Origin of the sequence: Streptomyces sp. NPDC102274, from assembly GCF_044766385.1 — a bacterium.
GTDB lineage: Bacteria > Actinomycetota > Actinomycetes > Streptomycetales > Streptomycetaceae > Streptomyces.
The window spans coordinates 1-57671 of record NZ_JBIWLW010000032.1 but is presented as its reverse complement, the minus strand read 5'-3'; the positions used below and the strand labels follow the sequence as shown (position 1 = coordinate 57671).

Here is a 57671-nt window from a genome sequence, read left to right as displayed (position 1 = left end):
CTCGAAGACGTCGTCGCCCCGCCGGGCGAAGGCGTCGGCCGAGCTGACCCGTACCACACGGGCGTGGACCGCCTCGAAGGCGCGGACCGTTTCGGGCAGCGCCGGACGGTCCGTCAGTACCACCAGCAGACGGGAGGTACGCGACGTGGTTCCCGGGGCTGCCCGGCGCAGCCGTACCCAGTGGGGCTGGTGCAGCCAGTCGGCCTCCGGAAGCCGTCGCGGTCCCTCGCCGCCCGTCGTATCGACCGTATCGACCGGGCTCGCCGACCGCGCGGTACGCGCGAAGTCGTACTCGGCCAGCTCGAAGGCGGGCGGCGGGAAGTCCCACGGCGCCTGCGCGGGACCGGCGGGCCAGTCGATCCGCCGTCCGGCCCGCCAGGCGTCGGCCAGGTCCTCCGCCGACCGGCCCGCCGCCGCGAGCGGTTCCCGGGCCGGTTCTTCGGTGTCGGTGTCGGCGCGGGCGGCCGGGACCGCCGTACGCAGCCACGCCACCGCGGTCGGCGCGTCCGGGCAGACCGCCGCGATCCGCAGGCGCCGCGCCGGCCGGCCGGCCTGCATATGGCGCAGCACCTTCCCGTACGCCTCGGGACGTTCCGTCAGATAGTCGGCGATACGGGCGGCGTCCGTACGCAGAGCGGCCTCGCTGCTGCTCGACAGCATCAGGCACGGTTCCGTCGCGTCTGGCGCGTCCGTCGATTCCGTCGCGAACGAGGCGCTCCGCTCGTCCGCTTCGAGGAGCACATGGGCGTTGGTGCCACCGATCCCGAAGCTGCTGACCGCCGCCACCCGGTCCCGTCCGGCGGGCCAGGGCCGCGCCTCGGTCGGGATATGGAACGGGGTCGGGTCGGGGCCGATCTGGGGATTGAGAGCGTGGAAATCGGCCTGCGGCGGGATGAGGCCGTGATGCACGGCGAGGGTGGCACGCACCAGCCCGACCACGCCGGCGGCGGCGCCGAGATGACCTATCTGGCTCTTGACCGAGGTCAGGGCGCAGCGACCGGATTCCGCCAGGTCGAACGCCTGCCGCAGAGCGCCGACCTCGACCGGGTCGCCCAGTCGGGTGCCCGTGCCATGCGCCTCGACATAGCCCAGGTCGGCCCCGCTCCGGCCGGCGCGGCGCAGGGCGGCGCGGATCACCTCGCGCTGGCCGGAGAGTGAGGGGGCGCTGTAACTGAGCTTGTCGGAACCGTCGTTGTTGAGGGCCGAGCCGGTGATCACCGAGTACACGGTGTCTCCGTCACGTCTGGCCGACCGCAAAGGCTTGAGCACCACCACACCGACACCGCTGGCGCCGATGGTGCCGCTCGCGTCGTCGCTGAAGGCCCGGCAGTGTCCGTCCACGGAGAAGATGTGCTGCGGCCGGTAGCGGTACCCGTCGGTCAGCTCCGTGTCGACGAGCACCCCGCCGGCCAGCATCACGTCGGCGTCGCCCTGGCGCAGCAGCCCGGCGGCGAGGTGGACGGCGACCAGGGAGCTGGCGCACGCCGCCTGGGCGGTGAAGGCGGGTCCCGTCAGGCCCAGGTGGTAGGCGGCCTTCGTCGCGAGGAAGTCCTTCTCGTGGTGCAGGGCCAGCTGGAAGCCGTCGGGCAGCTGCCCGGGGCCGGCCTCGCGCAGTATGGCCTGGAAGTAGGTGTTCTCACCGGCACCGGCGATCAGCCCGACGCGCCGGGCGGAGGGGTCGGCGATTCCAGCGTGCGCCAGCGCGTCGGCGCAGCTCATCAGCAGATGGCGCTGCTGGGGGTCCATCAGCCTGGCCTCCTGCCGGCTGATACCGAAGTGGTCCGGGTCGAAGGCCAGCAGACCGTCCATCTGGCTGCGCGCCCCGACGATGCCGTCGGGGGCGTCGAAGTGCTCGATACCGCTGCCGCCCGCCCGCACCATGTCCCAGAAGGCGGACAGGTCCGGCGCGCCGGGCAGCCGTACCGCCATGCCGATGACGGCGATCGGTTCGTCGGCCGCGGTGGCTGCGGTGTCGGCTGCCGTGGCGGCCACGTGTTCGGCCACGTGTTCGGCCGTGGTGGTGCGGCTCGGATCGCGCTCCGTCGTGGACGCCTGTCCGTCGAGGAAGCGCGCCAGCGAGCGGAGCGTGACGTGCTCGAACAGGTCGGCGACGGTGAAGCGCAGACCCAGTCCGGTGGTGCAGCGCAAGTGGAAGCGCATCAGTCCCAGGCTCGACGCACCGGCGTCGAAGAAGGTCTGGTCCGGTCCGATGGCCGAGCCGGTCACCGCCTCGAACGCCTCGGCGAGCCGGGCCTCTAGGGGCGAGAGCGGGTAGGACGGAACGTCCGCGACGCCGGCCGCCGCGTCGGGACCACGGCGCAGCTCCTCGCCCGGAGCGCGCAGGGCGCCGCCGCGATCCAGCTTGCCGCTGGGGGTACGCGGCAGGGCGGCGAGCAGTCGAAAGCGGCTGATCCGTACGTGGGGCGGCAGAAGGGGTGCCAGATGGGCCGTGAGAGACCGGGCGGTAAGCGCCTGATCCGGCGCCTGATCCGGCGTCCGGCCCGGCGTCCGGCCCGGCGAACGGTCGCGGCGCTGGACGCAGGCCACCAGCTCCTCCCCGTCACGCACCACCACGGCCTGGACGATCTCCGGGTGCCGCAGCAGCGCCGCCTCGACCTCTCCCAGCTCCAGCCGGTGTCCGCTCAGCTTGATCTGATCGTCGTCGTCCCGGCCCCGGTAGTGCAGCAGGCCCTCCCGGTCGAAGCTCGCCCGGTCGCCGCTGCGGTAGAAGAGGCCGAGTCCGGGCAGCTCCACGAATCGCGCGTCGTTGAGCTCCGAGTCGCCCAGATAGCAGCGGGCGGCCATCGTTCCGCCGATCAGTAGGTCACCGGTGCGGCCCGGCGGCACGGGCTCACCCGCCTCGTCCACCACCCGCAGCACCGCGCCCGCCACCGGCCGGCCGATGGCCGGACGGTCCGGCCAGCGCGCCGGATCGCCGTCGAGGCAGAGGGCGCTCACCACATGCGTCTCGGTCGGGCCGTAATGATTGAACAGCCGCGCGCCCGGCATGCCCGCGAACCAGCGGCGGATCGCGTCGGTGCACACCAGTTGCTCGCCCGCCGTCACCACCTCCCGCAGCCGCGAGGGATACCGGCCCAGGTGTACGGCATGCTCGGCGAGGAGCTGGAGCGCCACGTAGGGCATGAAGACGCGCTCTACACCGGCGGATTCCAGCTGATCGAGGAGGGCGGGGGAGTCCTGCCGCCAGCCGCTCCGCACCAGATGCAGACACCCCCCGGTCCACAGGGTGCCGAAGATCTCCTGGAAGGACACGTCGAAGGAGAGCATGGAGAACTGCTGGGTGGCGGCGGGCGCCGCCAGACCGCCCGATTCCGCCTGCCACTGCAACAGATTGCACAGCGTGCGGTCCGACACCCGCACGCCCTTCGGGACGCCCGTGGAGCCCGAGGTGAACAATGTGTAGAGCGGACGGGCACCGTCGTGCGAAGGAGAGACAGACGGAGAAGCCGAGGGCGAGGCCAGGGGAGAGGCCGGCGGAGAGGCCAAGGAAGAGGCCGACGGAGAAGCCGACGGAGAGACCGGCGGTTCGGCCGCGCCGCCGGTGGTCGACAGGGTGACCGGGTGCCGTACGGTGCCGCCCGGATCGACGGCGTCGAACGCCGCGTCACCGCCGGGTGCGAGCAACACGCAGAGCGGCTCCACCTGCTCCAGGATCCGCCGCAGCAGCGCCGGTGGGTACGACGGGTCGAGCGGCACGATGGTCAGGTTGAGCCGGGCCAGCGCCAGAAGCGCCACCACATGCTCGACCGAGGGTTCGAGGAACAGCGCGACATGGCACGGCCCTTCGCCCCCCTCCGGCAGCGGGTGGTCCGCCCGCAGCTCGGCGGCGAGGCCCGCCGCGCAGGCGTCGAGTTCGGCGTAGCTGACGGCGGTGTCGCCGCTCATCAGGGCCGGCGCGCCGGGCGTACGCGCGACCTGCCGCGCGAACCCGTCCGCCACCGTCGTACAGGCCAGGGACACCGGTTCGGTGCGGCCGGGCTCGGGCAGAGCGCGGCGGTACGGGGCCGCCAGTTCGGCCGGGGTCGCGCTCGCCCCGTCGGCGAGCAGATCCAGAGCACGCCCGAACAGGGCGGCCATCGCCTCCACTTCGGCGGCCTCGAAGTGGTCGCCGGCGTACTCCCACAGGCAGTCGAGACCGTCCACGTGCTCCACGACGGAGAGCGTCATCGGGCACTTGGCCTCGGCCGGTGCCCACCACAGGGGCCGGGAGGAGCAGTCCGGCAGCGCCAGCGCGCCGAAGTCGGTGTTCTCCAGAACGAACAGGAAGTCGAACGGTGGCGCCCCACCGGTGCCCGTCTCGCGATCGGCCAGTACGTCGGCCAGCGCCACGTCCTGCCGGTCGAGCACCTCTCTGGCAGCGGCACCCAGGCGCAGCAGTTGGCCGCGCAACTCCTCGCGCGGTGCGACGGACAGTGGCAGCAGGACGGTGTTGGCGAACATGCCGACACTGGCCTCGAACTCCCGCACGGGCCGGTTGGCCACGGGACCGGCGACGCGCGGACGGGTCCCGCCGGTCACCCCGTACAGGCTCCACGTGAAAACCCCGAGCAGCAACTGAAAACGCGTCAGGCCCAGTTCGCCGCAGAGCCGGTCCACGGAGGCGCGGCGTACGGCGTCGAGCGAGGTGTGCAGCAGCCGCGCCCGCGAGGACGGCCGGGCACGGGTCGGCGTCGGCGATTCGTCCCGCTCGCCCGTCTCGTCCAGCCCGGCGTAGTGGGCGCGCAGTCCGGCGCGCTGGGCCAGGTAGGCGGGGCCGGCGAACCACTCGGCCTGCCAGACGGCATAGTCGAGCGGGGTGGGAGCCCCGGAGCCGGAGGGGGGTACGGGGTCCACCGCGCCCGGTGCGTCCTCGCCGCGGAGAGCATCGGCGTACCCCTCCGACAGATCCGCCAGCAGCACATTGAGCGACCAGCCGTCGACCGCGATGTGATGCAGGTGCAGCAACAGCAGCCCGCCACCGTCCCGGGGCAGCCACCTCGCGCGCAGCATCCGGGGCTCCGCCAGATCGAAGGGCCGGCCGAAGAACCGATCGGCGAAGGCCCGCCCGCCCGCGTCCTCGCCGTCCGTTCCTCCCTCACGGAGCGCGTCCGGCTCGGGGCCGGTCCACGCGTCGTCATCGGGGTCGGCCCACGGGTCGTACGGTTCGCCCACGACCTGGCGCAGCCCCTCGGGCGTCGCCTCGAAGGCTGTACGCAGCGCCGGGTGACGCGCCACCAGTCTCCACAGCGACCGTCGCAGCGCGACCGCGTCGACCGTCCCCTCCAGCCGGAAGACCTGACCCACGTGGTAGGCCCGGGACCCCGGCGTCCGCTGTTGCAGGAGCCACAGGCGCTGCTGCTCGCTGGTGGCCGGAGCCGAACGCGCCCCCGTGGGAGCGGGCGGCACCGGGTAGGGCGAGTCACCCGCGTCCCTGGCCCTGTCGATCGCCTCGGCGACCCCGGCGAGGTTCCCGTCGAGGACGGCCGCCTGGGACAGCTCACAGCCCCAGCGCTGCCGTACCTCGAAACGCAGCCGCAGGGCCTTGAGCGAGTCGCCGCCGACGGCGACCCAGCGGTCGTCGAGGCGCGCGTCCGGCACCTTCAGGATCCCGGCGGCCACGGCGAGCACCTCGCGCTGCCAGGCGGTGCCGGCCGGTTCCTCGCCGCGCGGACTCCGCCAGGGGCGGTGGCCGGCGCGCTCCAACGCGGCTTGGTCGACCTTGCCGTTGGCATTGCGGGGGAGCGCGTCCACGACATGGATGTGGTGCGGGCGCATATAGGTCGGCAGCCCGGCCGCGAGATGGCGGTCGAACTCCTCGAAGGACAGCTCCTCACCCAGCACCACATAGGCCAGCAGTTCGTTGGGTCCGTGCTCTCCGTCGCGACGGGTGCACACGTACGCCTGGCGTACGGCGGGGTGCGCGACAATCCGCCGTTCCAGTTCGCCGGGTTCGATACGGAAGCCGCGGACCTTCACCTGCCGGTCGGCGCGGCCGAGATACTCGACGAGGCCGTCCGCGTCGGCGCGTACGAGGTCGCCGGTGCGGTAGTGGAGTGTGCGGGCGCCGTCCTGCCGGGGGAGCGGGACGAAGCGGTGCGCCGTCTCCTCGGGCAGGTTGCGGTAGCCGGCCGCGAGACCTTCGCCGGCCAGCAGGAGCTCGGCCGTCTCACCGGGCGCGGCCGTACGCGTGGTGCCGGGGACCACCAGCAGCACATCGGTCCCCGGCAGCGCCCGGCCGATCGGCACCCGGTCCCCGTCGAAGTCGCGCGGGATGGGGTGGCACAGGGCGAACGTCGTCGACTCCGTCGGCCCGTAGACGTTGTGGAGCCGGGTGGCTCTCGCCGCGTTGTGGCGGTACCAGCGGCGTATCAGCCGGGCGTTGAGCTGCTCGCCGCCCACCAGGACCTGCCCGACCCCGGCGAAGCAGTCGGGCACCGCATCGACCACCGCGTTGAACAGTGCCACCGTGACGAACGCCGTGTCGATGCGTTCGCGCAGCAGAGCGGCCGCCAGCTCGTGCGGTGTCCGGACGGCCTCGTCACCGAGGATCACACAGCAGCCGCCGGTCAGCAGCGGTACCCAGACCTCGAAACTCAGCGCGTCGAACGCCGGATTGGACAGACAGGCGAAGCGCGCGCCCTCCGCCTGCCGGATATATCCGGGCCGGGCCAGGCGCAGGATGCCGGCGTCCCGTACCTCGACGCCCTTGGGACGGCCCGTCGTTCCCGAGGTGTAGAAGAGGAAGGAGACCGGTGCGCCGGTGAACGGCGGCTCGGTCTCGGCCTGTTCGTGCTCCGCCTGTTCGTGGTGGACCGCCGCGAGGAGCCCGGCCACCGGCAGCGGCTGTACGGAGTCCGGCAGCGGCTGTACGGAGTCCGGCAGGGCGTCCGGAGCGGTCGTCCCGTCGTGGATCACCGCCACACTGGCCGAGTCCGTCAGGATATGGCGACGGCGCTCCGGCGGGCTCTGCGTGTCGAGCGGTACGACCCGGGCGCCGAGCCGCAGGATGCCGAGCATGGCGCAGACCAGCTGCCAGGAGCGCGGCAGCGCGATGGCCACCGCCTGGCCGGGACGGACACCGGCGCGGCGCAACGCGTCGGCCACCACCGCGCCGGTGGCGTCGAGTTCGGCGTAGTCGAGCCGCCGGTCGCCGTCGACCAGCGCGACCGCCCCCGGGGTGCGCAGGGCCTGCTCGTGCACCCCCTGCGCCACACCGGTGGCGGGCGAGGCGGCGGGGGGGCCGGTTCCGGATCTCATCATGCCTCCCGCGCGACGGACGGACCGGCCTGCTGCCCCGCACCGCGTTGTCCGTCGCCCGGTGGGGCGGGGGCGGCGGACATCCGGGTCAGTTCGGCAGCGATCAGCTCGGCCACCCGTGGCACCTCGTCGCTCTCCAGCATGTCCCAGTGACCGCACTCCACCGGCTCGGCCAGCAGGCCACCCTCGGCCCGCCGTTGCCAGAACGCGCGCACCTCCGACCCGTCCTCGCCGTCCGCGGTGGCCTGTACGAGGACGAGCCGGGCCGCCGACGCCGGTGTCAGGTAGTCGCGGGCGGTCATCCGGTTGTGGTTGTAGATACGGAAGTACCGGTCGATCTGGTCGTCCTCGATGCCTGGGTACATCCCGTTGAACCTGACGAGCTTCTCCCGGAACTCGGACGCGTCCACCGGCTCGATCGCCGCGCGTTCCGCCGCGTCCTCCGTGCCGTGTGTGTCGAGCAGGACCACGCTCAGCCGGGTGTGTCCCGCCGACGCCAGCCGGCGTCCCATCTCATGGGCGATGAGCCCGCCGTAGGAGAGTCCGCACAGGACCAGCGACTCGTCGGGCCGTGGATCGATGAGCTTCAGATACTCCTCCGCCATGGCCTCGACGGTGGGCAGCGGTATCTCCCCGGCGTTGATGCCGGGGGACTGGATGCCCCGCACACCCACCGACCCGGGCAGCGCGGCGGCCAGCGGCAGGTAGCAGAAGGCGGTCCCGCCGGCCGGGTGGACACAGACCACCCGCTGCTCCCCGTCGCCCGCGCGGAACTCGATCAGGTTGTCGCCAGGCCGCCCGGGTGCCGCTCCCTTCCGCAGCCGCTCGGCCAGCGCCTCGATGGTCGGGTGCAGCATGAGATCGCGGATCGGCAGGGTCTCGCCGAACTCCTCCTGGACGGCGTGGGCCACCTTGATGGCGGAGATCGAGGTGCCGCCCAGATCGAAGAAGTTGTCGGTGACGCCGATGCCGGGATGGAGCAGCAGCCGCGTCCAGATCCGGTGGAGGGCCATCTCGACGTGATCGCGCGGCGCGGCCGTGTTGACCTGGGCGGGCAGCGCGGACCGGGAACTCTCCAGCAGCGCCGTACGGTCCAGCTTGCCGCTCCGGTTCAGCGGCAGGCGCGGGAGTTCGACGAAGACCGACGGGATCAGGTAGTCGGGCAGCCGCTCGGAGAGCGCCGCCCGCCACTCGTACGGGGACCGGAGCGCCGTGTCACCCCGGCCGATGCCCGCCACCAGGCGCGGCCCGCCGGGGGCGTCACGATCGGCGAGTACGGCCGCCTCCCGTACCCCGGGCAGGTCCAGCAGCGCCGCCTCCACCTCGCCCGGTTCGATACGGAAGCCCCGCAGCTTGATCTGGTCGTCGAGACGGCCCACGTACATGGCGTTGCCGTCCGGCAGCCAGCGGGCCAGATCACCCGTGCGGTACATGCGCTCTCCGGGCACGAAGGGGTCGGGGACGAACCGTTCGGCCGTCAGATCCGGACGGCGCACATAGCCACCGGCCAGACTCGCGCCCGCGATGCAGACCTCGCCCGCCACCCCGGGCGGTACCGGCCTCAGCCGCTCGTCCAGCAGATAGAGACGCGTGCCGGGGAGCGGCCGGCCGATCGGGCAGGGCCGGTCCAGCGGCCGCGGGTCGGTGTAGGCGGTGCTGTAGAGCGTGGCCTCGGTCGGCCCGTACCCGTAGCAGATACGCAGGCCGGGCAGGGCCTGCCGGATGCGGTACAGCGCCATCTCGGGAAGGGACTCCACCCCTGTCAGCAGCTGGCGCAGCGCCAGTCCCTTCAGACGGGCCTCCGGGTCCTCGTCGATCCACTTGACGTAGGACGGGGGCAGGAACGCGGTCGCGACGCGGTGTTCGCGCATCCAGCCCATCAGCGCCTCCGGATCGCCGCGCAGCTCGTCGGGGACCAGACGCAGCACGGCGCCGGTGGTGAGCGGCAGGAGGATCTCGTGCACCGACGCGTCGAAGCCGATGCTCGACCAGGCCGACGCGGCCTCGCCGGGTACGTCCCCGAACCGGGCCAGCCACTGGTCGAAGAGATGGGTGACGGAGACATGTGTCACCACCACACCCTTCGGCCGGCCGGTGGAGCCGGAGGTGTAGATGACATACGCGGGATCCGAGGGGCGGACCGTGACCCCGGGGGCGTCGTCGCGCTGCCCCTCGGCCTCGACGGCGGTCAGTGACCGCCAGTCCGCGTGCGGTGCGTCGGGGACGTCGCTCAGTACCAGTACGGGGGCGGCGTCCTCGATCATGGCGGCGAGACGCTCGGCGGGCTGGCCCGGATCGAGCGGCAGATAGGCGGCGCCCGCCGTGAGGATGCCGAGGACACCCACCACCAGCTCCGCCGACCGCCCCGCGTGCAGGCCCACCACCCGGCCCGGTCCGGCGCCACGGCTGATCAGGGCGTGGGCGAGCCGGTTGACGCGCCGCTCCAGCGTGGCGTAGTCGAGCCGTTCGCCCGCGTGGACGAGTGCGGCGGCGTCGGGGCGGGTCCGCACCTGGGTCCCGAAGCGCTCGACCAGACCGCCGGGCCAGGGGGCCGGGCCGCCGGGCCACGGGGCCGTGGACGTCCCGGTCTCCTCGGCGGTGCTCCAGTTCGCCAGCAGGTCGCGGCACTCGCGCGCGTCCATGAGGGCGACGTCCGCGACCTCCCGGCCGTCCTCCTCGGCCAGCCGCGCCAGCACGCGCGGCAGATAGCGCGCGTACCGCTCGACTGTCTCGTGGTCGAACAGGGCGGTGGCGTAGTCCAGATCACCGACGATCCGGCCGTCCTCCTCCGTCAGCGCGAGCACCAGGTCGAACTTGGCCGGCGCGTGCGGGATGCCGAGCGGCTCCACCTCGACGTGCGGCAGGTCGAGCAGGCCCCGCAGCGAGGGAACCCAGGCGAACATGGTCTGGAAGAGCGGGGTGTGGGCGGCGCTGCGCGGCGGATTGATGAGCTCCACCACGCGCTCGAAGGGCAGGTCGGCATGGTCCAGGGCGCCGCGGAGGGCGCCGTGCACCCGCTCCAGCATGTCGGCCCCCGTGGGAGATCCCGACAGATCGACCCGTACCGCGAGGGTGTTGACGAAGAAGCCCATCAGCCCGGCGACATCACCGTGCCTGCGGTTCGCCGTGGGGGCTCCGACAACGATGTCGGACTGCCCGGTCAGACGCGACAGCAGCATGGACCAGCCGGTCAGAAGGGTCGAGTACAGCGTGGTGCCGTGCCGCTGGGCGAGGGCTTCGAGAGCCGCGGTGAGATCTTCGTCGAGTGAGATCCGCACCCGGCCGCCGCGGTAGTCCTGCTCGGCGGGGCGCGGCCGGTCGGTGGGCAGTTCGAGCAGGGGCGGGGAGTCGGCCAGGGTCTCTGCCCAGTACGCGGTCTGCTCGGCGGGCTCGTCGCCGGCCATCCACTGCCGCTGCCGACGGGCATGGTCGGAGTACTGCCAGGTCAGCGTCGGTAGGGCGGGATCCTCACCGCGCAGGAACGCGGTGTAGAACAGGCCCAGTTCACGCAGCATGATGTTTCTGGACCAGCCGTCGAACACGATGTGATGCACCGTGATGAGCAGCACATGGTGGTGCGTGTCCAGCACCAGCAGCCGGCCGCGGGCCAGCGGGCCCCGGATCGGATCGAACGGAGCGGTGGATTCTTCGCGTTGCCGGGCGGCGAGCCGCGCGTCGGCGTCCGGCTGTCCGGTCAGGTCCTCCACCTCGAACGTGAAGCCGGTGTCCGGCGGATCGATCCGCTGGTACGCCTCGCCCGCCGCGGGGACGAAGCGGGTACGCAGCGCCTCGTGCCGGGCGACCAGCGCGTCCAGCGCGCGGACCAGCACCGCTTGGTCCAGCGGACCCCGCAGCGCGAAGGCCACCGGCTCGTTGTACGCCGCGTTGGCGCCGTCCATCTGCGCCAGCGCCCACAGTCGCTCCTGCGGCAGCGACAGCGGCGGAGGCGTCCCCCTCTCCGGGTGCGGGGTGTCGGCGCTCCGCGCCGGTATCGCGGGCTGCCGCGTGGTGGTGGTCGTGGCCGTGGTGGGGGAGGTGCGTATCGCCGACAAGACCAGCCCTTTCCCGTGGGGGAGGCTCATTGCGGAGGTGTGGGATCGCGGTGGGGGCGCCATCGCCCGGGAGGCCGCGGACGTCGTCGTCACGGGGCGCTGTGCTACGAGCCGGTGCGGGTTACGGGTGCCTGTGCCCGTGCCTGTGCCTGTGACTGAGAGGCCGAGTCGAGGCGACGGCGACCGTTCCCCGTACGTGTCGACCCGTACATGCCAGCCCGCACGTATCAACAGGGACGTATCAACAGGGACGGATCAACAGGGACGGATCAACAGGGCCGAGTCAGCCGGGACGAGTCAGCCGGCCGGGTGCGGAACCGGGGCGCCTCATCCGTCCACCCGCGTCCTTGCTCACCAGTTTGATCAGCATGTGCCTTCAATCACTCGCATCGCTCGTGTCACTGGCGCAACTGTCTGGATGATGATTGGACAAGTCATCGATCATGTCAATGGCGGCCGGAGGCGCGGCTGTTGAGCCCGAGTCGGCGCCACCGACAGTTCCTGCGACGCGGGCGGCGCGGATGTCCGGACCACGCGTCGGCGTCCGGTCGCCGAGTTGCCCGGGTACCGCGGTGCCAGCAGGGTGGAGGCGACTGCCCCGACTCCCCGCGGGCCGAAAGAGGGCGACATCGATGGCGAAGCGAGAGGATCTTCCTGCCCCCGCGCAGGGGCTGGTGCTGACACACTTCCTGACCGTGCGGGACGTTCATGTCTCCAGCCGCTTCTACGCGGACATCCTCGGCGGAGAGGTGGTGCTCGCGGAGAACCCGGGCATCGTGAAGGTCGCCAACAGCTGGATCATCATGAACCCCGGTGGCGGGCCGACCCCGGACAAGCCCGAGGTCGTCCTCACCGCGCCCGAGCCCGGCGACCCCGTGTCCTCGTTCCTCAATGTGCGGGTCGCCGATCTGGCCGCGTTCTACGAGCGGGCCACCGCCAAGGGCGCGCACTTCCTGACCGAGCCGCTCGACCGCAAGGCAGAGCTCCGCTGCTATCTGCGCGATCCCGACGGCTATCTGGTGGAGGTGGGGCAGGCGACCGGATTGCTGCGCGGCGTGTTCGCCGATCGGCCGCCCGCCGACGGCGGCCGGCCCCAGGCGTAGGGGGACCACATGTGGGGAGCGCATGGAGCGGAGCCCGGCGGTATAGTGCGATACCAGGACCCCGCGCGTAAACGGCACATTCCGGATGAGGGGAAGGTGCGGTCATCCGTCCCCGCGTCAGTCGGCGGTCAACCGCGACCCGTTCGGGTTCCCGCACAACCTTGGCACGCTCTTCTCCGTTGACCTGGTGATCTGAACCCGTCGAAGGAGGCCGCTCTCGTGAAGTTCCGTTCCAAAGCTTCGGCTTCAGCTGTTCTCGCCGTCACCGCGATGCTCGCGACGCCGCCCACGGTGTCATCGGCGCGTGACGGCCACCCCACGGTGAGGGCGGAGGGCCGATTCCAGCCGCCGTCCCCGTACTTTCCGCCGGACGCGGTGACGTATGACGGGACGAAGGTGCCCGCGGGCGCGCACATCACCGTGGTCGAGCGCACCGGCGCCAGGACCACCGGAGTCGAACTCGCCGTGTCCGGCCTGCTCCCGAACCGCGTGTACGGGGCGCATGTGCACACCAAGCCCTGCGGCCGCGTCCCCGAGGACGCGGGGCCGCACTACCAGCACATCAAGGATCCGCACCAGCCCTCCACCGACCCCGCCTACGCGAACGCGGCCAACGAGGTCTGGCTGGACGTCACCAGCGATGCCCGGGGGCGGGCCGTCGCCGAGTCCGCGCACGACTGGCGCTTCCGGCGGGGCGAGGCGCGTTCCGTGGTGATCCACGACCACGGCACCATGACGGGCCCCGGCGAGGCGGGGACGGCGGGGGCTCGCCTCGCCTGCCTGACCGTGCCGTTCGTCTGAGGAGTGGGCACGAGCGGCATGTCATGAGCGGGCGGAGTGATGTGCCGGTTGGGCCGACAGCCTCGCGGACATGCCGAGGCCGATGACGGTCCGGGGCGGTCATCACCCACGTTTCTCCCGCTCCGTGGCCGTCGTTGGCCGTCGTTGGCCGGATCGACGGAGGGCGGCACCCGGCCCGTACATCTTTCGATGTAGCCGCTGTTCGTCTGCGGTCATGACGTGATCGGCCGGACGCGCCGGGACGATGAACCCATGACCGAGACCTTGCCCTCTTCGGCCGCGATCCCCGGTCGGCCTGCCCGTCTCCCGCTCCTCGATGTGATGAGAGGAGTCGCGATCCTCGGCACGTTGATGACCAACGTCTGGATCTTCACGAGCCCCGGCGCGGAGTGGTCCATCCTCAGCGGCGGACAGAGCGGGATGTCCTTCGCCTCGTTCCCGGCGACGGCCGAGAGCACGATGAGACTGCTGGCCAACGGCAAGTTCCTGGCGCTGCTGACGATCCTGTTCGGCGTGGGCCTGGCCATCCAGTACGGCGCGGCCGAGCGGCGTGGTGCGCCCTGGCCGGGCCGGTACCGATGGCGGGCCCTGTTCCTGTTCGCCGAGGGGACGCTGCACTTCATCCTTGTCTTCGCCTGGGACGTCCTGATGGGCTACGCGGTCACCGCGCTGCTCGTGGCCCGGCTGCTGACCCGTACGCCGAAGGCGCGGCGCCGGGTGATGTGGTGGGCGGCGGGGCTGCATCTGACCCTGATCACGCTGCTGACGGCGGCTCTTCTGGCGGACCGCTCGCAGGGTGGCTCGCAGGGGGGCGAGTCCGTGTCGCGCGAGGTGGTGGATCTGTACGCGCACGGCAGCTACCTCGAACAGGTCAGGTTCCGGCTGGACAACGCGCTGGACTTCCGCATGGAGCCGCTGCTGTCGTTCTGCCTGCTCGTCTTCCTGTTCCTGCTGGGCGTACAGCTCTTCCGCGCGGGCGCGTTCGGCTCCGACGCCACGGGGCGCCGCATCCGCGGACGCCTCCTCGCGTGGGGCCTGGGCCTCGGACTCCCGCTCAGCGTCGCGCTCTCGCTGGGAGGCCCGGACCTTTTCTTCCTGGACCGGTATGTGGCGGGACCGCTGATGGCGCTCGGCTACATCGGACTGACAGGTGTGCTGGTGGAGCGGGTACGGCGTCCGGGCCCCCTGCTGAACGGCCTCACCGGCGTCGGCAGGACCGCACTCTCCGGCTATGTCCTGCAGAACCTGCTGTGCGTGTTCGTCTCGTACGGCATCGGCCTCGGCCTCGCGCACCGGCTCGGCGAGTCCTGGCGGCCGTGGTGGGTGATGGGACTGTGGGCGGTGGTGTGTGCCGTGCTGATGATCGGCTCGACGCTGTGGCTGCGGCGCTTCCGGACGGGTCCGCTGGAGTCGGTCCAGAAGTGGGCCCTACGGCACTGAGTACGGGCGCGATCCGAAGCCCCGGGGCTTCTCCGATACGGCCTGGTGGCCCCGGGGCTTCGTCCCGCGGTGCGGTGACGGACAGGGGCGGTCAGCGCTGAGGTGCGGGGAAGGCCACCGGGCTGCGATGACCGGCCCGGTTCACCGCGCGGACGCCGAAGAAGACATTGTCCTTGGACAGGTCCACGGTGTGACTCGTCGCGTCACCCGCCCGGACCACATGGGTCCACTCCGGCTCGGTCGTCTCGCGCCACACCACCTCGTAACCGGTCAGATCGGGTTCGGTGCCTTGCTCCCACACCAACTCGGTGGAGTTGGTCAGCGAGCTGGTGACGATCTTCGCCCCGCGCGGAGTCGCCGGGGCCTGGGCGAGGGTCCACAGCACCGCGCCGTTGACGCGCGCCACGCGGGCGATATAGCCGAAGTCGCAGAACTCGGGAAGATCGCCGTACTGCTGACCGTCCTCCACCCGGACGTCCTGGTGCTGGTGCGCGAAGTCCTCGGCGGGCTCGGTGAACCGGGCCGCGCTGTAGCCGCTTTCGAGGAAGGGGATGTGGTCACCGCCGCGCAGATAGCGGTCGCGACGGTAGACCACCCGGACGTCCATGCCCGTGGCGTCGTTGCTCGCCACGTCCCGGACGAAGCGGGCGAGCTGGCGGGTCGCCGAGTCGTTCTCGCCGCCGATCGAGCGGCGGGTGTCGGCCTGCTGCGGGGTCTCGGAGGAGGGCACGCCCTCGGCGAAGAGCCGCACGGTGTACGGGTCGCGGGTGCCGTCGTCGGCCCGGGAACTGCCGACGATGTCATTGGTGAACATGGCCTGGACGTCGGCGCCCGCCGCCTTGAACCGCTCCGCCATGTGCGCGGCTCCGTACAGCCCCTGCTCCTCACCGGCCACGGCGGCGAAGACGATGGTCGCGGCGGGCCGGCGTCTCGCCATCACACGTGCCAGCTCCATCGCCACCGCGACACCGGAGGCGTCGTCATCGGCGCCCGGCGCGTCGCTCACCGCGTCCATCACGTCGGTGGCACGCGAGTCGTAGTGGCCGGAGACGACATGGATACGGTCGGGGTCGACCGAACCGCGCAGTGTCGCGATGACGTTGGTGATCCGGGTCGCCACCGGGATCCGTGAGGCGGGCTCCTGCACATACGACTGGAGTTCGACCGTCATCCGGCCGCCCGATGCCTCGGCGTACCGCTTCAGCTCGGCGTAGATCCAGTCGCGGGCGGCACCGATCCCGCGCTCGGGGTCGTCCTGGGTGGACAGTGTGTGCCGCGTCCCGAACGCGGCGAGCCGGCGCACGGTCGCCTCGATCCGGTCACGGTCGATCTCCTTGAGCAGGTCCCTCAACTCCCGGCCGGGGGACTGGGCGGTGGCGGGACGGTCCCCGTCCCCGTGCCCGGTGGACGCGGCCGCGGGGACCGCCGACGCCGTCGACGCCAGCGCCGGTACCCCCACCACGGCGGTCGCGACGGTGGCGGACAGGGCGGTCCTTCGAGGTATCCCGGTGGGGTGCTGCGACATGGCAAGTCCCTTCCACGGCTGGGTCAGTGATCCGGCGCTCCATGGTCATGGACAGGCCAACCGCAGCACAAGGCGGTGTCATGGCCGAAGACAGGACCGAGGGACTGTCTTCAAAGTCCCGCCTGCCCGCCCCTCGGGCGGACGGCGCTGCTTTGAGGACAGGACCTAGGGTTCGGCCAGGGCCGGTCGTCGCAGCCGGGACCGTACTGGTCTTCGTTCCCGCCGCCGGATACCTTCCTGGAATGCCTGACTTCGCCCCCCGGTCGACCGCGTTCCTCGCCGACCCCTACCCCGCCTACGCCGAGCTGCGAGCCCGTGGCCGGGTGCACTACTACGAGCCGAGCGACCAATGGCTCGTCCCGCACCACGCGGATGTGTCGGCGCTGCTCAGGGACCGGCGGCTCGGCCGGTCCTACGGGCACAGGTTCAGCCACGAGGAGTTCGGGAAGACCGCTCCGCCGCCCGGCCGTGAACCGTTCCACGAGCTGAACGACCACGGCATGCTGGAGCTGGAGCCACCGGACCACACCCGCATCCGGCGCCTGGTGTCGAAGGCGTTCACCCCGCGTACGGTCGAGCGGCTCAAGCCGTACGTACGGCGGCTCGCCGGCGAGTTGGTGGAGCGGCTGGTGGAGCGGGGCGGGGGCGACCTGCTGGAGACCGTCGCGGAGCCGCTGCCGGTCGCCGTCATCGCCGAGATGCTGGGGGTTCCGGAGACGGACCGGCCGCTGCTGAGGCCGTGGTCGGCGGCGATCGTCGGCATGTACGAGCTCAACCCGTCGGAGGAGACCGGCCGCCGCGCGGTCGTCGCCTCCCAGGAGTTCTCCGCGTATCTGCGTGAACTCATCTCCGTACGGCGCGAGAAGCCGGGCGAGGACCTGATCTCGGGACTCATCGCCGCCTACGACCACGGCGAGAAGCTGACCGAGGCCGAGATGGTCGCCACCTGCGCGCTGCTGCTGAACGCCGGGCACGAGGCGACCGTCAACGCCACCGTCAACGGGTGGTACGCGCTGTTCCGGCACCCCGGCCAGCTCGCCGCCCTGCGCGCGGACCGGGCGCTGCTGCCCACCGCCGTCGAGGAGCTGATGCGCTACGACACGCCGCTCCAGCTCTTCGAGCGCTGGGTGCTCGACCCGGTCGAGATCGGCGGTACCACCGTGCCGCGCGGAGCCGAGGTCGCCCTGCTCTTCGGCTCCGCCAACCGCGACCCGGCGGTCTTCGCCGATCCGGACGGCTTGGACCTGTCCCGCCGGGACAACCCGCACATATCGTTCAGCGCGGGCATCCACTACTGCATCGGCGCGCCACTGGCCCGTATCGAACTGGCCGCCTCCATGGCCGCGGTGCTGGAGCTGGCCCCCGGACTGCGTCCGGCAGCCGAGCCCGTACGCAAGCCGAACTTCGTGATCCGCGGACTGGATTCGCTGCCGGTCGCGGTCTGAGGCCCCCGGTACGGCGTACGCCGGAGGGCGGGCGGGCCTCAGGACCGGCTTGCCGGGACCGGCTCGTCCATGAGTGTCAGTGGTGGGTGGGACGCTGGCTGTCATGGACGAACTGATACGGCGGCGGGTGTACGGCGCCGACCACGACGATCCGGACCCGGGGCCCCGGCCCGGCCATGTCTACCGGGAGCTGGTCGCCGGCCCGCTGGACGGCCTGCTCCTCGATGTCACCGGCTGGACGGCGGGACAGCTGCGGGAGGGCGCCGCGCTGGCCACCGAGATCGGCGCGTACGGATCTGGGGGGCACGCGCTGTACGGTCCCGGCCCGGCCGACCCGCGGCTGTGGGACTGGCAGGGCGACACCCCCTGACCGCCCCGCCCTCCGCCCCTGCCCGTCCGCCTCTGGCCGCCCCTGTCCGGAACAAGTGTCCAGATCGAGTGTCTAGAACGAGTACGGATCTATCGTCCCGGTGACCGTGCCCGCGAGGAGCCGGCGCAGTGTGGAGGCCGGGGCGGGCTGCTCCTCGCTCGCCGCCCGCTCGTCGGCCGCCGCCCGGCCGGGGTCGGGGATCTCGTAGTCGGCCCTGAGCTCGTATCCGATGGGCAGGGAGCGCAGGCCGCGTACGAACGGTGAGGAACGCCAGGGGAGTTGGTCCGACGGTACGGCCAGTTCCAGCGTCGCGAAGTGTTCGAACAGGCACTCCAGGGCCAGGGTGGTGATGGTGGTCGCGAGCTCACGCGCCGGGCACTGACGCGGTCCCGCGCCCCAGGAGAGATGCGCGCGCGTGCTGGTCGCCCGGTCCGCCGACGTACCGGCCGCCGAGCGCAGGTCCGCGTGCGTGGCGGCGGTGGCGATCCAGACCGGCTCGCCCGCCCGGATGATGTACTCACCCAGCCGCTGGTCCCTGAGCGGGAATCGCGGCATGAAGTTGGCCAACGGAGGCTTCCGGAGGACGACATGGTTGACGGTCTCGCGGATCATCCCCGCCGACAGGCTCGCGCGTGCGCGGCCGTCGCCGGTGATGATCTCGACGACGGCGTTCGCGATGAGGATGCCCGCGTGGTCGGAGATCATCCCCATGAGCATGGTGAGTTCGTGGGCCAGGTCCGAGGACGTCAGTCGGGGCTGCGCGGCCAGCATGTAGGAGGGGAAGTCCTCGCCCGGCCGGCGCCGCTTCTCCTCGGCGAGCGCGACCATGGCGGTGTGTACGCGCCCGGAGGCCACCGCCGCGTCCGGTCCGGCGTCCAGGATCCGCCAGATGTCCATGAGGGTCCGCTCGCTCTGGGGTCCGGAGACGCCCAGCAGTTCGCCGGCCACCATCAGAGGCAGCGGCCGGGAGAACCGCGCGGCCAGATCCGCCGTACCGGACCTGCCCTCCTGGGCGAGGAGCATGACGAGTTCGTTCGCGGTCCGGCGGATGTTGTCCTTGAGTCGACGGGTCTGCGGATGAGCCGGGTCCTGGAAGGGCTTCAGCGCCGCGTCCCACGCGCTCCGGTACCTGGCGTGATCGGCGCCACCGCGCGCCATCGTATTGTCGGCCTCCAGGGCGGGAGCGACCGGCCAGTCGGCCGGGACGCGGCCTTCGTTGCGGGCGCGCCAGTGCTGCAATCCCTTGGGCCACATCGCGTCGTTCTGGAGTACGTGCAGGGCCTCCGCGTAGCCCAGCACCAGCCACACAGGTACCCCCAGCAGGTCCACGGGAGCCACCGCGCCGTGCCGGCGCCGTAAGCGCTCGTGCACGGCCTCCGGGCGGTCCTGATACTCACGCCCGAGCAGGGGCTCCGGCATCAGTGACTCCAGGGAGATGTCCGGGGGATAACCCCCGCTTACTCGTTCCACGCCGGTCTCTTCCACTCTTCCCTCGGTGCGGCTCACCGCACCGGGGTCGACTGGAGGCGCGGCGAACTGCGCAGCTCTCAACGTGCAAGTACGCGAGCCCGGTCCAGTGTGATCGTTCCCGGCCGCCCAGTCGCCTTACACGGTGCTCCGGTAGGGCTCGGCTTGCCAAGCCCGGCAACATCAAAGGCTTGGACAACAAATTGGCCCGGACAACGAATTATCCGCGATGACGTCCGGGCCGGGGCCGGTGGCAGGTCCGACGCGGCCGGTGGCAGGTCCGACGCCGAGATCGGGCCGTTCTGGTTGGTCACCGGTCGCGTTCCGGTTGTCTTCCGGGCGCTCCCCTCCGTACGGCGTCCCCGCACCGCAGAGTGGCGGCATCACCACCCCCGGATACGGGCAACGGCGTTACGGTGAAAAGCCATTGGCGGTATGTCAGCGACGACCGGCAGGGAGGATCGCGATGACGGAGATCCACGGGATGGACCCGGTCGAGCGGGCGCGGCAACTCGCCGACTGGGGGATCGCGTTGGCCGACCGCTTCCTGCGGCTGGGAGACCGTACGGCCGGCACCGATCCTCTCGCGCCCGACCGGGTGCGGGAGAAGGTCGGTCAACTGGCCGTGCGGGAAGCGCGGGACGTTCTGCTGGAGGCCGACCGGGAGCTGCCCCTCGACGATCCCCGTCGACTCCGCGTGGATGTACGGCTCGGCAGCGTGCTGATGATCCTGCACATCCGGTTCGGTGGTGACGACGAGGAACGACAGATCGCGCTGACGGTGTTCCGGCGCGTCCTCAACACCACCCGGCCGGGCACCTGGGACCACGACTACGCCCAGATGTGGCTCGGCTGGCTGCTCTTCTTCCCCGCACTGCCCCGGCAGTTGAGACTCGGCGGGCCCGTCGACTTCGAGACGGTCCGGCGATGGATGCAGGCTCCGCCGAGCGATCCCGCGGTGCGGGCGCGGCTCGTCGCCAATCTCGACGAGTCGATCGGCTATCTCCAGCACAGCAGCACCTGCCCGCGGTGGCCGGAACCCGTCCGTGGCCCGCTGAAGCTCATGCTCGGACTGGCACCGATGCTGCGCGTGCTGCTCGGACAGCCCTTCGACCCACTGTCGCTGATGAGATCGCTGCCCCTGTTCCAGCAGGGAGTGAAGCTGATGCCCATGGGCGCGGAGAACCGGACCGAGTTGCAGACCCTCGCGCAACTGGCCGCCCTGGAGCTGTCCCGCCACACCGACGGCGCGCCCGGTGAGACCGGCCCGGCGCTGGAGGCGGCGATCGACACCCTTCCTCCGGGACACATCCTGCGGGACGCGCTGCTCGGTGAACTGGCGCAGGAGTACCTGGAGCGGGCATCGGACTCGGGCACCGACGAGGATCTGGAGGCCGCGTCCGCCGTCCTGGCCAGGGCGAGGGCGGAGATCACCGCCGACAGCCCGTGGTACGAATCCGTGCTGGATCTGCTCGGCTCGCAGCAGTTCCTGGAGGCGCTGCGGCACCGCTCCCCGGATCTGGTGGACGAGTCGGTCGTGGCCGGGGTGCGCTCGCTGCTGCGCTGGCGCCCCGACGGCGCGCCCGCTCCCCGGACCGTGTCGCCGAACGGGCTGTCCGAAGCGCTGGAGGCCGCGGACGAGATGCTGGAGCGTACGGCCGGGCTCGCCACGGACGACTCCCACCCCGGTATGGCCCATCTCCAGGTGGGCGGTTCGCTGATGCTCCGGGGCGTGATCTCCGGAGAGACGGCGGACAGCCGGCGCGCCCTGGCGCATCTGCGGCGGGCCACCGAACTGATCCCGGCGGAGCACGCCGTCGCTCCGGCCGCTCTGGCGATGCTGGGAGCCACGCTCGACTTCCACTATCTGCGGCACGGCACTCGTCAGGACGCCGAGACGGGAGGGATCTTCCTGGACCACGCCACCGGCGCCGCGTTCGCGCACCGGCCCTGGAAGCGACCCACCGGCTACCAGAAGTTCGGTGAGACCTTCCGGGCCCTCGCCCTGGGGCGGCGCGCCAACGAGATGGGCGACGGCGCGGCGGAGGCGCTTGCCGAACTCCGGACCATCGCCGGGAACGACGGCGCACACGTGTGGCCCGCGTCCGTGAACGTCGCCAGGGCCTTCGGCGCGTTCGGACAAGCCATGAAGAACCAGAACTGGGACGAACTGCCCGCCGCGCTGGACCTGCTGGAGGAGACGGCGCTCGGTGACGACATCTCCATCCCCTGGCTTCAGCCGATGGCGGCCACGTTCGGCGGGCTGGCCGCCGTGGTGCGAGGGGCGGTGCACGGGGACACCGCCGAGCTGCGGCGCGGGACGTCCCTGCTGGAAGAGCTCATGGCGGACGAGTCGCGGCTTCCCGCGGACGTCCGCCTCATGGGGCACTCCGGCCTCGGCTCGGCCCGGCTGCTGCTGAACCTGCTCAACGACGATCCGGAGGTACTGGCGGAGGCGCTGCTCGGCCTGGAACGCGCCCGGGAACGGATGGGCCCCGATACGCCGCCCATCGCGGCCGTGGCCGTACTGGACGGCCTCGCCGACGGATACCGGCGGCGCGGTGATCCCGCGGCGGGCGATCCCTCCGCCGCGGTCGACGCGGGTCTCGCCGTGATCCGGACCGTGGCCGCGGAGGTGATGCTCCAGCGCGGCGCACACCACGGACTGCTCCCGGCCAGGGGCGCGGCGCGCAGGGCCGTACGCGTCGCGCACTGGAGCCTGGAGGACGGACATCCGCGCACGGCCGTGGAGGCACTCGAACTCGGGCGGGCGCTCGTACTGCGGGCCTCGACCACCGCGACCGACGTACCGGACCGGCTGGTGGCGGCCGGGCGGGCGGACCTAGCCGACCGCTGGCGCGAGCGCGTACTCGACAGCCCGGCGCCGGTGCTGCCCCCGGCGCCCCCCGTGGCGTCCGCGGCTTCTCCCGCGTCTCCGGCTTCTCCCGCGTCTCCGGCTTCCGCGCCCACGTCCATGGCCATGTCCGCGCTCACGTCCGTGCCGGACCGGGACGCCGTCGTGACCGAGAGCCTGCGCAGTACGGTGCGGCTGCTCCTCGAACAGGGCATGCCCGGCGGGGAGATCCCGAGCGAGCTGCGGCGGGAGGCACTGGGCGTGCTCGCCGAACACGACGGTCGGCACAGCCTGCACGAGGCGCTCACCCCCGAGGCGCTCGGGAAGTCCCTCGCCGAGGTGGACGCCGACGCGCTGGTCTATCTCCTGGACGGGCCCGAGCACGGCGACGGCCCCGGTGCCGCGCTGCTGGTGGACACCGACGGCCGTGTCGTGCACGTACCTCTGCCCGGACTGGCACAGCGGGCCTGCGCCCCGCTCCGCTCGTACATCTCCGCCCGCGCGGCGTTCTCCCGGGCCCGCGGCGCCGCGCGCGACAGCGCCGGAACCGACTGGCGGGCGGAGTTGGAACGCCTCTGCGACTGGGCGTATCCGGCGGCCATGGGACCGGTGCTCGACGAGATCGCGACCTGGGACCGGAAGCGGAAGCGGGAGCGGGAGCGGGAGCGGGAGCGGGACGGTGACCGGACGCCGCATCTGGTGCTCGTGCCCTGCTCCACCCTCGGCGTGGTCACCTGGCACGCTGCCCGTACCCGAGCCTCCGGCACCGGCGACGCGACGGGGCACCGGTATGTGATCCAGGACGCCGTGGTGTCCTACGCGGCCAGCGGCAGGCAGTTCGCGGAGGCGGCCGGACGCGACCAACTGCCGCCCGCCGACGACCCCGTCATCGTTCTCGACCCCAGCGGCGACCTCCTGTGGCCGGTTCTGGAGGCGGAGGGCATCCGGGACGCGTACTACCCGCGGGCCCGCGTCCTGGGGGCCGAGACGGAGACGGCGGAGGAACACGCCCGACTGCCCGAGCGCGTACTCGCCTGTCTGCCCGGCCGGGGAGAGCCGGGGGCCTCCCTCCTCCATCTCGGCTGCCACGCCGACACGCGAGAGGTCCCGCTCGATTCGGCCCTGCTCTTCGGCGAATCCAGGGAGAGCGAGCGTGCCGCGCGGACCGAGCTGACACTCCCGATCTCCCGGGTGCTCGAACGGGCGGTGGGCCGCCGCCCCGGCAGCCCCGGCGGTCTGGTCGTGCTCAACGCCTGTCTCAGCGATCTGAGCGAACGCGACCATGACGAGGCGCTCACTCTCGCCACGGCCTTCCTCACCGCCGGAGCGACCGGTGTCGTCGGCTCGCGCTGGAATGTTCCGGACCGGCCCAGCGGCCTGCTCATGACCGTGCTCCATCACCATCTCTCCCAGGGCGTCACCCCCGCACGCGCCCTGCGCGCCGCGCAGTTGTGGATGCTCGACCCGGAACGCGCGCCCGTCCCGGGAATGAGCCGGCTGATGGCCGCGCAGGTGTCCGACCCCGAACATCTCCACACCTACGCCTGGGCCGCGTACACCCACCAGGGACGCTGACCCGCTACCGTCCAGCCGGAGTTGACGCCGATGAGCATGGAAGACCTGAACAGGATCGTGGCGGACCACCTGGCCGAGCTGGTAGCGCGGCTCGACGCCGACGGCCGGGCCGAAGTCGCCTCGATCCAGGCCCGGATGCGGGCCGCCAGTGACCCGAAGCCGTACGCGAGGCGGCTGCTGCTCGCCCTCGCCGAGGCGCTTCCGTCCGACCATCCGGTGGCGCTGGCGATCCTGCGGCAGTCCAACTGGCGGGCTCCGGACGTGCTGGACCGCGAGGCCATCGACGCCGAGGCGGCCGCGATCCTGTCCCTCGCGGGTCTCTCCTTCGAGCCCGAGGACGCCGGTACGACGGACACGGGTACGACGGACACGGGTACGACGGACGCCGGTGTGACGGACACGGGTACGACGGACGCCGGTACGACGGACGGCGATACGACGGACGCCGGTACCACTGCCCCCGGACCCGCCGCGCTCATGGACCTCGTGCGGCGGCGCGTACTCGCGGCCACCCCCGTACTCAGCGACGACGAGGCACGCGCCCTGGCGCGGAACGGGGCGGCGCGCGAGCTCATCCGGCTGGAGCGTCCCGGAGGGGCGGCGGCCTTCCCCCGCTTCCAGTTCGAGCCCTCGGGCCTGCCTCGGGAGGTGGTGGTACGGGTCAACAGGCTGCTCGGTGCCGATCGCGACCCGTGGGGCGTGACCGCCTGGTGGCTGGCCACGAACGTCTGGCTGGGGGACCCGCCCGCGGATCTGCTGGGCGCGGACCGCGACGACGACCTGGTGGCCTGCGCCGGCGCGACCCTGGGGGAGGACTGACATGACCGCGCAGGCCCTGCCGGACGTACCGGTCTTCCCCCACGCGCACACCGTCCCCGCCGGAACCGTGCTGTGGCGGGTCCACAAATCCTCCCGCGCGGTGAGGGAGTTCAACCCCCGTCCCGCCGACGCCTACTTCGGCGGCTCCCGCTTCGACGGCGTCACCGAGAGCCCCTACCCGTTCCTGTACGCCGCGCCCGACCCGGCGACGGCGCTCGCCGAAGTACTGCTGCGCGACCGGGACTTCGACCTGAGGCTCGGGGTACGCGTCATCCTCGGCCATGAGGTCGCCGAGCGGACCCTGTCCGCGCTGGAGGTCACCGAGGATCTGCGGGTGGTGTCGCTGTGCTCGGCGGTGGAACTGGCCGCGGTGTGCCAGGACGGCTGGCTCGTCGAGGCCGACGGCCCGCAGTACGCCTTCACCCGCCGCTGGGCCCGGTACTTGCGCGACCGCGCGCCCTGGAGCCAGGGCCTGCGCTGGCAGGCGCGCCGCAACCGCCCCCTGGAGTCGCTGATGTTCTTCGGTGACCGCCGCGCCCCCGACGCGCTGAAACCCTCGGCGACACCGCCGCTCTCACTGGGAACGCCCGAGGGGATCGAGCGCGTCAACGAACTGCTGGCGCCCCTGCGGGCGGTGATCTTCCCGCCGGTCCCGCTTCCCGTCGTCGGCTCGCCGGACGGCGCCTACGCCGTCGGGTAGTCGGGCACGGGGACGGCCGAGACGACGCTGTCGATCGTCCGGTCCCGTAACTCGACCACCAGCCCGTTGGCGGCGCGCAGCGATCCGACGAGGTCCACGCGCGAGCACCGCGGCCGGGTGCCGTCCAGGCTCTCGTCGAGATCGTCCATGATGCGCAGCGCGGTCTCCGCCAGCTCCGCGAGCTCGGCCCGCAGGCGCGGGCCGGGGCCTCCGCACCGCTCGTCGGCGGGGAGTGAGGCGACGAGCCGCTCAAGCGTCCGCGTCGACGCTATGAGCGTGCCGACCGCCGTCACGACGTCCTCGGATACTTCGTTCACAGCCCGGACAACGAGTACCGGCGCCGCTCCGTCACGGGCCGCCGCCCGCGCCGACGTGTGCGCGGGCGTGTGCGCGGGCGGCGGGGCCGTCGTCGTCAGCCTCTTTGGCCCGCTCCGCGTCCACCTCCTGTTGTTCGCTTCCTTTTGTTCAGGTCCCGCGCGCGGATTCCGAACAATCTTCGTCTGGTACGGATGAACCCTCCGGACCGATTTGTCGAGTCGCCGGCCCACGCTGTGACGTGGGCCGGCGCCCCGTCCGCCACGGGGGTGCGGACGGGTGCGACGGGGCCGGGCATCATGAAAACGGGGAGCGCTCGTGGGGTGTCAGTCGGTGCTGCGGTTGGGGCGAGTGGACGATCTGAAGGTTTCGGTGGGCTATCAGCCGTTGCCCACCTTGATGTCGCTGGTGACCGATGCCCTGGGGGTGGCGGGCCAGGGGGTGCCGGTCGCGGTGCGGTCGACCGTACGTGCGGCGTGCCCGGCCGCCGCCGCGCAGGCGCTGCGGCCGGCGTGCGAGGGAGGCAGTCTGTGGCTGCCGGACTGCCTGTCGCCACTGCCCCTCGACCGGGCGGGGGTACGGGCGCAGCTGGACCGGATGGAGGCGCTCGCGCCGGAGCGGCTGGCCGGTGATCTGGCGGCGGGCTTTCCCGAGGGGGTTCCGGTCGGATGGCGGCGGGTGGCGGACAGGCCGCAGCCGTTCGTCCGCGCGTACGTCCAGGTGATGCTGGGCGTCTGGGCCGTGTTCGCGCCCGTCTGGCGGCGTTCGCGGGAACTGCTCGACCTGGAGGCGGAGCGGATCGGGATCGCGTCCGTCACGGGCACGCTGGCCGGTGTCTTCGGCGACCTCAGCCCCCGTGTCGGCTACGCGCCCGGCCTGCTGCGGCTGCCGGACCGTTCGCCGGGGGAGTGCGAGCTGCGCGAACGGCGGCTGCTGCTGGTGCCGCTGGCGTCGGGCAGCTCCGCCTCCGTGGTCGGACTCGGCCAGGAGGCGTGCGCCTGGGTCGGCTACCCCCTGCCCGGCCTGCGGGAGCTGTGGGCCGGGCGCGCGTCCGCGAAGCCGGTACGTACGGATCCGCTGGAGGCCGTACTGGGGTGCATGCGGGCCCGGTTGCTGCGGCAGGCCCATCGCGGGCCCACGATGGGCGAGGTCAGCGCCCTGCTCGGGTGCGCGCCCGGAGCGGTGACGCATCACTGCAAGCAGCTGGAGGCGGCCGGCCTCATCCGGCGCAAGCGCCAGGGCCAGCAGGTACGGGTCAGGCTGACACGCCGGGGGCAGCGGCTGCTCGGCGCGCTGGCCGGCTGACGCCGCTGGTGGTCCGGTTCCGGTCCCCGTCCTGGTACGCCTCCGCCTGGAGGTGGAACAGCCGGGCGTATGTGCCGCCCGCCGCCTCCAGTTCGTCGTGGCCGCCTTCCTCGATGATCCGGCCCGCGTCCATGACGTAGATCCGGTCCGCGCCGCGGACATTGGAGAAACGGTGCGAGATCACCAGCACCGTACGGTCCGCGAAGAGCGTGCGGATCCGTGCGAACAGATCGGCCTCGGCCTGCGGATCGAGCGAGGCCGTCGGTTCGTCGAGGATCACGAACGGTGAGTCCCGGTAGAAGGCACGGGCCAGCGCCAGCCGCTGCCACTGGCCCAGCGAGAGATCGGCGCCGGTGGTGAACTCCTTGCTCATTACGGTGTCGTAGCCGAGCGGCAGTTCACCGATCACGTCCGCCGCGCCGGAGCTCTTCGCGGCGCGGGCCACCGCCGACGGATCCGGGACGTCGTGCGGGCGGCCGAATGCGATGTTGTCGGCGGCCGAGAGCTTGTAGCGGACGAAGTCCTGGAAGACCATCGCGGTCGTGGCGCGCAGCCGCGCGGGGTCGGGTACCGGCAGGCCGTCACGGAGGAGTGCGCCGTCGTCGGGCTGGTAGAGGCCGGCCAGGATCTTGGCCAAGGTGGTCTTTCCCGATCCGTTGGCACCCACCAGGGCGACGATCTCGCCCGCCCGCAACTCGACCGAGACATCGTGGAGGGCGGGGCGGGGAGAGCCGGGGTAGGTGAAGGCGAGGTTCTCGGTGCGCAGCGACGCGAAGGGCGCGAGGGCGGCCTTCTCCTTTCCCTTCTCCGTCTCCGTCTCCGTCTCCGTCGCCTTCTCCTGCTCCGTCTCTGTCTCTGTCTCTGTCGCCTTCACTGTCTCGGCGTCGGCGTCGGCGTCGGTGAAGACGCGGATGTCCCTCACATAGAGTGCCGCCGCCCCGATGTTGTTGAAGAGATAGCCGAGCATCTGCATCCGCGTGGCCAGCAACAGCAGCGCCCCCAGCGCGGCCAGCACGGTCGGCAGCGCGACTCCGCCGCTGCGCACCATTCCCCACATGGCGCAGATGACCGCGATGAAGACGAGATCACCGAGCACCCGGGCCACGACCTTGCGACGGGTGTGCCGGCGCTGTATGGCGGCCGTACTGGAGATCTCCTCCACGTAGTGGCTGTCCCAACGGTCCTGGAGCGTCCCGCCCAGATCCAGGGAGCGGATCTCCTTGGCCTCGTCGCGCCCGACGAGGAGATGCTCCAGATACTCGCGGACGCGCCGCCCCTCGGCCAGTTGACCGTGCAACCGGTAGTCCGCATCGCGTTCGTCGCGGGCCGCTTTGAGTACGGGCAGGACCGACAGGGCGGTGAACGGCAGCAGCCACCAGGTCATGACGGCGAACGCCGCCCCGACGGCCACCATGCTCAGCACCGCCTGTACCGCCCCGATCAGCGCGGTCACCACCATCACCGGCTGAGAACGGGACGCGAACACCGCGCGCTGCAGCCGGTCGTGGAAGGCCGGATCCTCGAACCGGGCCAGCTCCGCGCGCGCCGAGCCGGCCAGCACCCTCGCCATGATGTGCCGGTCGATCTTCACCGTCAGCAGTCGCTGCCAGCCACTGCTGACGATACGCAGGATGCTGCCCACCGAGGCGAGCAGGACGAGCGCGGACAAGGCGGGGATCAGCCGGTCGTTCGCCCGGGACCCCTCGCCGTTCAGCGAGAACGCCTGCCCCAGCGTGCCGCGCAGCACCAGGATCAGAACGGCGAGTCCAGTGGCGGTGAAGAGTTGGACCAGGAAGACGCCGGTCAGCCGCAGCCGGTCCGCCTGCCAGGCGATGCGCACGATGTACGCGCAGGACCGCATCAGATCGGTCGTGCGCATCCGGTCCGGCTGCTCTGCCATCGGTCAGGTCCTTTCCGAGATGTCCGTCGTACGGCCGGCGGTACTGGTACGGATACGGGGGGCTTGGGTCCCGGGACGCGTACGCGAGGGAAGCGTGGACCGGGCGAGCAGCCAGGCCCGGTGTTCCCGGGCGACGGTGTCGAGGCTCTCCCGGTGGCGGAAGGTGTGCCCTTCGTACGGCAGCAACAAGAGCCGTGCGTGGCCGCCCGTGGCGACGACGGCGCGGTACAGGGCCACAGCCTGGTCGGGCGGGGTGGCCGGATTCGTGTCCTCGCAGCCGTGCACGAGCAGCACCGGCCGGTCCAGGCGCTCGGCGAAGTCCAGGGCGCTGAAGGCCCGGTAGACACCCGGCGCCTGCCAGTAGGTGCGCCGCTCGTACTGGAAACCGTCCGGCGTGAGCGTCCGGTTGTAACTCCCGCTGTGGGCGATGGCACCGGTCAACTCTGGGCGGTGCGCGAGCGCGTAGAGGGCGAGGGTGGCGGCGAAGCTGTGGCCGCCCACGACGACGGGCCCCGTACGCCCCAGCTCCGCGCGCAGCGCGTGCGTGGCGGCGTCGACCGCGCCGGTGATCTGCTGGTGAAGGTCCGCCGGGCGGGCGTCGGCCGGCCAGCGCAGCGGCAGGTCGAGTACGGCCGTGGGCGCGTCGGTCCCCGTCAGGGACGGGTGCGAGTACGCCGACGTCGGCGAACTCCCGTATCTGCGGGCGTGGATCCACAGCAGTTGCGGCCCCTCGACACCGGGCGTGATGGGCAGCAGACGGGGGCCGTCGGCCTCGGACGCCGGGAAGAGGGCGGTACCAGGAGAGGCCGCGGGCCGTACGCGGCGTACGTGCCTCGCGGGGAGAGGCCGCGGGCCGCCGACAGGTTCGAGACGGTCCCCGCACAGCGCGTACCGGCGGAGACCGAGGCGGCCGCCGTGCTGGACGGTGAGCCGCGGCAGACCGTCCTGGACGGCGGCCCAGCCGCGTACGGGCGAGCCGTCGTCGCCGTCGTCCGCCCGCACCGGGGGAACGGGCACCACGCGCGCCGTTCGCCGTTCGCGGTCGATGACGAGCAGGCCCGCACGCCCGTCGCCCGCGTACTCCAGGACGATCGCGTCGGCGCCGTCGTACACGGCGGCCCACGGGCCCAGGCGCGTCCGGCCGCCGGGACGGAGGATCTCCGGTGGCAGGGATACGAGGCGTGTGGTGTGCCGGGTGGTCAGCCGGAGGCCGTGCCGGTGGCGGCTGATGACCAGGGGCTCGTCGGCCGAGGCGAGACACCGCCACCACAGCGGTGCGTCCCCCGGATCGTGAGAGATCGTCAGCCGGGCGGGCGGGCGGTCCGTCGGCGCCGTCGTCGGCTCGGGCGTGCGCAGATCGATGACCGTCCCGCCCCGGGCCGGCACGGCGGCAGCGACAGCGGCAGCGGCAGAGGCGGCGGCAGGGACAGGGACAGGGACAGGGACAGGGACAGGGACAGCGATCGTGTCGTCGCCGTCGCCGGACCAACGCGCTGTCCGAGGCACCTCCGACCACCCGTCGGAGATCGCGGGGTCCGTCGGTATGACGGCCCGTGACCAGCGCAGGGCGTCGTCCGTCTGCCGGACGGAATCGTCCGTGCCGACGGCATGGTCGACGAGCAGGCGCCGACCGGTCGCTGACGGCTCCAGCCCGCCGACGAGCAGGCGCGCGGGCGCGGCCAGGACGCGGAGCGCGCCGGTGGCCGGGTGCAGCACGGACACCGTGGCGGCGGCGAGACCCGCCAGCTCGGCGAGGCCGGGCAGGAAGACGACATGGCCGGGCCCCGACGCCTCGCACACCACCGGCCTCCGGAGCTCCGCCGGACCGGGCGAAGGTGCCGGGGGCGGCTGTGAGGGGGGCGTCAGCAGCGCCAACTCGTCGTCACCGCACCACGCGAGGCAGCGGCGACCGCCCCCGTGCGGCGTCAGTGACAGCGCGGCGCGTACCCGCTCGTGGACCGTGACACTCCGGGTCGCGTAGTCGGCGGTCCACGGGTGCACCCGACGGCCCCGCTGAACGAGGCCCGCGACCAGCGGGAGCCTCGGGTGCCAGGCGAGTCCCGCCGCCGGCAGTGTCCGCAGGGGCAGCGACCACAGACCCGGACCGCCGTCGCGTCCCAGCGCGATCCCGGCGTGCCGGGAGCGGCTCGGTGCGAGACCGGTGAGGTCGGGGTCCACCGACAGATTCCGCCAGTGGACCGTCGCGGGGTTGTAGTCGGACACGGAGGGCCGGGCCGGGGCGCTGAGTACCGCGTACGCGGTCAGATCGGGCCGCATCTCCACGGTGTCGACATCGCCGTCGCCCGTGGTGCCGGGGACGGTCGTGGTACGCGGCCGAGGCCGTACGTCCACGGCCCGTGGCCCCGCGTCCGCGGCGGAACGCGGCTCAGGCGGCATGTGCCGGTTCCGGACCGCTGATCGTGATGGTGTCGATGAGCGCCTTCACCGCACCGATGCCGGACACCGGGGCCCGTACCGGCCGCCCCGCCGCGTCGACCGCCGCGGCGCAGGGCACGGACATGTCGGCCATCTCCGGGGGAAGCTCGCTGCCGCTGCTCACCACCGTCGTCTCGACCCGGGCCCGGCGCACCGGTTCCATCGTGCCCAGCAGCTGCTTCAGCGCCCGGCAGGCGGGACAGTTGTCCGAGACGTACAGCTGTACGCCGCCGACCGGCTCGGTGGAGTCCTCCACCGCCCGCGCCGCGGTCGCCTCGGCCGCGGCCCTGCGCCGGTCGGCGACGAGTACGGCGGTGGCGGTCACGGCCGCCGCGGCCACGGCGGCGACACCGCGCAGCCGTGGCCGGGCGGGCAGGTCAGCGGTCATCAGGACCGCCGCGGCCGTGGCCGCGAGCGCGTTGGCGCCGACGTGCGAGCGGCCGACCGTGGCCAGCCGGGCCGCGCCGAAACAGGCGCAGCGCTGCCCGCGCAGCGACTGGGCCACGGCGGCCAGCGCGCCGTACGTCAGCAGCGCGGTGGCGGGCGCCGCCCGGCCCGGGAGCAGCACCAGGGCGGCCGCCGCGCCCAGTTCGGCGCCGCCGGCCAGACGCGGGCCGTGCGGGGCGCGCAGTGCGGCGGAGCGGTAGGGCCAGGCCAGCCGGTCGGCGGGCGTGAGGACCTTCGCGGCGCCGCCGGCCAGCAGGGGACCGGCCAGCGCGGCGAGAGCGGCCTGCGGAAGTCGGGAGGGCATGGAACCTCACTTCACATCGTCGTTCGGTCGCACGGTCATGCGGCCGCGTCGTCCGTGACGACGAGCCATTGGGTCTCCAGGAGATGGCGCGCCAGACGCGGCACGTCGGTGTCGCCCGCGTCGAACCGGCCCTTCGCCAGCAGGCGTTGGAGGCGCCCGGCGTCGTGTTCGGCGCACTCGGCGAGTGCGAGGGTGCGCTCGTTGATGAGCACGGCGCCGCCGAAGGGCAGCCCGGTCAGCCGGACGCCCGGCGCGAGAGCGACGGAGAGGGAGGGAGGAACGGAGAGAGCGGGAGGAGGCGTCTTGGCCACGGTCGTCAGCCCTTCGGTCACGGCTCTTCGGTCACGGCTCTTCAGCCACGGTTCTTCGGTCACGGTTCTCCGGTCATGGCCCTTCAGCCATGGGCCGAATTCAGCAGCCATCGGTCGATCCACAGCAGCCTCAGCAGCGGCAGTGCGTGATCGGCCCGGCCGGGCCCCTCGCGGAGCAGGCCGGTCACGACGGCCACATCGATCAGCCCGAGATCGGCCAGCGCGCACGTGCGCTCCAGCTCGGCGATGATCTTGTCGCTCTCGCGGTGCAGATAGGCGGCCGCGGCGAGGCGCAGATCGAAGGAGGACGAGGCGCGCCGCAGTCCGCGTACCCGGTGCCCGGCCACGGCCCGGACGAGCGGCTGGTGGTTACGGAAGACGCCGCCGGCAATGCGGCCGAGGCGGTCCGTCGGCAGTGTCTCGACCGCTCCGAGGACCCCCGGGTGGAGCGCGGGGAGTACGAGCCCGTCGTGGTCGGCGGGTACGCGCTCGGTCATCCCCGCGTCGGCCCGTCCCAGCAGCGTCCCCAGGAAGTCCAGATGGTCCTTCCACACCGACAACGACGCCTGCTGGACGGTCTGGAGCGCCACCCGTCCCTTGGGCGTCATGCCGGGCAGATCCCGTCGGCCCAGTGGGGGCGGGGGCGGCGGTCCGTCGACGGGCTGGGCGTCCTGGGTATCCTGCCCGGCCCCGGCCCCGGCCCCGGCCCCGGCCCCGGCCCCGGCCCCGGCCCCGGCCCCGGCCCCGGCCCCGGCCCCGGCCCCGGCCCCGCTACCCGCGCCGTCGGCCGCGCTGTGGACGACGCCCTGCTCCAGCAGGGCGGCGGCCTCGCTCAACGACGGGAGCGTACCCACCAGATGGAAGGGTTCGCAGGTCAGCAGGCGCCAGTCGCGGGGGCCCCGGTCGGCCTCCGGCAGCTTGGCCGAGACCAGGTCCTCCAGGAGCGTGCCCGCGACGAGCGGTCCGCCGCCCGCGGCGCGGGCCAGCCGGGCGGTGAGCCGGCGCGGGAACTCCAGGTCCGGCAGCGGTGGCATCAGACCGCCGGTGGGAACGCTGTGGTGATCCAGCAGTTCGAACACGTCCACAGGAATATGACGGGTCGTCAAGTCGCCGACAGGCGAAGGACCGTGGCGTCGACCCGGCAGACCGAGGTCCGCGTGCAGCAGCGGCGGACGGTGCCCCGCCGAGAGAGCGGCCACCGCGAGAAAGGCCGATGACAGGCCGCCGCTGTAGGCGATCGCGTACCCCTCGGGCAGCGTGCGCAGTACCTCGGCGACCGCCCAGGTGAGATCGGTGGTCCCCGCGGGCAGTCCTGGCCGCTGCCGGCTGACGGTGACGCCCCCGGCATCGACGCGTACCCGCGTCCCCAGCGCCAGCCGGCGTACCCCGGGCAGCGGGGTGGCGTCCGGCGGCGGGGCCAGACCGTGCACCAGCGCCAGCAGGGTGCCCGGTTCGGGTACGGGCCGCTCCTGGCCGGTCAGGAAGTCGGCCGGGTCGTGGCTCCACTCCAGACCGCCGTGGCCGACGCGGTAGTAGACGGCGGGCCCGCCGGGCTCGTCCCGGCTCAGCAGGAATCCGTCGCCGTCGGTCACAGCCGCTGTGTTCAACATGCCGTTTCCTCCTCGGCGGTGCGGAGCACCTCGGTGTACTCCTCCCGTACCGGCAGCGAGGTCGTCAGGACCGCGCCGCCGCACTGCGCCCACGCGTAGAATCCGCCGGGAGCCACCACCGGCGCCGTCTCCCTGCCCAGATGGAACGAGGCCGGGTAACCGAGACCGCGCAGACCCGCGGTGATGAACAGCGCGTCCTCCACCGGGTCGAGAAAACCGACGGAAAGCCGCTCGGCCACCCGCAGACGAGCCACCGCGCGCGCCGCTCCTCTCGGAGAATTCCTGGCCCGGCCGTACACCGGAGGCCAGTCGAGCGTGTACGTCCCGCCCTCGCGCCGGGACGACTCCAGGAATTCCCGTGCCGCCCGAGCGGATTTCCAGAGTTTCCACATGATTTCAGTCGCCCCCGGTTCGCCGGTCGAAGGAATTGAGGGAACGCGCCCTGCCGCCCCCGCCGGAGCCGTACGCGACACCTCTCGGTGCGCGCCGGCCCGGCGGAGGCACCGCTTTACCCGCGGCCGGGCATCAGCCCTGCAGGTAGCAGTGGAACCACTCGCAGATCAGGCCGTGGCAGCACTGCGAGTCCCAGGCACAGGACTCGTAGCGCGGAATGCAGGCCTCTTCGACGGCGGTCGTCTCGGTGTGCAAGTGCTGCTGCAAGCCGTTTCCGGAAAGCCGTTCGGAAAGTGACGTCACAGACATGACCTCTCCCAACTTCGGTTTCTTGGATGACTGGTTGGCCAACCTCGAAAACGACGGAACCATACTCGTCCGGCGAGTTCAAGAAGCTTTTTGCATTCCGCATCCACCGCACAGGAAGAAGTATTTCGCAAACATTTCAAGGGAGTTGAAAGGAATCCGGCGATCCGGCGGCGGCGCACCGGGCGGGCGGCCTCGCGGAATCCACCATGTCACCTTCGCGGGTGAGGCGCCTCCGGACACGTCACCAGTCCGGAGCCTAGTGTGGAAAGGGGATCACCTGACGGTGATGACGGGGAGGGGTTGGCAGTGGCGCGCGGTGAACGTCCATTGGACGAGGGGGACGGTCCCCTGCTGGGGTTTGCGGCGGACCTGCGCGGGCTGCGACAGAAGGCCGGCGGCCCGACGTACCGGGTGCTCTCGCAGCGTACGCACTACTCGATCGCGACCCTGTCCAGCGCCGCCGCGGGGCGGAGTCTGCCGACGCTCGCGGTCACCCTCGCCTACGTACGGGCCTGCGACGGCGACGTGGCCGAGTGGGAGCGGACCTGGCACACCGTGGCGGCGCGCCTCGCCGCCGCGGACGACGCGGGTCCTGACCGGGACGCCGAGCGGTCCGACGCGGGCGGTGACGCGAACCCGCCGTACGCGGGGCTCGCGGCGTTCCAGCCCGAGGACGCCGACCGGTTCTTCGGGCGGGAGCGGCTGACCGAGGAAATGTTCGACCGGCTGTCGCGGCAGCGGTTCGTGGCGGTCTTCGGTGCCTCCGGATCCGGCAAGTCCTCGCTCCTGCGGGCGGGGCTGCTGCCACGACTGCGCGCCGACGGGGTACGGCGGGACGGCGCACAGCGGGAACGGACACGGAATGACGGCACATGGCAGGACACCGCACAGCGTGACGCCACACAGCAGGACGGCACATGGCGTGACGGCACACAGCAGGAGCCCGGCGAGCGGGACGTCGTCCTGCTCACCCCCGGGCCGCATCCGCTGGAGGAGTGCGCGATCCGGCTGTCTGCCCTGGCGCGCACCGTTTCCGGACAGGTGCACGCCGACCTCGTGGCCGATCCGCGCAATCTGCACCGGCTCGTACGGCAGATCCTGACCGGCCGGCCTGAGGGCGCCGAAATCGTGCTGATCATCGATCAGTTCGAGGAGACCTTCACGCTCTGCCGGAGCCCCGAGGAGCGGACCGCATTCATCGCCGCGCTCATCGCCGCCGTCCGGGCACCGAACAGCCGGTGCCGGGTCGTGCTGGGCACCCGCGCCGACTTCTACGCGCACTGCGCCCGGCACGCGGATCTCGTCGAGGCCCTGACCGACGCGCAGATCATGATCGGGCCCATGACCGGGGAGGAGCTGCGCAGGGCCGTGGTCCGGCCCGCCGTGAGCGCCGGGAGCACCGTGGAAGGCGCACTGGTGGCCACGCTTGTCGCCCAGGCCCATGACCGCCCCGGTGTGCTGCCGCTGCTCTCCCACGCGCTGCTGGAGACCTGGCGCCGGCGTCGCGGCAACGCCCTGACACTGGCCGGGTTCCAGGCGACGGGTGGCATCGAGGGCGCGCTCGCACGGACCGCGGAGACCTTCCACGCCTCACTCACCCCCGGGCAGCAACGGATCGCCCGGCAGATCTTCCTCCGGCTGACGGCCCTCGGCGAAGGGACCCAGGACACCAAACGCCGGCTGCCGCGCGGCGAACTCGACCAGCGGGTCTCCGAGGTCGACCTCATCCTCGAACGCGCCGCGAGCGTACGGCTGCTGACCCTCGACCGCGACCAGGTGGAGATAGCCCACGAAGCGCTCATCCGCTGCTGGCCGCGGCTGCACGGGTGGCTGGCCGAGGACCGCGAGGGGCTGCGGACACAGCGCCGGCTCACCGAGGCCGCCGAGGTCTGGGAGTCCCTCGGCCGCGACCCGGGAGCCCTGTACCGGGGCGTCAGCCTGGCCACGGCCCGGGATCTGACCGACCCGGGCCGCCATCCCCACGGCGCCGTACTCACCGCGCGGGAACGGGAGTTCCTCGACGCGGGCCTCGCCGCCGAGCGCGCCGAGACCCTCCGGGACCGGTCCCGTACCCGCCGCCTGCGCCGCCTTGTCGCGCTGCTCGCGGTGCTGACCGTCGCGGCGACCTTCGCCGCCGGGTTCGCCCTCCGTGCCCAGCAGCAGATCACCCGGCAGCGGGACGCCATCCTGTCCCGGAATGTCACCGCCGAAGCGCTGATCCTGCGGCAGGCGCGGCCAGAGCTGGCGACCCAACTCCTCCTGGCGGCCTATCGGCTCGCCCCCACGCCCGAGGCGCGCGACGGGCTGCTGAGCACGGTCAGCACTTCGCTGGCCGGCCACACGGACATCGTCACGTCGGTGTCGTACAGCCGTGACGGGCGGTTGCTGGCCGTCGGCGCCGCCAATGGCACCGTACGGTTGTGGAACATGTCCGACCCCCGGCGGCCGGTCGGGTTCCCGGCCTTCGACCGTTCGGACTGGGTGGCGTCGGTGTCCTTCAGCCCCGACGGGCGCACGCTCGCCACCGGCGGCTATGACCGCAGGGCGCGGCTGTGGGACGTCTCCGATCCCGCCCGGCCGGCGCTGAGGGCCACACTGAGCGGCCATACGGACGCGATCTTCTCGGTGGCGTTCGGCCCCGACGGGCGGACACTGGCCACGGGCAGCTACGACCACACGGTCCGGCTGTGGAACGTCGCCGCCGGCACCACTCCCACCTCCCTCGCCACACTCACCGGCCACACGCTCAACGTGAAGTCCGTGGCGTTCAGCGGCGACGGGAAGCTGCTGGCCTCCGGCGGCGACGACCGCACCGTACGGCTCTGGGACATACGCCGGCCGCGGCACCCCGTCGCGCTGTCCGTCCTCAGGGGCCACCACAACTACGTCACGTCCGTCGCGTTCAGCCCCGACGGCCGGACTCTGGTGTCGGGCAGTGACGACCGCACCGTACGACTGTGGAACATCACTCTGCCCCGCCGCCCGGCCGCCCTCTCGGTGCTCTCCGGCCACAGCGATGTGGTGATCTCCGTGGCGTTCAGCGGCGACGGGCGGCTGGTGGCTTCCGGCAGTTACGACCGCAGCGCCCGCCTGTGGGACACCGGCGACATACGCCACCCGGCTCTGCGTGCGGTGCTCACCGGCCACAGCGGCGCCATCAACGCCGTGACGTTCGCGCCCGGCGGACGGGCTGTCGTCACGGGCGGCGACGACCGCACCGCCCGGGTATGGCAGACCGACCCCCGCCGGGCCGTCACCGAGGCCTGCGCGGCCTCCGCGCCCGCCATCCGCCGCTCCCAGTGGTCCCGTTACTTCCCCGGCCTGGACTACCGGCCGCCGTGTCAGGCGCCCTGAGAGACGCCGCGGCGCGTTGCCGTCGCGTTCAGTTCGGCCAGGATGCGCCCGCGGTTCTCGTCCAGGGCCGGTACGCGGCCCATCCTGGGCTCCCGGCCCGCGACGGTGACGGGCGGCAGGAGCGCGTCGAGCGGGCCCACGGGCGAGTCCACGGTGCGCCAGCGGTCCCGGGCGGCGAGCTGCGGGTGCTCCGCGAACTCCGCCACGTCCCGCAGCCGGGCATGGGCGATGCGGGCCGATTCGAGGCGTCGCTCGGCCTCGTCCGCGCTGAGGGCGGCGAAGCGCTCCTCGACCCGGCTCCGCAGCGCGTCGCGGTTCTCCACACGCAGGGAGTTCCGCGCGAACCGCGGGTCGGTGGCGAGGCGGGGAGCGTCCAGGACCCGCGTGCAGAAGTCCTCCCACTCGCGCTCGTTCTGGACGCCGAGGAAGACGCGTACCCCGTCGCGGGTCGTGTACGGACCGTAGGGGGCGATGACGGCGTGCTCGGCGCCGGTACGCGGCGGCTGGGCGCCGCCGTAGCGGGTGAAGTAGCCGGGATACCCCATCCACTCGCCGAGCGCCTCCAGCATCGACACCTCGAAGACGCTGCCCCGGCCGGTGCGTTCGCGTTCGTAGAGCGCCGTGAGGATGCCGCTGTACGCGTACATCGCGGCGGCGATGTCGGCGACCGGGATACCGATCTTCGCCGGCACCTCCGCCGTACCCGTCAGTGACATCGCCCCGGACTCGCACTGCACCAGCAGGTCGTACGCCTTCCGGTCCGTGTAGGGGCCGCCGGTCCCGTAGCCGGAGATGGCGCACATGACGAGCCGGGGGTTGGCGCCGACGAGCGTCTCGGCGTCCAGGCCCAGACGGCCGGCCGCGCCCGGGGCGAGGTTCTGTACGAACACATCGGCCCGGTCGACGAGCCGCCGGAGCACCGCGGCGTCCTCGGTCCGCTTCAGATCGAGGGCGATGGATTCCTTGCCGCGGTTGAGCCAGACGAAGTGGCTGGACATGCCCCGGACCGTCTCGTCGTAGCCACGGGCGAAGTCGCCGGTTCCCGGCCGCTCCACCTTGATGACGCGGGCGCCCAGATCGGCGAGCTGACGGGTGGCGAACGGGGCGGCGACCGCCTGCTCGACAGAGATCACGGTGATGCCGTCCAGTGGGAGCACGGGAGGTCCTTTCGAACGAGGCCGGGCGGGGTTCGCCCGGCCGGGCCCGCCCCGGAGGCGGGGGAAACCATACGATCGTCCTCCCTGTGACCGTACCCCGCTACGACGATCCCCCGGCGGTCGTGGCCTTCACACCGGCCTGTCGGGATCCGGCAGCTCCTTCGCAGCCGCGGGCACAGGCGAGCCGCGGGCGCGGGCAAGCCTCAGGCGCAGGACCCCGGTGCGGGATCGGCCGCGGGCTCCCGGGAGATCCGGTCCCGCAGCTCCGGATGGCGTCGCAGCCAGCGGCGCAGATCGCCCGCCGCCCCGCCCGTGTCCTCGCCGGGGCCGCTCACGCCCAGCGTCACCCGGACAGGGCCCGGTCACCGGGCCGTGGCGCCGGGGCCGCAGGAGAATGGCGAGGTGACTGTGGACCCGGCGCCCCCGAACCTCTCCGGCCAGACCAAGCGCGGCGACGAGATGCGCACCCCGTTGCGTGACTTCCTGCGTACGGAGACGGGCAGCGCGGCCGTCCTGCTCGTCGCGACCCTCGTCGCGCTCGTCTGGGCCAACGCGGGCCCGGGTACGTACGAGGAGTTCTGGCGGACGGCGCTCTCGGTCCGTATCGGCTCCGCCGGGATCTCGCTGGAGCTGCGCGAGTGGGTGAACAGCGGACTCATGACGCTGTTCTTCCTGGTCGTCGGCCTGGAGGCCCGCCGTGAGTACGACATGGGGGAACTGCGCGAACGGAAACGGGTCGCGCTCCCGATGCTCGCCGGCGTCAGCGGCATGCTCGTACCGGTCGCCATCTTCCTCGCCTTCAACGCCGGACACGCCTCGGTGCACGGCTGGGGCGTCGCCATGTCCACGGACACGGCGTTCGCGCTGGGCATGCTCGCCGTCTTCGGCACCCGGCTGCCGCGTGGGCTGCGGGTCTTCATCCTGACCGTCGCCGTCGTGGACGACTTCGTGGCGCTCGGTGTGATCGCGTTCGCCTACAGCGGGCGCCTCCATATGGTCGCGCTGATCGTGGCCGTGGTGATCTTCGGGCTCGTCCTGCTGCTGCGGACATGGGGAGTGCGCCGGGGCGCGGTGTACGGCGTGCTGGCGGTGGCCGTCTGGGTGGCGATGCTGGAGTCCGGGGTGGACCCGGTCGTCACCGGTCTGGCGATGGGGCTGGTGACCTTCGCCTACCCCGCCTCGCGCAGCGATCTGGAGCGGGCGAGCGGACTGTTCCGGCTCTTCCGCGAGCAGCCGACACCGGAGCTCGAACGAACGGCGCGGCTCGGGATCGCCTCGGCGATCTCCCCGAACGAGCGGCTCCAGCGGATGTACCACCCCTGGACGAGTTATGCGATCGTGCCCGTGTTCGCGCTCGCCAACGCCGGCATCACCATCAGCGGAAGCCAGCTGGCGCGGGCCTTCGAGTCGCCGATCACCCTCGGCATCCTGTGCGGCTATGTGCTGGGCAAGCCCCTCGGCATCCTCGGTGCCGCGCTGCTGACGACCCGGCTGAGCCACGGGCGGCTGCGTCCGCCGGTCGGCTGGGGCGCCGCGGCGGCCGGCGGCACCATCGCCGGTGTCGGCTTCACGGTCTCGCTGCTGATCGCCACCCTCGCCTTCGACAGCGAACAGCTGGAGCAGGCCAAGATCGGCATTCTCGCGGCGGTGATCTGCTCGTTCGCCGCGACCTGGCTCGTGGCCCGCGTCGTCGGGGCGCTGCCACGGCCCCGGCGGATCAAGGCCCTGCTGGGCAGCGCGGAGATGATCGTCGATCTCTCCGAACCGGTGGATCCGGACCGCGACCGGGTACGCGGGCCGCGGGAGGCGCCGGTGACCGTCGTCGAGTACGGCGACTTCGAGTGTCCGTACTGCGGGCTGGCCGAGCCCGTGATCCGCGAACTGCTCGCCGACTTCGGGGACGTCCGTTACGTCTGGCGCCATCTGCCCCTCAACGACGTCCACCCGAACGCCCAGCTCGCGGCGGAGGCCGTGGAGGCCGCGGCCGCACAGGGCGCCTTCTGGGAGATGCACGATCTCCTGCTCGCCCGCCAGGACGCTCTGCGGGCCGCCGATCTGCTCGGCTACGCCGAGGAACTGGGGTTGGACCGCGAACGGTTCCACCGGGATATGCGGGCGCACAAGGGGGCCGGGCGGGTCGCCGAGGATGTCGAGACCGCCGATACCAGCGGTGTGTCGGGCACTCCCACCTTCTTCGTCAACGGACGGCGTCACCACGGCGCGTACGACATCGACGCCCTCACGGCGGCCGTACGCACCGCGAAGGCACGGTCCGTCCTGGACGGGCCTTCCTGACCCGGCGTGTACGGCCGCCACCGGGCGAAAGCGCCCCCGGCCGCCACCGGGCGAAAGCGCCCCCGGCCGCCACCGGGCGAAAGCGCCCCCGGCCGCCACCGGGCGAAAGCGCCCCCGGCCGCCACCGGGGCGAAAGCCCCCGGTCACTTCGCGGCACGTCTCAGACAGGCCCGTAGCCCGGCGGTGGCCGGCGTCCGGTCAGGATGAGGCGTACGTCATCGGCCTCCGCGAGACGTCTGATGATCAGCAGCGCGGCCAGCCCCGTGGGGTCGCCGGTCATGGCGGGACCGCAGTGCAGCTCCAGCCGGCTCACGCCCCGGTGGGTGCGCAGCAACTGCCGTACGGTGTCCACCACTTCGTACGAGGTCTCGTCGTCCATCTCGCCGTCGAGCCTGATCTCGACCGTGTCGGACCGGGGGGTGGTGACGACGATGGTCAGCGGATCAGGAGGAGAAGAGGTCATAGGAGCATACCGGGCGTCCTGGCGAGGCGATTCTCGATACTGCGGACCAGTACCGTGGTCGTACCCAACGGTCCTCCTCCGGAGCGCGGGGCGCAATCCCCTCCAGGTGGATTCACCCGCGAGTGAACCGGGTCTGACCTGGCCTTTGTTCACGGTGCGGCGCGCCGCCGAAGCACGCCGGCCGCCCGGCGTCCCGGACGTACATGACGCCCTTCCCGGACGTACGCGACACCGTTTACGGACGTACGTGACGCCCTTTACGGACGTACGTGACGCCCTTTACGGACGTACGTGACGCCCTTTACGGACGTACGTGACGCCCTTTACGGACGTACGTGACGCCTTTTACCGACGTACGTGACGCCCTTCACGAAACCGGTGGGCATACCGACGGCGTGTAAGGGCATAAGGGGATCCGAGAAGGGGGTCCCCCGATCGCCCTCACCGGTGCGCGGGGCAGGAGCTATGAACGAACGGTCCATTGTCGGTACCGCCCTGGCGGCCCTCGCGGATTCCGTGCGGCCACTGCGCAAGGCCGCCGAATTCAGCGGGGCGCCCGGCTGCATAGCCGAGGCCAGGCAGCTCGCTGTCCGGTTTCTGCAGCAGCTGGAGGCGGAGTGGTTCGCCGCGCTCGGCGACCGCACGACCGGTGATCTGCTGCTGGTCGTCAGCGAGCTGGTCACCAACGCCGAGCGGCACAGCCATGGACCGTATCTGCTGGAGCTGGAGGGCACGGACCGGCAGGTGCTCGTGACGGTGTACGACAGCAGCTCGACCCTCCCGCACCGCTACGACCGGGATCCCGGCCGGCTGGGCGGTCACGGTCTGGAGATCGTTCACGCGCTGTCCGACCGCCTCGGCGCCGAGCGGGTCCCGGTCGGCAAGCGTGTCCAGGCCGTATTCGACCTGGAGCGCCGCCGGGTCTCGACCTGACGCGGAGGCCCGGAGCGGTGCTCCAAAGGGCCGGCGGCCCGTGCGCCCAGCTCGATCCGACCCGTTGACATCGTTGTACGCGCACCCTACGTTCCTCGTAGAAAGCGCTTGCTGTCCGAGGGGGGCGAAGGATCCGGTGACGCAAAAGACATACCGTGAGCGGCCGTCATGGTGAGCCCGGCGACGGGGTTCGCCGGACTCCCCGGTGCGGTCGCGGTCTCGCATCTGAGTGTGTATGAGTGGGAGTCCCCCGACGGAGTGCGCGGTGGCACCCCGCATCTGCATCTCACCTGTTCCGAGGCGTATGTGGTGACCGAGGGCCGGGGCGCCGTACAGACACTCGGCCCCGCGGGCCCCGACACCACACCACTGGCGCCAGGGGCGCTGGTGTGGTTCACGCCCGGCACCATCCACCGGCTCGTCAACGAGGACGGGCTGCGGATCGTCGTCCTGATGCAGAACAACGGTCTGCCCGAGGCCGGGGACGCCGTACTGACGCTGCCGCCCCGGTACCTCACCGACCCGGACACCTACGCGCGCGCCGTGCGCATCCCGGACGCGGCGGAGCCCGAGCAGGCCGCCGCCGCGCGCCGCCGGCGTGATCTCGCGATCGAGGGATTCATGGCGCTGCGCACGGCGTGGGAGGCGGGCGATCAGCGGCCCCTGCACGACTTCCAGCGCTCGGCGGCCGCGCTCGTACGGCCCCGGGTGGCGCAGTGGCGGGCACGCTGGGAGGCGGGCGCGGCCGAGGCGGCCCGGCAGACCGGAGCCCAGCTCGACCGGCTGGCCGCCGGTGACGCCTCGTATCTGGCCGAGGCGGGTCTGCACACCCGACTCCCGGCGGCCCACGGCAGGTTCGGCATGTGCGGGCGGCTGAATACGTACGACATCCACGGCCCGGACGGAGGCGGTCGGGGCGGCGCCTCCTGACGCGAGCCGTACGCGAGAACGCCCGGCCGGGATCTCCCGGCCGGGCGTTCTCACGTGTTGTTCGCGGCTCAGTTGTACAGCTGCTCAGCTGGTGTACGCCTCCAGTTCGGAGAGCTGCGCGGCCGGCCAGCCGGTGTTGCCCGTGACCGTCACCCGCAGATAGCGGGTCGGGGTCCCGTCCAGAGTGACCGTCGCGGTGTTACCGCCGGCCGGGTTGAAGGTGTAGCCCGCCGACGCCTTGAGCGTGCTGTACGAGGAGTTGTTGGTGCTCCCCGACACACTGAGCGTCTGGGTGCGGGTCGCCCAGGCCGACGCCGGAGGCAGCTTCAGCACCACCCGCTTGACCGCCTTCGACGCGCCGAGGTCCACGGTGATCGTCTGTGGGAAGGCGTTGTTGGTGCTCTCCCAGTACGTGTTGGGGTTGCCGTCGACCGCGTTGGCCGCGCCGTACACATCGGCGTGCCCGGACTCGGTGACCGGACGGCCCTGCGCGAGATTGCCCGGGTCCGTCGGCGGGTCCGTCGGCGGATCGGTGGGCGGATCGGTCGGCGGGTCGGTGGGCGGGTTGGTGGGACCGCCCGGCACACCGCCGTTGGTCCACACCGGGTCGGGCCAGGTGCCGGTGCACGCGGGCGGGTTGGCGTACCAGCCCGAGTTGCCGGTGCCCTGGGTGATCTGGAATCCGCTGCCCACACAGTTGTGGATCGGGTTGGACTGCGCGATATGGGTGGCGGTCACATTGGTGAAGGAAGCGGTGCCCGGCGCCTGGATCTGGAGCGCGTACGTACCGGCGCCGTCGATCCGGATATTGTTGAAGTGCAGCCCGTTCGTCGCGCCCTCGATCAGATGGATGGCGGCGTAGGAGCTGTCCAGGACCTCGCTGTCGGTGACGTTGATGGTGGCGTTGATCGGTTCGTTGAGACCGCTGAACCAGATCGCGCCGACGCCGAAGCGCCAGTTGTAGTCATTGTTTCCGGCCCGGATCAGGGTGTTGCGCGCGGCGGTGGTGGTTCCGGAGACCGCTGTGCCCTGACCGGAGTTGACGCCGGGGTAGCGGTTGGCGATATGCAGCCCGCCGCCGTTGGTGATGGTGTCCGACATGACGTTGTCGGAGATGGTGATGTCCCTGCCGCCGTACGTGACGATGTTGTTGGCCAGGATCGGCAGGATCACGGTGTTGAACGTGAACTTGTTCTTCACGTTCGGGACGTTCTCGGCCCACATGGCCAGCCCGTCGTCACCGGTGTTGCGCACAAAGGTGTTGGTGACCGTCGAGTTGGTGACGCCCATGTGGAAGTTGACGCCGTCCGCGGTCTGGTCGAGGATGCGGCTGTTCTTGATGGTGAAGTTGTCCATCGGGCCGTCCATCCAGGCGCCGCACTTGGTGTGCTGCATCCAGACGTTGTCGACGACCGAGTTGGACATGGCGCCACCGATGGCGTTGACCTGGTCGTTGTCCACGCGCTCACGGATGTCGCCCATGATGGCGAAGTCCCTGAGGGTGACATTGCTGCTGCCGCCCGCGTTGGCGTACTTGCCGTAGACACCGACGGCCTTGCTGCGGTCGGACGGATCACGTCCCGTCAGCACGCTGTACCAGGGACCCGCACCGCGCAGGGTGACCTTGTCGACGATGATGTGGTCGCGCACCTGGAAGGTGCCCTGCGGTATGTAGACCTCCTTGCCCTGGGTACGGCCCGCGTCGACCGCCGCCTGGATCTTGGCCGTCGAGTCGGCGGCGCCGCTCGGGTCCGCGCCGAAGTCGCTCACCACGTCGAGGGCGCCCGCGGGCTTACCGATCGGCGCGGCCACCTGCTCGAAGTCGGCGAGGTCGATGGTGAACGTGGGCGACGCGGCGGTCGAGGAGACCTGGAGCCGGACCTTCGTACCGGCCGCCAGCGTCGACCCGAACATGGTGCGGGTCTCGTCGTAGAAGTGGTGCGGGTTCGTGTCACCCGGGTTGTTGTTGAACGGGTAACCGCCGTAGTACCAGCCGTACTTGGAGGTCACGGGCACACTCTTGAGGGACGTGCCGTTGACCCGTAGATCGATGGTCGCGTCCCGGCCGGTGCCCGCCGCGTTGTCCGGCAGCGAGTAGCGGAACGACATCGCGTTCGCCGGGGCGGTGAGGGTGAACTCCACATACTCACCCACCGCGTCGAGCGTCACGGCCTGCCGGCCCGAGGCTTCCGAGGGCAGCGTGCCGTAGAGGCGGTTGGGGCCGATCAGGGAGCCGTTGGTGGCGGCGTACTCGGCTTCCTGTTCCTTGAACGGCACCGTGGCGCCGCGGCCGGGGACATTGATGGGGGAGGGGGCGGGGACCGCCGCCGCCTGGGCGGCGGGTGCGGTGGAGAGCACCACCGCCGCGGCCGTCCCGGCCACGGCGAGTGCGAGGGATACCGATGCGGAGATGCCGCGCCGGAGCAGGCGGCTTCGTGGGGGTCCGGTGGGGAGTGTCACAGACATACGTCCTTGCGGCTCGTCGGGACTCTGCGGACGCGAAAAGGCTAGAAGTTGGCTTACAAGAAGTCTATGAATTCGCGCAAATTTTGGAGACCAACGCAAAAATCCTCGACCCGACAGCGGAGTCGGGGTCCGGGCGCGGAGTGGTGCGGGGCTCCCTCGCGGCTCGCCCTCACCAGGGGCCCCGCGCACACCTCTTGTAGCGCGGACGCGGTCGGCCCTACGATGCCCGCACGACATGAAACGTTTCAATCCAAGGGGAGCCGCGATGGGCATGGGCTGGACACGCCGAGGTCTTCTGCACACCTCCGTGGCGGGCGCGGGGGTGGGGATCGCGGGACTCGCCGCCGCCTCCCCCGCCGCGGGCGCGCCGTCCGGCGGCTCTTCGGGAACGGGCGGGCGGCGAGGCGGGCTCCGTGTCGCCACCGCCACGGTCGAGTACACCGAGCGGCTCCTCGGCACCGATGTCGCGGCCCCTCTGCTGTCCTGGGAGCTGAGCGGCGAATCGGGCGCCAGGGGCGCCCGCCAGAGTGCCTATCAGATCCGGGCCGCGACCGATCCGCGCGCTCTCGCGGCCGGCCGTGAACTCCTCTGGGACACCGGCCGTGTGGCCTCCGACCGCGGCGTCGCCGTGCCCTACGCGGGCCCCGGACTGCCGCCCCGTACCCGCTGCCACTGGCAGGTCCGCGTCTGGGACGGCGACGGACATGTCTCACCGTGGAGCACGGCCGGCTGGTGGGAGACCGCGCTCGGCGGCGAGCCGTGGCAGGCGCGCTGGATAGGCGCCGACCAGGCACCGGAACCACCCGGCTTCGACGGCGCGTCCTGGATCTGCACCGAGGGAGCGACCACCGGCAACGCCCCCGTGGGCGCCCGGTGGTTCCGCGGCGGACTCGAACTGCCGCCCGGCGCACGGGGCGAGGACGTCGCGCGGGCGACCGTCCTCGCCACGGCCGATGACGATTTCACCCTCCATCTCAACGGCCGGCAGGTGCTGCACGCGCCCGAGCGGGTGGACGGCTGGCGCACCGGACAGGTGGGCGATGTCACCGAGGCCGTGCGGTCCGCCACCGGCGGCCGGATCGTCCTCGCCGCCCTCGCGGCCAACCGCGGCGCGGTCTCCGTCAACCCGGCGGGACTGCTCGTACGGCTGCTCGTCGAAACCGCCCGGGGCACCCGGCACGAGCTGGTCACCGGAGCCGGCTGGCGCGCCGCCGGAACCGAGCAACAGGGCTGGGAGCAGCCGGGCTTCGACGACAGCGGCTGGACCGCGGCGGCCGTACTCGCCCCCTACGGCCAGGGCCCCTGGGGAAGCGGTGTCTCGATCGCGGCGCCCGAGGCGCCCGCGCCCCTGCTGCGCCGCGAGTTCACCGTGGCCGAGCCGGTCAGCCGGGCCCGGCTCTACATCAGCGGACTCGCCTACTACACAGCCGAGTTGAACGGGAAGCGGGTCGGCAGTCAGGTGCTCGACCCGGCCTTCACCGACTACGACGAGACCGTGATGTACGCCGTCCATGACGTGACCTCGCTGCTGCGGCGCGGCGACAACGCCATCGGTGTGACCCTGGGCCGCGGCTTCTACGGCATGACCACCCCCAATGTGTGGAGCTGGCACCAGCCGCCGTGGCACGGCGAACCCCGGCTGCTGTGCCGGCTGGAGGCCGAGCACCCCGACGGCTCCCGCACCACCGTCGTCTCCGACACCGACTGGCGCATCACCGAAGGCCCCACACTCACCAACTCGCTCTACGCGGGCGAGACATACGACGCCCGGCTGGCCCCCAAGGGCTGGACCGTGCCCGGTTTCGACGACAGTTCCTGGCGCGCCCCGAACCCCCAGACGGCGCCCAAGGGCACCCTGCGCGCGCAGCCGCACGACCCCATCGAGATCATCGAGACCCTCACCCCCACCGCGATCACCGAGCTGCGACCCGGGGTGTATGTCGTCGACATGGGCCGCACGACGGCGGGTTGGACCCGGCTGACCGTACGGGCCCCGGCCGGCACCGTCGTCCAGCTCGTCCACGGCGAGAAGCTCACGGCGGACGGGAGCGTCCACGCCGAGACCGGGCATGTTCCGGGACGGTTCCAGCGCGACGAGTACATCTGCGCGGGCGGCGCAGGGAGCGACGGCAGTGGGTCCGGCGGGGGAGAGGCCGAGGTCTGGGAGCCGTCGTTCTCGTACAAGGGCTTCCGCTATGTCCAGGTCAGCGGATTGCCGAGCCGCCCCCGCCCCGCCGATGTGCTGGGCCGGGTCGTCCATACGAAAGTGGCCGAGGTCAGCTCCTTCGACTGCTCGGAGCCCTTCTACGGTCAGCTCGACCGGGCGATGCGCCGCACCCTGCTGAACAATCTGCACGGCATACCGACCGACACCCCCATGTACGAGAAGAACGGCTGGACGGGCGACGCGCAGCTCGGCGCGCCCATCATGGCGTACGCCTTCGGAGTCCACCGCTTCCTGGCGAAGTGGCTCGGCGACCTGATGGACAGTCAGAATCCCGACGGCCAGCTGCCGGTGATCGTACCCAGCGGCGGCTGGGGCTACGGCGACCTCGGCCCCTCCCCGGAGTGGACGACCGTATACCCGTTCCTGGTGCGGGAGATGTACCGGATCTACGGCGACGACCGGGTGGCGCGCGAGCACTGGCCCACCCTGACCGCCTATCTGGACTGGGAGTTGGACCGGCTGGAGGACGGCCTCGCCATCACGGCACTCGGCGACTACCTGCCGCCGGGGTACGGGGGCAACCCGCCCGAGGACACCCGGCTCACGGCGACGGCGTATCTGCACCGCGCGCTGACCCAGACGGCCGAGCTGGGCGAACTGCTGGGACACGGCGAGGTCGTGGACCGATACCGTACGGCAGCCGCCGGACTGAAGGACGCCCTCAACGCCGCGTTCCTGGACCGCGCGTCCGGCCACTACCGGACCGCGAAGGACCCCGGCTACCGGCAGACCTCCAACGCCCTGCCGCTCGCCTTCGGTTTGGTCCCGAGCGGCGCCCGCGCGTCGGTGCTCGACAGTCTCGTCGCCGACATCGCCGCCCGCGGCGACCACCTCAACACCGGCGCGCTGGGCACGAGCGTGCTGCTGCGCGTCCTGTGCGAACACGGCCGCCCCGAGGTCGCGCACGCCATCGCCACCCAGCGTACGTACCCGAGCTGGGGCTACTGGTTCGACAACGGCGCCGACACGATGTGGGAGATGTGGCCGGTCGACTCGCGCTCACGCGATCACTACTTCCAGGGCACGGTCGTCCAGTGGCTGTACGAGAACGTGGCGGGACTGCGCCCCGGGGACGCGGGATACCGGACCTTCACCGTACGGCCCGACGGCCGGACCGGAGTCACCTGGGCGCGCACCGAGATCCGTACGGTACGTGGCACGGCCTCGGTGGCCTGGTCGGCGATAGGGCGTGATCTGCGGCTCTCGGTGCGGGTGCCGGTCGGCGCGACGGCGGAGATCCATGTACCGGCCGAGCGCCCCGAACTGGTGAAGGCGCCGGGCGGGGCGGAGTATCTCCGCACGGAGCCGGGCTTCGTGGTGTACCGGGCCGGGCAGGGCGCCTGGGACTTCGTGGGGCGGAGCTGACCGAGAAGTGCCTTCGAACGTCTTGTGCGTCTTGAACGTTTTGAACGTTTCACCACGGCCGGGCGTGGCGGTCCGGCCGTGGTGGTCCTCAGGGCCTGTCCCGCGGAGACCCGCCGGACAGGTCCGGGTCCCGGCGCAGCAGATACGTGTCCATGATCCAGCCCTTGCGTGCGCGCGCCTCGGACCGCAGCTCCCCGATCCTGTCCGCCACTTCGGAGAGCCGTCCGGAGACCAGGATCTCGTCTTCCGTGCCCACGTAGGCGCCCCAGTGGATGACCGGATCGGCCGCCAGATGGTGCCGGAAGGACTGGTGGGCGTCCAGCATCACCACGACATCGTCCACGCCGTCCGGCCAGCCCTCGGCGAGCCGGCGACCGGTGGTGATCTGTACGGGGCGGCCCACGCCGTTCAGTCCGACCCGGTGCCCGGCGGCCAGCGCGGAGACGCTGCTGATGCCGGGGATGACCTCGTACTCGAACCCAACCGAGCCGCGCGCCAGGATCTCCTCCAGGATGGAGAGCGTCGAGTCGTACAGGGAGGGATCGCCCCAGACGAGGAACGCCCCGGTCCTGTCCCGGCCGGGCCCGTCGTTCCTGTCAGGGCCCTCGTTCCCGTCAGGCCCCTCGTTCGCGTCGGGGCCCTCGCCGTCGCTCAGCTCATGGGTGATCGCGCGCTCGTAGAGGGCGGCGCGCCGGCTCCGCCAGTCGTCGACCGTCCCGGGGTAGCCGGCGCCGTCGGCCGGGCGCTCCCGCTCCGGGTCGCGGAGCTCGACCGTCCGATAGCCCCGGGCGTCCGCGGGCGCGTCGCGGGACCGGTCGGCGGACCTGTCGCCGGCCTCGTCGTCGGACCGGACGGCGGGCTCGCCGACATGGCGGCGAAGGATCTCGTGTCGGAGCCCGATCAGATCGGACTTCCGGGCGCCCTTGTCGAGCAGAAAGAAGACATCCACGCGCCGGAGCGCCTTGACCGCCTGGACGGTCAGCTGGTCGGGGTCACCCACGCCGATACCGATGACATAGATCTTTCTCACCCCGCCGAGTCTGCCCCATGCGCCGCGGCCACCGCCTCACGTCCCTCGGTCGCCTTGTCGCCGTACCGAGAATGGTCATATCCATCGGATGTCTGATGAGCCGTCACCCTCTGCGAGGGTCTTCCGCGCACCCGCGCGCCCGACATATGCTCCGCCCATGCGCGCCGCCCTTTTCGTCACCTGCGTCAATGACGCCGTCTACCCGGCCACCGGTATCGCGACCGTACGGCTCCTCGAACGTCTGGGCGTCGAAGTCGACTTTCCCGAGGCGCAGACATGCTGTGGCCAGCCCCAGTTCAACACCGGCTACCGGCGGGAGACCGAGCCGCTGGTACGGCGGATGACCCGGGCCTTCGAGGGTTACGACTATGTGGTGACCCCGTCCGGATCCTGCGCGGCCATGGTCCGCCACCACTACCCCAAGATCGGCGACAAGGCCGCGGCCGCGCTCGCCGCACGGACATACGAGCTGACCGAGTTCCTGGTCGACGTGGTCGGCGTGACGGATGTGGGGGCGCACTTCCCGCACACCGTCACCTACCACCCCTCCTGTCACGGCCTGCGGCTGCTCGGCCTGGGAGAGCGGCCGCGAAAGCTGCTGGAGTCGGTACGGGGGCTGGAGCTGCGGGAGCTGCCGGGCGCGGACGAGTGCTGTGGCTTCGGCGGCACCTTCGCCGTGAAGAACTCCGATGTTTCGGCCGCGATGGGTCAGGACAAGGTGAGCAACGCGGTCTCCACGGGGGCCGAGGTGCTCTGCGGCGCGGACAATTCCTGTCTGATGCATCTCGGCGGGATCGTGAGCCGCGAGGGCGCCCCGCTGCGCCCCGTACATCTCGCGGAGATTCTGGCGTCGACGGAAGAGGAGCCCTGGTCATGAGCGGTACGTATCTGGGGATGCCGGCGTTTCCGGTCGCGGCGAAGGAGGCCCTCGGCAATGAGACGCTGCGCGGCAACCTCCGGCACGCCACCCACACCATCCGCGACAAGCGCGCCAAGGCCGTGGCGGAGCTGGACGACTGGGCGCTGCTGCGGGAGGCGGGCAAGCGGATCAAGGACCACACGCTGCGCCATCTGGACCGCTATCTGCTGCGGCTGGAGGAGTCGGTCACGGCGGCGGGCGGTGTGGTGCACTGGGCGGCCGACGCCGACGAGGCGAACCGGATCGTGGCGGAGCTGGTGAAGGCCACCGGCGAGACCGAGGTCGTCAAGGTCAAGTCGATGGCGACCCAGGAGATCGGGCTCAACGAGGCGCTGGAGGCCGAGGGCATCTCCGCGTACGAGACCGACCTGGCCGAGCTGATCGTCCAGCTCGGCGACGACCGGCCCTCCCATATCCTCGTCCCCGCGATCCACCGCAACCGGGGCGAGATCCGCGACATCTTCCGCGACCGGATGGGCGCCTGGGGCCGACCGGCGCCCGACGGCCTCTCCGACACCCCCGGCGAACTCGCCGAGGCCGCACGGCTGCATCTGCGGGAGAAGTTCCTGCGCGCCAAGGTCGGCATCTCGGGGGCGAACTTCATGGTCGCCGAGACCGGCACGCTCGTGGTCTTCGAATCGGAGGGCAACGGACGGATGTGTCTGACGCTCCCCGAGACGCTGATCTCCGTGGTGGGCATCGAGAAGGTGGTGCCGAGCTGGCGGGATCTGGAGGTCTTCCTCCAGACGCTGCCGCGCTCCTCGACGGCGGAACGGATGAATCCGTACACCAGCATGTGGACCGGTACGCATGACGCGGACGGCCCGAGCACCTTCCACCTGGTGCTGCTGGACAACGGCCGTACGGACACGCTGGCCGACGAGGTCGGCCGGCAGGCGCTTCGCTGTATCCGCTGCTCGGCCTGTCTGAACGTCTGCCCGGTGTACGAACGGGCGGGCGGGCACGCGTACGGCTCGGTCTACCCGGGCCCGATCGGGGCGATCCTCAGCCCTCAGCTGCGGGGCACCGGGAGCAAGATCGACGCGTCGCTGCCGTACGCCTCGTCGCTCTGCGGGGCCTGCTATGACGTGTGTCCCGTCGCCATCGACATCCCCGAGGTACTGGTCCATCTCCGCGAGCGGGTCGCGGACCGGGGCGGCAAGGGGCACCGGCTGGAGAAGGCCGCCATGAAGGCGGCAGGCTGGGTCTTCGACCATCCGCGCGTGATGGCGGCGGGGGAGCGGGCCGCGTCGAAGACGCGCCGGCTGCATCCCTCGAAACTCCCGGGGGCGGGGGCGTGGACCAACTCGCGCGATCTGCCGGAGCTGCCACCGGAGTCGTTCCGCGACTGGTGGAAGAAGCACCACAACAACCGTAAGGACACAGGGACATGAGCACCGGCGCAGGCGCGGCTTCGGGCATCGGTACGGGGGCGGCTTCGGCCGCTGGTACGGGGGCGGCTTCGGACACCGGTACGGGCGGCGGCGGATCCCGGGAGCGGATCCTCGCCAGGATCCGTGCCGCCGTCGCGGCCGCCCCCGACGCCCCCGAAGCCGCGCGCGACTACCTGGAGACGCACACCCCCGGCGAGCGCGTCATCGACCTGCTCGCCGAGAACCTCGCCGACTACCGCGCGCTCGTCCACCGGACGGACAACGAGGGGCTCCCCGCGCTCATCGCGCGCCTCCTGGCGGAACGCGGCTCCCGAACCGTCCTCGTACCCCCGCTGCTCCCGGCGTTCTGGCTCTCCGCGCTCTCCTCGGTGGGCACCGATCTGATCAGGGTCGAGGACGATCCCACCGCCACGGCCCGGGAACTCGACGTCGTGGACAGTGTGATCACCGGCTGCGCCCTGGCCATCGCGGAGACCGGCACACTGGTCCTGGACGCGGCCCCCGACCAGGGGCGGCGCCGCATCACACTCGTCCCCGACCACCACATCTGTGTCGTACGCACCGCGGACCAGGTGGTCGGCTCCGTACCGCAGGCCATGCCCCGGCTCGACCCCACCCGTCCGCTGACCTGGATCTCCGGACCGTCCGCGACCAGCGACATCGAACTCGACCGGGTGGAGGGCGTACACGGTCCGCGCACGCTCGAAGTCATCCTGCTCAGTGAGTGATTGGCGTCAGCCGAGGAGCCTCGCGGGCCGCGTCCACCTCTTCCCCGCCCGCCACCCGCCCCGCCAACTCCCGGGCCCAGGCGGTCAGTCCGGGCACATCGATACCGTACGGGTCCCGGAACCCGGCGATCGCCTCCGCGCCACGCAACAGCAGCCGCGCCCCACCGGTCGCGTTCCCCCGGGCGGCGTGCGTCAGCCCGACCGCCAGCTGGGCCATCCCCTTCCACAGCGCCCGCTCCGCCTCGGGCCCCGACTTCCACGCGTCCTCGAACACCTCGTGCGCATGGAACGGCTTCCCCGCGTCAAGCAGCCGCTGCGCCTCCGAAAGCGTTTCCCCGGGCGTACGGACCACGCCCTCGGGCTGCCGCTCCACCCCCGGAGCCCCATACGCCAACGGCCGCCCCAGCCCATCCCGCGGCCGCGCACTCCGCGCCCGCCCCTCGTCGTCACGATCCCGCCGGTTCTCCTTCATACGCCGATTGTCGCGCGGACGGCCCGCGTCTTCGCGTCGTCCGGAGTGGGGTAATGTTCTCTTGCGTGGCCGACGAGGGATCTCCCTCCACTGAGGCCACACATCGGGACGTGGCGCAGCTTGGTAGCGCACTTGACTGGGGGTCAAGGGGTCGCAGGTTCAAATCCTGTCGTCCCGACCAGCGTATTCGCAGGTCGCAGGCGGTATCGGAGAAATCCGGTACCGCCTTTCCGTGTTTCTTGGGGACCAGTTGGGGACCAGCCGGTCTAGCGGCGGTGTCCGGGGGCGGGCTGGACGGCGAGGCTGACGGGGGTGCGGACGGGGTTGAGGTGTGCGGTGAGGGCGGCCCCGGCGTTGGTTATCTGTGTCATGTTGGGATGGAGGTAGCGCTGGGTGGTGAGGAGGGAGCCGTGTCCGGCGATTTTGCGGAGGACGTGGGCGGGGACGCCTGCGTCGGCGAACCAGGTGAGTCCGGTGTGGCGGAGATCGTGGCGGCGCAGGTGTTCGTGGCCGAGTGAGGTGACCACCTCGTCCCAGTGGGTGGCGTCGCGGAGGACTGCGGTGGAGATGCGTCCGCCGCGGGGTCCGGTGAACAGCCGGGCGTTGGGGTTGGGTCCGGCGGCCAGGAGCCGTTGGGCGAGGAGGGGGCGGATTTCTTCGATGAGGGGGACTTGGCGGGCGCGTTTGCCTTTGGTGTTCTTGTCGGTGAGTCCGCCGGGTGCGGGGGTGGTCTGGCGGCGGATGGTCCAGATCCAGGTGTGGGTGTCGATGTCACTGACGCGTACGCCGGAGACTTCGCCGATGCGGGCCGCAGTCGCTGCCGCGAAGAGGACGACTTCGCCCCATCCTTGGTAGTGGCCGTGGGAGCGGCCGACGAGGGCCTCGGCGAGGCGGAGCAGTGTGGGCCAGTCGCGTAGGGCGAGGGCGCGGGGGTTGTCGAGTTCGTCTTCTGCTTGTTTGTACTCGCGTTGCCAGCCGGTGACCCGGGCGGGGTTGACGGTGATCAGGCCGTCGCGGACGGCTTGTTCCATGACGCGTACGAGGACGGCGAGGCTGTTCTTGACGGTGGAGCGGCTGTGCTCGTCGGCGATCCAGCCGTGGACCGTGCGGTCGACGGCTCCGTTGGTGATCATACGGACGGGGAAGTGCCCGAGGGCGGGGACGACGCGTCGGCGCCAGCCGGCGAGGTAGGGGGCGAGGGTTTTGAGTTCCAGGCCGCGCAGGGCGAGGTCCATGTTGGCGGTGCCGTACTCGGCGAGGGACATGGTGGCCACGTTCGGGGCGATCCCGGCCTGGGCGGCCTTGAGGATGTCGGTGACCCATTCCTCGGCCTGGTCGTGCGTGTCCTTGCCGGCGGAGAGGGACTTGCGGCGTTTGCTGACGGGGTCGAACCAGCGGACGCGGGCGCGGTAGGGGGAGGGGCGGTCGGGGCGGTGCTCGATGTCGCTGGAGACGCGCACGCCGAGGGGGACGGACTCGGTGTGGGGCATCAGGCGGCCGGCCCGGGGGAGATGCGGCGCTGGGCGATCCAGTGTTCGACATCGCGGGCGCTGTAGAGGATGACGCGCTTGCTCACGCGGACGTACGGGGGGCCTTGGCGGGGGTGTGCGGTGCGCCAGCGGCGGAGGGTGGAGGGATCGACGCGGAGGATGCTGGCGAGTTCCTCGGTCGAATACCAGGGGCCGGGCAGCAGAGTGGCTGACTCGGCGGTGGTGGTTGCTTCGGGCGGGGTGGAGGGGGTGGTCATGGAGTCCTGGGAAGGTGGCGGGACGGGCAGCGGCGGTGTGCGGGTGGCGGAGGGGGTGCGTGGGGGTAAGTCACCCTTCAAGTCTCCGAAGATTCCCCGGTTACCGAAACCGGCGATCACGTGCTATAAAGCCCCCCGCCGGACACCGGCACAGCACGTGCCATCCAGGCGAAGACGCAGCCGCGGCCGCCACCGCAGGACGCGAATGCCTTGTCCAGCGAGGAGGTGAGGGGCCGGAGAGATCCTTCTTTTGCTGGGACTCGGCCGCCCGATTCAGGTGACGGGGATGCTGGCCCTGCTCTCTTCGGTCAGCCGTAACTCGTACGGCTGCTCGCTCTCGCTGACTCCCTCTACGAGCTATGGACTGACCACGAGGCGGACCTGCGGCGCCACCTCGGCGACGACCAGGCCCAGAGCATGCTCACCGAAGCCCGCACAAGATCACGGACCATCGGGGACCGACGCTCGGTCACCGTTACGCTGAGGCGGCCCGGCGGCGAGGAAAGGTGCTCGCACGCCACGGCCCGACAGCGCCGTGCCGGGGGCACAGAACGAAAGGCAGGTAGGTAGGCCGATGCCGACTCGTGTGGCCTTCTACGGAGCTGGATCCTGGGGCACAGCGGTCTCCATGATCCTGGCTGACGCAGGATGCGACGTGATGCTGTGGGGCCGCCGCCCCGGCCTGGTCGACGCCATCAACACCACCCGCGCCAACCCCGGCTACCTCCCGCACGTGCCCCTGCCGGAAAAGATCACCGCGACCACTGATGCGGCCGAGGCCGCCAAGGACGCCGACGTCGCGGTCCTTGCTGTCACTGCCCAGACCCTGCGATCCAACCTCATGCTCTGGGCCCCGCTCATCGCGGACGACACCGTGCTCGTCTCACTGATGAAGGGCGTCGAACTCGGCACGGCCAAACTGATGAGCGAGGTCATCGCGGACATCACAGGCGCGGAGCCCGAGCGGATCGCGGTCCTCTCCGGCCCCAACCTCGCCGGCGAGATCGTCCGCCGGCAGCCCGCCGCGAGCGTCATCGCCTGCGCGGACCCCCAGGTCGTCCTGCGGCTCCAAGCCGCCTGCCACACCCCGTACTTCCGCCCCTACACCAGCACCGACGTCATCGGCTGCGAACTCGGCGGAGCGGTCAAGAACGTCATCGCCCTGGCCGTAGGCATCGCCGACGGCCACGGCCTCGGCGACAACACCAAGGCCGCGCTCATCACCCGCGGCCTGGCCGAGACCACCCGCCTCGCCCAGGCCATGGGCGCCGACCCGCAGACCCTCGCCGGACTCGCCGGCATGGGCGACCTCGTCGCCACCTGCTCCAGCACCGTAGGAAACCGCTAGTTGATACAGCTAGCCTCGCCGTTTCGGTTGGGTCGGCGTCGATTGGTGGCTGGTAACGCGAAAGTGCCTTCTGAACTGGGACGATGAACCTTGTCGAGGGGTTCT

37 protein-coding genes, 1 tRNA gene and 1 pseudogene (1 of these 39 running past the window's edge) are annotated in these 57671 nt (G+C 71.7%); 19 read left to right on the top strand and 20 right to left on the bottom strand.

All coding sequences use genetic code 11. From position 1 onward, the window contains the following. Together ACIRQP_RS32555 and ACIRQP_RS32550 are read right to left on the bottom strand one after the other, a co-directional pair. Positions 1–7260: the 5' portion of an amino acid adenylation domain-containing protein gene (locus ACIRQP_RS32555; protein ID WP_403896502.1), read on the bottom strand. It extends 2385 nt beyond the left edge of the window; only the first 7260 of its 9645 coding nucleotides appear in the window; its start codon is at positions 7258–7260; its stop codon lies off the left edge, out of view. After that, entirely contained in the window at positions 7257–11339 is a 4083-nt protein-coding gene (locus tag ACIRQP_RS32550; RefSeq protein ID WP_403896499.1) for an amino acid adenylation domain-containing protein, read from the bottom strand. The genes ACIRQP_RS32555 and ACIRQP_RS32550 overlap by 4 nt, the downstream gene beginning before the upstream one ends. Before the next feature lie 602 nt (positions 11340–11941). Here ACIRQP_RS32550 and ACIRQP_RS32545 point away from each other — a divergent pair. The 3 genes from ACIRQP_RS32545 to ACIRQP_RS32535 all read left to right on the top strand — a co-directional run bounded on the left by ACIRQP_RS32545 (position 11942) and on the right by ACIRQP_RS32535 (position 14653). Next, entirely contained in the window at positions 11942–12412 is a 471-nt protein-coding gene (locus ACIRQP_RS32545) for a VOC family protein (protein WP_403896497.1), read from the top strand. Between the two features lie 219 nt (positions 12413–12631). Beyond that, positions 12632–13213: a superoxide dismutase family protein gene (locus ACIRQP_RS32540; protein WP_403896495.1), complete on the top strand. Its 582-nt coding sequence runs from the start codon at positions 12632–12634 to the stop codon at positions 13211–13213. Between the two features lie 252 nt (positions 13214–13465). Next, entirely contained in the window at positions 13466–14653 is a 1188-nt protein-coding gene (locus ACIRQP_RS32535; protein ID WP_403896493.1) for a DUF418 domain-containing protein, read from the top strand. 91 nt (positions 14654–14744) lie between these two features. Here ACIRQP_RS32535 and ACIRQP_RS32530 read toward each other — a convergent pair whose 3' ends face one another. After that, positions 14745–16178, bottom strand: coding sequence for a M20/M25/M40 family metallo-hydrolase (locus ACIRQP_RS32530; protein ID WP_403896490.1), 1434 nt, complete (start codon positions 16176–16178; stop codon positions 14745–14747). A gap of 242 nt (positions 16179–16420) precedes the next feature. Between ACIRQP_RS32530 and ACIRQP_RS32525 the strand changes: the two genes are divergently transcribed. After that, on the top strand, positions 16421–17623 hold the full coding sequence (locus tag ACIRQP_RS32525; RefSeq protein ID WP_403896487.1) for a cytochrome P450: 1203 nt from the start codon (positions 16421–16423) through the stop codon (positions 17621–17623). 103 nt (positions 17624–17726) lie between these two features. Continuing rightward, the gene (locus ACIRQP_RS32520) at positions 17727–17993 is read left to right on the top strand and encodes a hypothetical protein (protein ID WP_403896484.1); all 267 of its coding nucleotides are present in this window, start codon (positions 17727–17729) and stop codon (positions 17991–17993) included. Positions 17994–18065: 72 nt separating this feature from the next. Here the strand turns inward: ACIRQP_RS32520 and ACIRQP_RS32515 are convergent, their stop codons facing one another. Further along, positions 18066–19412 (bottom strand): cytochrome, encoded by a 1347-nt coding sequence (locus ACIRQP_RS32515; protein ID WP_403896651.1) that lies wholly within the window; start codon positions 19410–19412, stop codon positions 18066–18068. Between the two features lie 514 nt (positions 19413–19926). Between ACIRQP_RS32515 and ACIRQP_RS32510 the strand changes: the two genes are divergently transcribed. Genes ACIRQP_RS32510 through ACIRQP_RS32500 form a run of 3 tightly spaced genes read left to right on the top strand, consistent with a single transcriptional unit; the run spans position 19927 to position 25408 of the window. Then, complete coding sequence (locus ACIRQP_RS32510; protein ID WP_403896482.1) at positions 19927–23889, top strand: CHAT domain-containing protein; 3963 nt, start codon at positions 19927–19929, stop codon at positions 23887–23889. 30 nt (positions 23890–23919) lie between these two features. Then, positions 23920–24708, top strand: coding sequence for a hypothetical protein (locus tag ACIRQP_RS32505; RefSeq protein WP_403896479.1), 789 nt, complete (start codon positions 23920–23922; stop codon positions 24706–24708). A 1-nt stretch (position 24709) separates the two neighbouring features. Further along, a complete protein-coding gene (locus ACIRQP_RS32500; RefSeq protein WP_403896476.1) occupies positions 24710–25408 on the top strand; it encodes an RES family NAD+ phosphorylase in 699 nt (232 codons plus the stop codon). Here the strand turns inward: ACIRQP_RS32500 and ACIRQP_RS32495 are convergent. Then, entirely contained in the window at positions 25393–25725 is a 333-nt protein-coding gene (locus ACIRQP_RS32495; protein WP_403896473.1) for a hypothetical protein, read from the bottom strand. The genes ACIRQP_RS32500 and ACIRQP_RS32495 overlap by 16 nt on opposite strands. 316 nt (positions 25726–26041) lie before the next feature. On the opposite strand from ACIRQP_RS32495, the gene ACIRQP_RS32490 reads away from it, so the two are divergent. Continuing rightward, positions 26042–27028 carry an ArsR/SmtB family transcription factor gene (locus ACIRQP_RS32490; protein ID WP_403896471.1) on the top strand — a complete coding sequence of 329 codons (987 nt, stop codon included), beginning with the start codon at positions 26042–26044 and terminating at the stop codon, positions 27026–27028. Here ACIRQP_RS32490 and ACIRQP_RS32485 read toward each other — a convergent pair. The 7 genes from ACIRQP_RS32485 to ACIRQP_RS32455 all read right to left on the bottom strand — a co-directional run bounded on the left by ACIRQP_RS32485 (position 26979) and on the right by ACIRQP_RS32455 (position 34696). Then, positions 26979–28928, bottom strand: coding sequence for an ABC transporter ATP-binding protein (locus ACIRQP_RS32485; protein ID WP_403896468.1), 1950 nt, complete (start codon positions 28926–28928; stop codon positions 26979–26981). The two genes, ACIRQP_RS32490 and ACIRQP_RS32485, sit on opposite strands and share 50 nt — an antisense overlap. Before the next feature lie 3 nt (positions 28929–28931). Next, positions 28932–31325: an alpha/beta hydrolase family protein gene (locus ACIRQP_RS32480; RefSeq protein WP_403896465.1), complete on the bottom strand. Its 2394-nt coding sequence runs from the start codon at positions 31323–31325 to the stop codon at positions 28932–28934. Next, positions 31315–32115 carry a hypothetical protein gene (locus tag ACIRQP_RS32475; RefSeq protein WP_403896463.1) on the bottom strand — a complete coding sequence of 267 codons (801 nt, stop codon included), beginning with the start codon at positions 32113–32115 and terminating at the stop codon, positions 31315–31317. The genes ACIRQP_RS32480 and ACIRQP_RS32475 overlap by 11 nt, the downstream gene beginning before the upstream one ends. Positions 32116–32150: 35 nt before the next feature. After that, entirely contained in the window at positions 32151–32489 is a 339-nt protein-coding gene (gene adfB / locus ACIRQP_RS32470; RefSeq protein ID WP_403896460.1) for an actinodefensin-associated protein B, read from the bottom strand. Between the two features lie 20 nt (positions 32490–32509). Continuing rightward, positions 32510–34036 (bottom strand): hypothetical protein, encoded by a 1527-nt coding sequence (locus ACIRQP_RS32465; RefSeq protein ID WP_403896457.1) that lies wholly within the window; start codon positions 34034–34036, stop codon positions 32510–32512. After that, positions 34030–34290, bottom strand: a complete 261-nt coding sequence (locus ACIRQP_RS32460; protein ID WP_403896454.1) for a hypothetical protein — start codon at positions 34288–34290, stop codon at positions 34030–34032. Before ACIRQP_RS32460 ends, ACIRQP_RS32465 begins: the two co-directional genes overlap by 7 nt. 271 nt (positions 34291–34561) lie before the next feature. After that, positions 34562–34696 carry a Dickkopf N-terminal cysteine-rich domain-containing protein gene (locus ACIRQP_RS32455; RefSeq protein ID WP_403896451.1) on the bottom strand — a complete coding sequence of 45 codons (135 nt, stop codon included), beginning with the start codon at positions 34694–34696 and terminating at the stop codon, positions 34562–34564. 348 nt (positions 34697–35044) lie between these two features. Between ACIRQP_RS32455 and ACIRQP_RS32450 the strand changes: the two genes are divergently transcribed. Beyond that, positions 35045–38092, top strand: coding sequence for an AAA family ATPase (locus tag ACIRQP_RS32450; RefSeq protein ID WP_403896448.1), 3048 nt, complete (start codon positions 35045–35047; stop codon positions 38090–38092). On the opposite strand, the gene ACIRQP_RS32445 is transcribed toward ACIRQP_RS32450, so the two are convergent. Together ACIRQP_RS32445 and ACIRQP_RS32440 are read right to left on the bottom strand one after the other, a co-directional pair. Next, positions 38080–39249 (bottom strand): CaiB/BaiF CoA transferase family protein, encoded by a 1170-nt coding sequence (locus ACIRQP_RS32445; protein WP_403896445.1) that lies wholly within the window; start codon positions 39247–39249, stop codon positions 38080–38082. The genes ACIRQP_RS32450 and ACIRQP_RS32445 overlap by 13 nt on opposite strands. Before the next feature lie 203 nt (positions 39250–39452). After that, on the bottom strand, positions 39453–39596 hold the full coding sequence (locus ACIRQP_RS32440) for a hypothetical protein (RefSeq protein WP_403896443.1): 144 nt from the start codon (positions 39594–39596) through the stop codon (positions 39453–39455). 112 nt (positions 39597–39708) lie between these two features. Between ACIRQP_RS32440 and nhaA the strand changes: the two genes are divergently transcribed. Next, positions 39709–41544, top strand: a complete 1836-nt coding sequence (nhaA, locus tag ACIRQP_RS32435) for a Na+/H+ antiporter NhaA (RefSeq protein WP_403896649.1) — start codon at positions 39709–39711, stop codon at positions 41542–41544. Positions 41545–41704: 160 nt separating this feature from the next. Here the strand turns inward: nhaA and ACIRQP_RS32430 are convergent, their stop codons facing one another. Then, positions 41705–42007 carry an STAS domain-containing protein gene (locus ACIRQP_RS32430; protein WP_403896440.1) on the bottom strand — a complete coding sequence of 101 codons (303 nt, stop codon included), beginning with the start codon at positions 42005–42007 and terminating at the stop codon, positions 41705–41707. Between the two features lie 465 nt (positions 42008–42472). On the opposite strand from ACIRQP_RS32430, the gene ACIRQP_RS32425 reads away from it, so the two are divergent. Both ACIRQP_RS32425 and ACIRQP_RS32420 read left to right on the top strand, forming a co-directional pair. Continuing rightward, on the top strand, positions 42473–42940 hold the full coding sequence (locus ACIRQP_RS32425; protein ID WP_403896437.1) for an ATP-binding protein: 468 nt from the start codon (positions 42473–42475) through the stop codon (positions 42938–42940). Positions 42941–43108: 168 nt separating this feature from the next. Continuing rightward, a complete protein-coding gene (locus tag ACIRQP_RS32420; protein WP_403896434.1) occupies positions 43109–43870 on the top strand; it encodes a cupin domain-containing protein in 762 nt (253 codons plus the stop codon). 84 nt (positions 43871–43954) lie between these two features. Here ACIRQP_RS32420 and ACIRQP_RS32415 read toward each other — a convergent pair whose 3' ends face one another. After that, a complete protein-coding gene (locus tag ACIRQP_RS32415; protein ID WP_403896431.1) occupies positions 43955–46336 on the bottom strand; it encodes a discoidin domain-containing protein in 2382 nt (793 codons plus the stop codon). 271 nt (positions 46337–46607) lie between these two features. On the opposite strand from ACIRQP_RS32415, the gene ACIRQP_RS32410 reads away from it, so the two are divergent. Then, positions 46608–49928, top strand: a complete 3321-nt coding sequence (locus ACIRQP_RS32410) for a family 78 glycoside hydrolase catalytic domain (protein ID WP_403896428.1) — start codon at positions 46608–46610, stop codon at positions 49926–49928. A gap of 88 nt (positions 49929–50016) precedes the next feature. Here the strand turns inward: ACIRQP_RS32410 and cobF are convergent, their stop codons facing one another. Further along, the gene (gene cobF / locus ACIRQP_RS32405; RefSeq protein WP_403896426.1) at positions 50017–50958 is read right to left on the bottom strand and encodes a precorrin-6A synthase (deacetylating); all 942 of its coding nucleotides are present in this window, start codon (positions 50956–50958) and stop codon (positions 50017–50019) included. A gap of 157 nt (positions 50959–51115) precedes the next feature. Here cobF and ACIRQP_RS32400 point away from each other — a divergent pair, with 157 nt between their 5' ends. The 3 genes from ACIRQP_RS32400 to ACIRQP_RS32390 are packed head-to-tail and all read left to right on the top strand — an operon-like array spanning position 51116 to position 53999. Next, positions 51116–51835, top strand: coding sequence for a (Fe-S)-binding protein (locus ACIRQP_RS32400; RefSeq protein ID WP_403896424.1), 720 nt, complete (start codon positions 51116–51118; stop codon positions 51833–51835). Next, complete coding sequence (locus tag ACIRQP_RS32395) at positions 51832–53271, top strand: LutB/LldF family L-lactate oxidation iron-sulfur protein (protein WP_403896422.1); 1440 nt, start codon at positions 51832–51834, stop codon at positions 53269–53271. Before ACIRQP_RS32400 ends, ACIRQP_RS32395 begins: the two co-directional genes overlap by 4 nt. Then, complete coding sequence (locus ACIRQP_RS32390; RefSeq protein WP_403896419.1) at positions 53268–53999, top strand: lactate utilization protein C; 732 nt, start codon at positions 53268–53270, stop codon at positions 53997–53999. The genes ACIRQP_RS32395 and ACIRQP_RS32390 overlap by 4 nt, the downstream gene beginning before the upstream one ends. On the opposite strand, the gene ACIRQP_RS32385 is transcribed toward ACIRQP_RS32390, so the two are convergent. After that, on the bottom strand, positions 53989–54471 hold the full coding sequence (locus tag ACIRQP_RS32385; RefSeq protein WP_403896416.1) for a DUF309 domain-containing protein: 483 nt from the start codon (positions 54469–54471) through the stop codon (positions 53989–53991). The two genes, ACIRQP_RS32390 and ACIRQP_RS32385, sit on opposite strands and share 11 nt — an antisense overlap. A gap of 104 nt (positions 54472–54575) precedes the next feature. Here ACIRQP_RS32385 and ACIRQP_RS32380 point away from each other — a divergent pair. Then, positions 54576–54652 (top strand) — tRNA-Pro (locus tag ACIRQP_RS32380). A gap of 85 nt (positions 54653–54737) precedes the next feature. Here the strand turns inward: ACIRQP_RS32380 and ACIRQP_RS32375 are convergent. Then, entirely contained in the window at positions 54738–55961 is a 1224-nt protein-coding gene (locus tag ACIRQP_RS32375) for a tyrosine-type recombinase/integrase (RefSeq protein ID WP_403896413.1), read from the bottom strand. Beyond that, a complete protein-coding gene (locus tag ACIRQP_RS32370; RefSeq protein ID WP_403896409.1) occupies positions 55961–56218 on the bottom strand; it encodes a helix-turn-helix domain-containing protein in 258 nt (85 codons plus the stop codon). Before ACIRQP_RS32370 ends, ACIRQP_RS32375 begins: the two co-directional genes overlap by 1 nt. Before the next feature lie 574 nt (positions 56219–56792). Between ACIRQP_RS32370 and ACIRQP_RS32365 the strand changes: the two are divergent. Beyond that, positions 56793–57548, top strand: a pseudogene (locus ACIRQP_RS32365) (NAD(P)H-dependent glycerol-3-phosphate dehydrogenase); the annotation flags it as partial. Positions 57549–57671: the final 123 nt, after the last annotated feature.

Excerpts from the sequence above, each read along its gene's own strand:
- ACIRQP_RS32500 (WP_403896476.1), top strand. The coding sequence starts at position 24,710 with ATGACCGCGCAGGCCCTGCCGGACGTACCGGTCTTCCCCCACGCGCAC.
- ACIRQP_RS32505 (WP_403896479.1), top strand. The coding sequence starts at position 23,920 with ATGAGCATGGAAGACCTGAACAGGATCGTGGCGGACCACCTGGCCGAG.
- ACIRQP_RS32375 (WP_403896413.1), bottom strand. The coding sequence starts at position 55,961 with ATGCCCCACACCGAGTCCGTCCCCCTCGGCGTGCGCGTCTCCAGCGAC.
- ACIRQP_RS32535 (WP_403896493.1), top strand. The coding sequence starts at position 13,466 with ATGACCGAGACCTTGCCCTCTTCGGCCGCGATCCCCGGTCGGCCTGCC.
- ACIRQP_RS32525 (WP_403896487.1), top strand. The coding sequence starts at position 16,421 with ATGCCTGACTTCGCCCCCCGGTCGACCGCGTTCCTCGCCGACCCCTAC.
- ACIRQP_RS32390 (WP_403896419.1), top strand. The coding sequence starts at position 53,268 with ATGAGCACCGGCGCAGGCGCGGCTTCGGGCATCGGTACGGGGGCGGCT.
- ACIRQP_RS32510 (WP_403896482.1), top strand. The coding sequence starts at position 19,927 with ATGACGGAGATCCACGGGATGGACCCGGTCGAGCGGGCGCGGCAACTC.
- ACIRQP_RS32395 (WP_403896422.1), top strand. The coding sequence starts at position 51,832 with ATGAGCGGTACGTATCTGGGGATGCCGGCGTTTCCGGTCGCGGCGAAG.
- ACIRQP_RS32465 (WP_403896457.1), bottom strand. The coding sequence starts at position 34,036 with ATGTTGAACACAGCGGCTGTGACCGACGGCGACGGATTCCTGCTGAGC.
- nhaA (WP_403896649.1), top strand. The coding sequence starts at position 39,709 with ATGCGCACCCCGTTGCGTGACTTCCTGCGTACGGAGACGGGCAGCGCG.
- ACIRQP_RS32545 (WP_403896497.1), top strand. The coding sequence starts at position 11,942 with ATGGCGAAGCGAGAGGATCTTCCTGCCCCCGCGCAGGGGCTGGTGCTG.
- ACIRQP_RS32480 (WP_403896465.1), bottom strand. The coding sequence starts at position 31,325 with ATGCCGCCTGAGCCGCGTTCCGCCGCGGACGCGGGGCCACGGGCCGTG.
- ACIRQP_RS32550 (WP_403896499.1), bottom strand. The coding sequence starts at position 11,339 with ATGAGCCTCCCCCACGGGAAAGGGCTGGTCTTGTCGGCGATACGCACC.
- ACIRQP_RS32485 (WP_403896468.1), bottom strand. The coding sequence starts at position 28,928 with ATGGCAGAGCAGCCGGACCGGATGCGCACGACCGATCTGATGCGGTCC.
- ACIRQP_RS32530 (WP_403896490.1), bottom strand. The coding sequence starts at position 16,178 with ATGTCGCAGCACCCCACCGGGATACCTCGAAGGACCGCCCTGTCCGCC.
- ACIRQP_RS32385 (WP_403896416.1), bottom strand. The coding sequence starts at position 54,471 with ATGAAGGAGAACCGGCGGGATCGTGACGACGAGGGGCGGGCGCGGAGT.
- ACIRQP_RS32420 (WP_403896434.1), top strand. The coding sequence starts at position 43,109 with ATGGTGAGCCCGGCGACGGGGTTCGCCGGACTCCCCGGTGCGGTCGCG.
- ACIRQP_RS32410 (WP_403896428.1), top strand. The coding sequence starts at position 46,608 with ATGGGCTGGACACGCCGAGGTCTTCTGCACACCTCCGTGGCGGGCGCG.
- ACIRQP_RS32520 (WP_403896484.1), top strand. The coding sequence starts at position 17,727 with ATGGACGAACTGATACGGCGGCGGGTGTACGGCGCCGACCACGACGAT.
- ACIRQP_RS32475 (WP_403896463.1), bottom strand. The coding sequence starts at position 32,115 with ATGCCCTCCCGACTTCCGCAGGCCGCTCTCGCCGCGCTGGCCGGTCCC.
- ACIRQP_RS32400 (WP_403896424.1), top strand. The coding sequence starts at position 51,116 with ATGCGCGCCGCCCTTTTCGTCACCTGCGTCAATGACGCCGTCTACCCG.
- ACIRQP_RS32430 (WP_403896440.1), bottom strand. The coding sequence starts at position 42,007 with ATGACCTCTTCTCCTCCTGATCCGCTGACCATCGTCGTCACCACCCCC.
- ACIRQP_RS32370 (WP_403896409.1), bottom strand. The coding sequence starts at position 56,218 with ATGACCACCCCCTCCACCCCGCCCGAAGCAACCACCACCGCCGAGTCA.
- ACIRQP_RS32415 (WP_403896431.1), bottom strand. The coding sequence starts at position 46,336 with ATGTCTGTGACACTCCCCACCGGACCCCCACGAAGCCGCCTGCTCCGG.
- ACIRQP_RS32425 (WP_403896437.1), top strand. The coding sequence starts at position 42,473 with ATGAACGAACGGTCCATTGTCGGTACCGCCCTGGCGGCCCTCGCGGAT.
- ACIRQP_RS32515 (WP_403896651.1), bottom strand. The coding sequence starts at position 19,412 with ATGCCGGAGCCCCTGCTCGGGCGTGAGTATCAGGACCGCCCGGAGGCC.